Origin of the sequence: Lentzea sp. NPDC004782, from assembly GCF_040609115.1 — a bacterium.
In the GTDB taxonomy this organism is placed as follows: domain Bacteria; phylum Actinomycetota; class Actinomycetes; order Mycobacteriales; family Pseudonocardiaceae; genus Lentzea.
Window position 1 is genome coordinate 1 of sequence record NZ_JBEXJN010000072.1, and the last position, 40,844, is coordinate 40,844.

Sequence of the window (40,844 nt, forward strand, 5' to 3'; positions counted from 1 at the left end):
GAGTTCTTGGCGGAACCCGAAGATGATCAAGCGGTGGCCGTGCCCATGTCAAAGCCCAGGCGCCTCCTGGTTAAAACACCAGATCCACCTGAGGTCGATGAAGGCGCCCTTCATCCACGACGCGAGCGCTCCTGCCAGACACAACAAGATGGAAAGGCTCACCGCCAACTCAAGGTCCCGTCTCGGTCTTCTGGTCGAACATCGACTCGGTCGGTGTTCGACAAAGTTGTCGTTCCATTGACGGTCGTCACGAGTGTGCCTAACGTCGTGCGGGCTGCCGCGCCATCCCCCGACGCAAGGGACGGACGACTGTGAAGGCTGTTCGACGACTGCTCGTCGCGGTGATCACCTCGTTGACCGCGGTGGGACTGGCTCCCGCGGCGGCCCAGGCCGCACCGGCGACTCGGTACGACGGGGTGCTGCCGGACGGCGCGACCTGGATCGCTGACGTGCCGGCGAACTGGAACGGCACGCTGCTGCTCTACAGCCACGGCTACAACCCCACGCTTCCCAACCCGCCGGTCGACAGCCCTGACCCGGCCACCGCGGACGCCCTGCTGGCACGCGGTTACGCACTGGCCGGCTCGTCGTACTCCCGGCCGGGCTGAGCGGCCGGCACCGCGGCCCAGGACGGTCTCGACACGCTCCGGGCCGTCGCCGGTGTGATCGGCAAGCCGCGTCGCGCCATCGCGCTCGGCACGTCGTTCGGCGGCATGATCACCGGCCAGCTGGCCGGACGCGGCGGCCGGTGGCTCGACGGCGCCGTCGCGACCTGCGGCCTGATGGGTGGAGGGATCGACCTGCACAACTACCAGCTGGACGGGGCGCACGCGATCGCCCGGCTGCTGCTGGCGGGCGAGCAGGTCAAACTCGTCCGGTTCACCGATCCCGCCGAGGCCGCGGCCACGTCGAACCGGATGATCGCCGCGGTGGACCAGGCGCGCACCAGTCCGGCCGGTCGCGCCCGGCTCGCGCTGATCACGGCCCTGTACCAGGAGCCGTCGTGGGTTCCCGGGCAGCCGAAGCCGGCACCGGGCGACATCGACGCCCAGGCCGCGGGTCGGTACCAGAACCTGCGCGCGATCCTGCCGTTCATCGTGCTCGGCCGCTACGACATGGAGCAGAACGCGGGCGGCAACCCCACGTGGAACAAGGGCGTGAACTACTGGCGGCAACTGGCCGAGTCGGGACGTCTTGCCGAGGTGGCGCACCTGTACGGGATCGCCGGCGCGGACCTGCATGCCGACCTGGACCTGCTGACGCGCACGGCGAACGTGACGGCCGACCCCGCGGCGCTCGCCTGGATGCTCAGGACGTCCACGCTGACGGGACGACCGGACATGCCGGTCCTCACGTTGCACACCACCGACGACGGCCTCGTCCCGGCGCAGCACGAGGAGGAGTACGCCGAAGACGTCAGCGACGGCGGTGCCGCGCCATTGCTGCGGCAGGCGTACACCGAGCACGCGGGGCACTGCGCGTTCACGACCGCCGAGCTGGTCACGGCAGTGCTCACGATGGAGAAGCGCATCGAGACGCGTCGCTGGGCCGGGCTGGCCGATCCGCGCCGGTTGCAGGCTCGCGCCGAGTCGCTCGGGCTCGGCCCGGCCGCGTTCGTCGAGTTCCGGCCGGGGGAGTTCCTCGGCGACCGCCCGGCGCCGCCGCGTCACTGACGACCGCGCGGTTGTTCTCCGGCGACGAAGACGGGGTGATCAATGACGGCTCGAAGCCCTCCGGCGGTAGCTGACGAGGCCCGCGAACGTGGCCTCGAGGCCCAGTCGGCTGTCCTGCATCTGCCAATGTGCAGGGCTTGTTGACCGCCGCGGACACCACCTCCTGCGTTGACGAAACGTCGCCCAGCACAGTGTATGTCCACTGTGGACTGCGTACCGGCCGCCGCCGCCATGAGAACTCTCGCCCAGGACAAGGAGCTTCAGCATGGCACGAGCGTGGGTGTCGGCCGTGGTCGCGGCCGTCCTCGCTGCGGCCGGGGTGACGACCCCGGTTCCGGCGGCTGGTTCCACCACTCCGGTTCCGGACGTGAACGGCGTCGCCGCGGGCGACGCGGCGATCGCGTCGGTCGACCTGGCCGGCAGGTGGAACTTCACGCCCGCGGGCCGGGCGGCCACGACGATCACCGTGCCCGGTGGCGGTTGGTACAAACAGGGCTTCACCGACGTGTCCGAGGCGACGTACTCGCGGACCGTCACGGTGCCCGACTCGGGGCAGCCGCAGTCGGCGTGGATCGAGTTCGGCGCGGTGAACCACCAGGCGACCCTGTCGGTCGACGGGCGGGTCGTCGCCACCCAGACGACCGCGTACACCCCGTCCAACTTCGACATCACCGCTTTCGCGGCGCCCGGCACCACGCACACGGTCACCGTGAACGTGAAGGGCCGCAACGCGTTGAAGACATCGGCGGGCAAGTACCTGGTTCCCGACGCCGCCAACTGGTCGGAGGCGGTACCGCAGGGGATCTTCCGCTCGGCGTTCCTGCGGGTGTACCCGGCCGTGTACGTGAGCGACGCCTTCGTCCGCACGTCGGTGACCGACCAGAGCCTCACCTACGACGTGTCGGTCACCAACACCTCCGGCAGTGCCCGCGTCGTCACCCTCGGCGGCACGCTCGCCTCGGACAACGGCGAGACGTTCAGCTATCCCGCCCTGCCCAGCCGCACGGTCACCGTCGCGGCCCGTTCCACCGCGACGGTGACGGTCGGCCCGATCGCGTGGTCTCTCGGCGCCGCTTCGTACTGGTGGCCGAACGTGCCGTACCGCCAGGGCTATCGCGCGCAGCTGCACCGGCTGTCGGTGCACGCGTCCACCGACGACGGCCGCACCAGCGACGCCACCTACCGGTTCGGGTTCCGGGAAAGCACCCAGAACGGCGAGTACTACCGCCTCAACGGGGTGCGGCTGAACGTCCGCGGCGACAACCTGCAGGGCGCCGACTACGACCGCATCGACAACGGCGGCAAGGGCGACGCCTACGACACGTTGCCCGGCTTCCTCCCGCCGTCGACCGGCAACGGCGGCTGGCCCCAGGCGGTCGACAACTACCTGCGGCTCAACTTCAACGTCGTCCGGATCCACCAGGAGCCGGCCAGTCCGTACATGCTCGACACGGCGGACGAACTGGGCCTGATGATCATCGACGAGACCGCCATCCGCGGCGCCGGCAACGCGCAGGACTTCAACGCCGGTCGCGCCAACATGGTGGCCCACGCCCGTGCGCTGACCCTGCGCGACCGCAACCACCCGGCGGTCATCCGCTGGAGCCAGGTGAACGAGCCGAACCTCGCCGACACCGACTCCGAGCAGTTCCAGAAGGACCTGTACGCGACCGTGAACGGCACCGACGGCACCAGGCCGATCACCGCCGAGCTGGCCCCCGGCGGGGCGCCCAACCGGTATCCCGCCATGACGCAGGCCAACTTCAACCTCATCCCGCACTACCTCGACGGCACCGGCCGCTACGGCGAGCAGACCTGGTCCGTGGCCGGTCGGCCGGACGGCGAGGGTGAGTACATCTGGCCGGCGTGCAGCAGCAGGCAGGGCTTCGAGTGGTTCGCCACCGCGACCGCGGCCAAGCGCGGCAAGGACACCAGCGATCTGCGGCCCTACACGCTGTTGTCCGCCTGGGCGAGCGTCATCCCCGGTGTGCGCAGCACTGACTTCACGCCCGAGGAGGGTGGCCGTCCCGTCTACGGCGCGGACAACCTGCCGGACCCGTGGAGCAACGCTCAGATCCAGCGCGTCCAGGCCGGGTTCAACCCGGTCGCCGCGATCGACCTGCCCTACTGGTCGGCGTCCGGTGCGTCCGACGCGAGCGGCAGCTTCCCGCTGCCCTCGGCTGTTCCCGGCTTCGCCCGCAACAGCAGGGTCGACCGCACCGTCACCGTCTTCAACGACGGCTTCACCGGCACCGCCGTGGACTTCGCCTGGAGCGCCCGGCTCGACAGCCCGACCGGCGAGGTGATCGCCTCCGGCAGCACGACCCTCACCGTCCCGCTGGGTTCGCGCGTGAGCCAGCCCGTGTCCTTCACGACTCCCGCCAGTGGTGGCTCACGGGTGTATCTCGTCCTGTCCACGGCCAAGTCCGGCACCACCACGTTCACCGACACGGCCGAGTACTTCACCCTGGGCGGCGGCGGTCAGGGCCCAGCGCCGGGCAAGTACCGCGTCGTCAACCGCAACAGCGGCAAGCCGCTGGCCGTCGCCGGCAACTCCACCGCCGACGGTGCCAAAACCGTGCAGCAGAACGGAAACGCGACGTGGACCCTCAGCGCCGGCCAGAACGGCGCCTTCACCCTGCGCTACGACGCGACCGGCAAGGTGCTCGACGTCAACGGTTCCTCCTCCACCGTCGGCCTGCAGCTGCAGCAGTGGACCGCGAACGGCGGCACCAACCAGCAGTGGTTCCTGCGGCCCGCGGCCGACGGGTACTTCACCATCGTCAACGTCGGCAACGGTCTCGCCGCCGACGTGTACGGACAGTCCACCAGCGACGGTGCGCAGGTCGTGCAGTGGACCGCCACCGGTGGTGCCAACCAGCAATGGCAACTCCTGCCGCAGTCCTGAGAAGCGGTGATCTCAGGCCGTGAGGCCGGGCAGCGCCGCCCGCGCGATGGTGCGGGCGGCGCGCTGGAGCCTCGCGATGGCGCTGCCGGATACTGGTCGCGCCGGGCAACTCGAACTACGTCTTCCCGCACTGCCGACCGTCTCGGCCTCCTGCTGGGCCGACGGATCGACGTCAGCGGCTCAGGTGCGCGGTGACGGGGAACCGGCCGCGAGCGCGGGCGTTTCCGGCGCGGCAGGAGGTGGCTCCTCGGCGGGCCGCCTGTGGTGCAGGAAGGACAGCAAGGGCGCGGTCATGGCGGTGGTGACCAGGGCCATGATCACCATCAACGTGTAGAGCTGGTGGTTCAGCAGGCCCATCTGGGCTCCGACGCTCAGCACCACCAGTTCGGTCAGGCCCCTGGTGTTCATCAGCGTGCCCAGGACCGCCGCCTGGTGGGTGGGAGCGCCGCTCAGCCGGGCGGCGGTGAACGCTCCGAGGAACTTGCCGGCGACGGCGGCGGCGAGGATGAGTGCCAGCGCGCCCGGACCGTCCGCGCCGAGCGCGGTGAAGTCGATCGCGAGGCCCGCGACGATGAAGAAGATGGGGAGCAGCAGCACCGAGTTCAGCTCGGCGACGCGGTCGTGCACGAGTTGCCGGATGCCGTTGCGGGGCATGACGGTGCCGAAGAGGAACGCGCCGAAGATCAGGTGCAGACCGATCCACTCGGTCACCGCCGCCGACAGCAGCAGGCCACCCACCACGACGGCCAGGCTGCCGGCGGTCAGGGGCCGGTTCGCCGGCATGATCCTCGCCAGCAGCGGCCGCACCACCCACAGCATCACCGCCAGATAGGGCACCGACAGGGCCAACAGCCACTGGGAGGTGCCACCCCGGCCGCTCAGCGCCACCGCCACGGCGAGCAGGACCCAGGCGAGCACGTCGTTGATCGCCGCGGACACGAGGGCCAGCGCCCCGGTGGGCGTCCGGTGCATGCCCCTGTCCGTGAGGATGCGGGCGAGCACCGGGAACGCCGTGATCGCCATGGCCACCGCGAAGAACACGAGGAAACCAGAACGTGCCCCGGTGGGTGCGTGCCCGTCGGCGAGGACCAGCGCCACGAGCAGTCCCAGGCCGAAGGGGAGCGCGACCGACCCCACGGCCACCGACGTGGCCATCCGGCCGCCGCGCCGCACGACGGTGAGGTCGAGTTCCATCCCGACGACGAACATGAACAGCGCCACGCCGATGTTGGCCAGCACCGAGAGGTCCGCGCGAATGGCGGTGGGGAACAGGGCGGCGCCCGGCGCGGTGGTGACGATCAGTGGCAGCACGAGCACGCCCGCGAGCACTTCGCCGATCACGGAGGGCTGCCCCAGTCTCCGCGCCGCCGCTCCGAGCGTCCGGGCCAGCGCGATGATCAGCGCCAGGTCGACGAGCAGGACCACGATGTGCGACATCCGCGCGTTCCTCCGCTCATTTCCGCCAGGCGATGCCGGAAATTCCAGTACGCCGCAGTTCCGGAGCAGGTCGCGTGGTGCGGAATTCGTCGGCAAAGCACGCTGCCGGATCTGCATCCGCAGTATGGCGGAACTCGTTCGTGGGCCGTCAAGAACGACCGTTCGTGGTGGCCCGGGGTGGCGGAGGGGCGGGTGGACGGCTTGGTGCGAATTCATCCTCGTGAGGATCTCATTAGTGCTCCGCGTTCAAGCGGGGTGTGGGCCGTTCGCCGTACTGCGACTGCTCCGCCGGTTGTCGTGTCCTGTTGACGGGACGGGCCGGTGCTTGAAACTTTCGTGACACTGTCGAATGATTTGGGCGGAAAATGCCTGGGGGTGGATGATGAAGGTTGGTGTCGACCAGAGGCTCTGTCTTTCGTCCGGCCAGTGCGTGCTGGCCGCGGTCGATGTCTTCGACCAGCGTGATTACGACGGGGTGGTGATCCTCCGGGATCCCGACCCGCCGGAGAGCGCCGTCGCGGGCGTGCGTGCTGCGGCGGCCGGTTGCCCGGCGCTCGCGATCAGGATCGAGGAGTAACCGGGCCGTGTCGTGGAGTGCAGTGCTGCCGCCGTGCCGGACCGAGGTCCCGGTGGCGGAAGAAGCGAATGAACGTGCCCGATGCGAGTGGTGGCCGGGTCGCCCCCGTTCCGTGTACAGTCGCGCCTGGACGGGTTTTCTATTTGTTTCCCGCGCGATATCGAGCGTTGCGGGCGGCGTGTCGCCGTTGTGATTTCCTGTCGTGGGATTGGGGGGTCCCTGATGTGATCATGTGCGTTGTTCATTCTTGGCCGCGGAGTGAGGGGCACGCGGTCGGTGCGGATTCGGCACGCGTACTCACAGCGGACGCCTCCGCACAATTGCCGGACATCTGATTCGCACTCACTGACGCAGGGCTTGTGGAACCCGGGCCCGGTCGCGCGAGCGGTGTGCCCACGCCGCCTGGAGCAGCGCGACGGCCCTCCTCCGAAGCCCTGCCGGCTTCGTTTCCATGGGGGTTGGTGTGGTTGACGACGGCGCATTGATCGACGAACGAGTTCTGACGAGCGGCCACCCGCAGAACGACCTGCCGGCCGCGCCGGGCCGAGTTCTGATGACCGGGACCGGGTTGCGGATCCCGAAGGAGCTGGGGTTCGACGAGTGGGAACGCGCGGGCCGCCAGCTGGCCGGCATCGTCGACTCCTCGTCGTGGTGGCTCGGGGACTGGCTGGTGTACGGCAAGAAGCACTACGCGGACCGCTACCGCATCGCGATCCGCAGCGCCGGGCTGCGATACCAGACGCTGCGCAACTACGCCTGGGTCGCCAGACGCTTCGACCTGAGCAGACGCCGCGCGGCACTCACGTTCCAGCACCACGCCGAGGTCGCCTCCCGCCCGCCGCACGAGCAGGACCAGCTGCTCGACCAGGCGGAGCAGGAGAACTGGACCACCAAGCAACTGCGCGAGGCGACCAGGGGTTCCGTCGAACCCGTCGTGACGGCCTCCGTCGCCAGCGCACGCATCGAACTGCCGAACAACCGGGTCGGCGTGTGGCGCCGGGCCGCCGACGAGGCCAGGGTCGACTTCGACAAGTGGGTCATGACGATGCTCGACTGGGCAGCGGCCGAGGTGCTCGGCGACGAGCCACCTCCCAGCACCTCCTGACGTCGAGGACCTCGCCCGCAGGCTGGTGGCGGGTGCCTCACGCACCCGTGCTCAGTCTGCTCACCAGGTCGATGAACTGCCCGGCCGTCGAGTTCAGGTAGAACTCGCGCACCGACACCCTCGGCATCCGCCGCGAGCGCATGGTGATCAGCACGCGCTCGACCAGCAGCGAGTTGCCGCCGAGCTCGAAGAAGTTGTCCTCCCGGGTGACCTCGGTGTTGAGCACGTCCGACCACAGGGCGAGCACTTCGCTGCCCAGGTCGTCCGCGTCATCGGCCCGTTCCCGGCGCGCCCGGCCCGCGAGCACGGGCTCCGGCAGCGCCGTCAGGTCCGCCTTTCCGTTGGCCGTCAACGGGATCGCGGGGATCGGGGTGATCGTCGACGGCACCATGTAGTCAGGCAGCAGGCGGCGGACCGCGCCGAGCACCTCGTCGGCGTCCCGCCCGTCCGGCAGCACGACGAACGCGTCGATGCGAGCGCTGGCCGGGTCGTCCGCGGTGCCCAGACCTGTGGTGACGACGGCCGCCGCCACACCCACGTCGTTGACCAGGACGGACCGGATCTCGTCGAGCTCGATGCGGTAGCCGCGGATCTTCACCTGGTTGTCGACGCGCCCGAGGTGGTCGAGGCACCCGTCTGGCCGCAGCCGCCCGCGGTCCCCGCTGCGGTACCGGCGCTCGCCGTCCACCGGGTCCGTGACGAACCGCTCGGCGGTCAGCTCCGGCCTGCCGAGATACCCGCGTGCGACGCCGGCGCCGCCGACCCAGATCTCACCAGGCGCGCCGACCGGCAGCACGTGCCCGGCCTGGTCCCGCACCGACACCGACCAGCCCGGCAGCGCGCGACCGACCGACCGCGAGCCCGAGACGACCTCCGCCGGCCCGATGGTCTGCGCCGTCACGTGCACGGTCGTCTCGGTGATGCCGAACATGTTCACCACCCGGCAGCGGGAGTGCGGGTAGCGGGCGAACCAGGGCGCGGTGCCGCGCAGGTCCACCGGCTCCCCGCCGAGCACCACCAGCCGGACCGCGAGACCGTCCTGGGCCTCCTGGTCGGCGCGGATCAGCTGGGTGAACGCCGATGGCGTCTGGCTCAGCACCGTGACCCTCCTGCGTGCCAGCAGGGCGCGGAACGCCTCGGTGTCCCGTGCGGTCCAGTGCGACACCACGACCAGCGAACCGCCCGTCAGCAGGCACCCCCAGACCTCCCAGACGGAGAAGTCGAAAGCACTGGAGTGGAACATCGTCCACGTGTCGCTCGCACCCAGCGCGAACTCGTCACGCGTGGCGTTCATCAGCGCCACCACGTTGCGGTGCGGTACCAGGACCCCCTTCGGGCGGCCGGTCGAACCGGACGTGTAGATGACGTACGCGGTGTCCTCGTCGGATCCCGTCGCCTCGGGAAGCCCGTTCTCACCGCGCATCTCGACGTCCCGCAACGCCGTGACGGTGGTGCCGGGCAGCGGGGGCGGCGTGCCCACCACCCACCGAAGGCGGGCGTCCTCGGCGATGAACCGCAACCGGTCGGGCGGGTTGTGCGGTTCCAGCGGTACGTAGGTGCAACCGGCCTTGAGCACGCCGAGCAGCGCGACGACGAGGTCGGTGCCGCGGTCGAGGCACACGCCGACGAGATCACCCCGGCGCGCACCGAGTCCGCCCAGCCCAGCCGCCACGCGCGTCGCCCGTTCGTCGAGCTCCCGGTAGGTCAGCTCGGTCTCCTCGTCGGTGACCGCGATCGCGTCCGGTGTCGACCGGGCGACCTGCGCGACGATGTCGTCGACGCGTCCGGTGAGTCCAGTCCGGCCCGGGGTCCGCCCGAGCGCCAGCACGGCGGTTTCGGTGCCGGCGGGCAGGAAACGGCCGGACTCCCGGTCCGCCTGCGAGAGCCGCTCGGCCACGTGCTCGACGCAGCGGCTGAACGCCTCGGCGACGGCGGGTGCGAGCGTTCCCTCGTCGAACTGGCACCAGCCGGTGAACCGGCTCCCGTCGAACGCGCCGTGCAGGGTCATCGCGGGCGGTGGCGCGAGGAACGGCAGGTAGTCGCCGCCGCCCGAGACGACGATCCCGATTTCGGCGTGCTCACCGCCGGGCGCGATGTCGAACTCCGCGAGGCAGGACGAGTCGGGGACGCCCACGCGGTGCACGACCTCGTTGAGTCCGATGTGGACGGTTTGGCGGGCCGTGTAGGCGGACAGCGCCACGGCCGTGGCGGCCAAGAGCGTCTTCTCGTCGCCCACGACGGAGACGGGCAGCCGGTGCTGCCTGCCCGCGCGGGCCCGATCGCCCAGACCCCACTCCGGCACGTCGCCGGACCGGACGCGCGGTGCGCCGGACTCCGGTTCGGGACCGAGGGGTTCGCCGTCGACCACCGCCGACGCGAGCCGGCGCAGATCCCGTTCGCCCAGTGCCGCGCGGCGGGCGACCAGCACGAGGTGTGCCTGCTTCGCGCTGTGCACGAGCACCGCCCGTACCCCTGCGGCGACCGGACGGCCGGCTTCCCTGCGGATCCGCTCCGCCACCGAGTCGTCCGGCACCTCGCACGACCACAGCCGCAGCCCTTCGAGCAGCCGCCAGTGCCCGGCTGCCCGCGCCGTCCCGACCGCCAGCTCCTCCGGCCGGACCGGTGCGGGGGTCACCAGGCTGTGGCACTCCCGCCTGTCCTCGACGTCCGCGCTCGTCATCGTCGCTCCGCTCTCATCGGCTGCTGAACCCGCCGTCGACCGCCACCACGGACCCGGTCACCTGCCGGGACCCGTCGGCGGCGAGCCAGAGCGCGGCGTCGGCCACGTCGCCCGGCTCCATCAGCGCGTTCATCGGCTGGTCGCGCACGAACACCCGCTCGTGCTCCGCCGCCGGGACGTCCAGTGACCGCGCGATCTCCGCGAGCATCCGGCCCTCGACCAGCGGGTCGTCGCGCACCGAACCGGGGCACAGGGCGTTGGCGCGCACCTTGAACGGCGCGTAGTCCAGCGCGGCGGCCCTGGTGAGGCCGATCAGCCCGTGCTTGGCCGCCACGTACGCGCCGAAGCGGCGGTAGCCGACGAGGCCGGCGGTCGAGGAGATGTTGATGATGCTGCCGGTGCGCCGCGCGACCATCAGCGGCGCCACCGTCCTGATCATCCGCCAGGCACCGGTCAGGTCGATGTCGAGCATCAGCGCCCAGTCGGGTTCGGTGATCTCGTGCAAGTCGGCACCGGACGGCGCGGCGATGCCCGCGTTGTTCACGAGCACGTCGATGGCGTGGAACCGGTCCACCGCCGACCGGACCGCCTCCTCGACCAGCCCGAGGTCGCGCACGTCCACCGCGGCGGCGAGCACCGCGCCGCCCACCGCCCGGCACAGCTCCGCGGTGTGGTCGAGCTGGTCGCGGCCACCCATCGGGTAGCCCACACCGCCGATGTCCGCCGCCACGTCGAGCAGGACGAGGTCCGCGCCCTCCTCGGCGAAGCGCAGGGCGCATGCCCGGCCGATCCCGCGCGCGGCCCCGGTGATGATCGCGGTCTTGTTCTCCAGCCGCATCGCCGTCAGCTCCCGCCGATGGCGTCCAGCAGCGCCTCCGGGCCGTCGACGAGGTACATGTGCCCTCCCGGCAGCTCGACGTGGGCGAAGGTCTTCACCGTCGCCTCCTCCCAGCCGCGGACCTGCTCGGTGGTCACCAGGGTGTCGTCCCTGCCGCGCAGCGCCGTCACCGGGACGCGCAGCGGCTCCGTCGTCGACGGCCGGTAGTTCTCGTGCATCTCCACGTCGTTGCGCAGCGTGGGAAGCAGCAGCTCACGCAGGTCCGGGCTGTCGAGCGCACTGTGCCGGTACCCGGCGAACTCCCGCACCCGTGCCAGGAACGCCTCGTCGTCGAGGCCGGTCGCCCTGCTCTCGCGGACGTGGTTCGGGCCGGGGGAGCCGCTCACGTAGACGTGCTGCAGCGAGGTGTCGCCCGTGCGCGCCAGCTCCTGCGCGATCTCGTAGGCGAGCACCGCGCCGAGGCTGTGCCCGAAGAGCGCGAACCGTTGCCCGTCAACGGCTTTCAGCACGCGTGGGGCGAGCCACCGCGCGGCTTGCACGGCATCGATGAAAGGGCTTTCCAGGTACAGCTCCTCGCGCCCCGGCAGCTGGATCGGGACGATCCGCAGCGCGCCGGAGTCCAGGTGTCGCCAGGCGCGGTAGACCCCGGCACCGCTGCCCGCGAAGGGCAGACAGGCCAGAGGCAGTGCGGTAGATGCCATGCTCGTCTCCAGAGTTGCTCGCGCACCGGCTGCCGCAGCCCGTGCCTCGATGCCTTCGGACGCGGGGAAGACGGCGCCCGGGGACGGATTCCACGCCTGCCCGGATCGGGCGACCGCTCGCAACGTATTGCAGCGCCACACGGCCGGGCAACACCGGCGGGCCGGTCTTCGGCGCGACGGACAACGCCGCTGTCCCAACGGGTTTCGTCAAGCCGGATCGGTGTCCTGTCGACAGGACAACGCCGCCCGGCCCGGTGTGCTTGTGGCGTGCGAACGGTGTCCACGATGCTCGGTCCGTCGCTGCGCCGACGCCTGCCGGGTTTCCCGTCGTGGCGGGGAGAAGGACGCGGGCGGCCTCGTCGAGTCGTTCAGTTCCCGGGAGCAGGTGGTTGATGTGCACGAGCGGTCGCCGCACGGAGATCGGGGCCGGTCGGTTCCGGTGGTGCTCGCCGCGCGCACGGAGGACGCCCCGGACGCGCCCGCCGTGGTGGCCGGCGACGCCGTGCTGACCTACCGGGAGCTCGACGAGAGGTCGTCCCGGATCGCCGCGGCGCTCGTGGACCTCGGTGTCGGGCCGGAGACGCCGGTGGGCGTGGTGCTGCCGAGGTCGGCCGAGCTGGTGGCCGTGCTCCTCGGCGTGCTGAAGGCGGGTGGCACGTACCTGCCCGTCGACCTCGGGCACCCGGCCGCGCGCATCCGGCAGATGTTCGACGACGTCCGTCCCGCCGTCGTGGTGGTGGACGGGCGATCCGATGAGCTCACCGCGCTGCCCGGCTCGTACCGGCGGATCACGTTGGCAGAACTGGAGAACGCGGCGAGCCGGGCCGTGCCTCCCGCTCCGCTGCCCGACCAGCTCGCGTACGTCATCTTCACCTCGGGCTCGACCGGGAGGCCGAAGGGAATCGGCATCACCCACCGCGACGTCGTGGCGCTCGCGGACGACCGGCGGTGGCAAGGTGCCACGCAGGCGCGTGTGCTGCTGCACTCACCGCTGGTGTTCGACGCGTCGGTGTACGAGCTGTGGGTGCCGTTGCTGACGGGCGGCACCGTGGTCGTGTCGCCGGTGAGCGAGTTGGAGCCCGCGGTGCTCGCGGACCTCGTCGCACGGCACGAGCTCACGTCCGTCTTCCTCACCACCGCGCTGTTCGACCTCCTGGCCGAGGAGGACGCGCGGTGCATGTCCGGTGTCGCCGAAGTGTGGACCGGCGGCGACCGCGCGGCGCCCGCGTCGTTCCAGCGCGCCGTTCTCGCCTGCCCCGCAACGGTTTTCTCGAACGCCTACGGTCCCAGCGAGACCACGGTCTTCGCGACCAGCCGACTGGTCGACCCCGCCGTGCCGGTGGGGGAGAGCGTCCCCATCGGCCTGCCGTTCGACGCGCTTCGCGCGTACGTGCTCGACGAAACGCTCACGCCGGTCGCCGCGGGTGTGCCCGGTGAGCTCTACCTCAGCGGCACCCAGCTCGGCCGCGGGTACCCGGGTCGCGCGGCGCTCACCGCCGAGCGCTTCGTCGCCTGTCCGGACCGGCCCGGCGAGCGCATGTACCGCACCGGCGACGTGGTCGAGCCGACCGCGTCGGGGGAGCTGCTGTTCCGCGGCCGCACCGATCACCAGGTGAAGATCCGGGGATTCCGCGTCGAGGCGGGCGAGGTGGAGGCGGCGCTCGTCGCCCTGCCCGGTGTGGAGCGGGCGGTCGTGGCGGTGCGGGAGACACCCGGCGGCAGGCGGCTCGTCGGATACGTCGTACCCGCTTCCGGACAGCCGGCGGAGAACCCGCAGGCGGCGCTCCGTGAGCTTCTCCGGCGGCGGCTGCCGGACTTCATGATCCCCTCGGCGGTCGTGGTGGTGGACGGGTTCCCGATGACGCCGTCCGGCAAGATCGATCGGGAGCGGTTGCCGGAACCCCTGTGGGACAACGGTGGCGGACGTGCACCGCAGTCCGGTGTGGAGTCCGTGCTCGCCGATGTGGTCGGCGAGGTGCTCGGCCTCGGTGCCTTCGGCGCGGACGCGGACTTCTTCGCCGCGGGAGGCGACTCGATCCAGGCGATCCAGGTCGCGTCCCGGGCGCGGGACCAGGGCGTGGTCATCAACGCCCGTGACGTCTTCCGGGCGCGGACCGTCGCCGCGATGGCGGCGCTCGCCACGACGGGTGCGCCGCCGGTGGCCGTGGCTGCCGACGACGAGAGCGCGCGCGTTCCGCTGCCGCCGGTGGCACGGTGGATCAGCGAGCGCGGACCGGGGTTCGCCACCTTCCTCCAGGCCGTCGTCGTCGAGCTGCCGGAGGGCATCGACCACAGTGGACTGAACACCGTGCTCGGCGCGGTGCTGGACCGGCATTCGATGTTGCGCGCCCGGTTGCTGCCCGGCGACGAGGGGTGGGAGGTCACCGATGCGACCGCCCCCGCGCTGCGCCGCGTGGCTTTCGCGGACGGCTTCGACTCCCCGCGGTGGCGCACTGTCCTCTTGTCCGAACTGGACGGACTCGTGGACGTGGTCGACGCGGCGGCCGGTGCCGCGCTCGGGGCGGTGTGGTTCGACCCGCCGTCCGGCCGGGGGAGGCTGCTGCTCGGCGTGCACCACGGCGTCGTCGACGGCGTCTCGTGGCGCATCCTCACCCGCGACCTCGCGACCGCCTGGCGCGAGGTGAGTGCGGGCCGCCCGCCGGTGCTGCCGCCCGTTCCCACCAGGTTCGGCACCTGGGTGCGGGCGTTGACCGCGGCGGTGAGGTCCGTCGACGAGCCCGACCGTCCCGCGGCACGGCGCTGGCTCGACGAGCTGGTCCATTGGCGGTCCTTGGTCAGCGACCCGCAGCCCGTGCTCGGCGCACGCCTGCTCGACACGGCCGTGGACGTCCGTTCGACCGTGCGCCGGGTGCGCGTTGTGGTGCCGCCGGAGCAGGCGCGCGTCGTGCTCACGGATCTGCCCGCCGCGTACCGCTGCGGCGCTGCCGACGTCCTGCTGGCCGCGGTCCTCCTCGCGGTGCTGCACCGGCGGGCCGCGCTCGGGCAGCCCGCGGACGACCCGGTGCGGGTGCGGATGGAGGGCCACGGCCGCGAGGAGGACCTGCTCGGCGAGCCGCTCGACCTCTCCGCCACGGTGGGGTGGTTCACCAGCCTGTACCCCGTCCGGTTCGACGTCGCGGGCATCGATCCCGCGGCCGCCTCCGCAGGATCGGCCGACGTGGGCGCGTTGCTCGGGCTGGTGCGGAAGGCGCTGGCGGAGACCCCGGACCGCGGTGCCGGCTTCGGGGCGTTGCGCCATCTCAGCGACCGGGGCCGCGCGGAACTGGGCGGCCTGCACCTCGGCCAGGTCGGCTTCAACCACCTCGGCCGGGTCACCACCGGTGACCTGCCGGGACTGGAAGGGCTGGGTTTCGGGCTGTCGCGCGACATCGCCGACCTGCCCGAGCTCGCGGAGTTCGACACCGGCCACGACCCGGCGATGCCCGCGCTCAGTGAGCTCGACGTCAACTCGATGGTGGTCGACCTCCCGTCCGGGCCGGTGCTCAGCGCGGTGTTCACCGCGCCGTCCGGGGTGCTGGGACACGAGGAGCTCACCGCGTTCTCAGAGCACTGGCTCACCGCGCTGTCGGGGTTCGCCGCCCACGTGCCGGACCCGGCGGCGGGCGGGCTCCTGCCGTCCGACGTGCCGCTTGTCTCCGTGCGGCAGCACGAGATCGAGGCCTGGGAACGGCGCTACGGCGTCGGTACGACCGGGCGCGGTGTGGTCGACGTCTGGCCGTTGACGGCGCTTCAGGAAGGTCTGCTGTTCCAGTCGGCCGTCGCCGGTGAACCCGGCTCCGATCCGTACGTGGTGCAGTACGCGGTGCGGCTCGAGGGCGAGGCCGACGCCGGACGGCTGCGGGACGCCGTGAACCGGACCGTCGCCGCGCACCCCGCGCTGGGGTCGGCGTTCGTGCCCACCGGAACGGGGGAGATGGCGGCCGTCGTCGTGGCGGGCGCCGCCGTGCCGTGGCAGGAGGTCGAGGCGGGACCGGAGCACGCGGTGAGCGGGACGGTCCGCGACTGGGACGCCGCCGCGTTGCGCGCGGTGGGAGAGATCACCGTGACGGGCACGCCCCACCCCGGGAACGACGGGGCGGACGAGGTGCTGGCCGCGGTGCTGGAGCGCGACCGGGCGGCCGGGTTCGACGTCACCGAACCGCCGTTGCTGCGCGCGATGCTGGTCCGCACGGGCCGACGCGCGTCGCTGGTGCTCACCGCGCACCACGCGTTGTTCGACGGGTGGTCGCTCGCGTTGCTGCTGGCGGACGTGCTGCGGGTGTACGCGGGCGGCGTCCCGCGCCGCTCGCCCGCCTTCCGCGACTTCCTGGCGTGGTACCGCGGGCAGGACCGGGTCGCCGCGCTGCGTCGCTGGCGTGAGGAGCTGGCCGGGTTCGACGAACCCGCGCTCCTCGCGCCCGTGCTGTCCCGCCTGTCCGGGGACCGCGACGGCCAGACGGGCACCGGGGTCGTCGGCGCCGGGCTCGGTGCGGACACGACCAGGCAGCTCACCGGTCGTGCGGCCCAATGGGGCGTCACGGTCAACACGCTCGTGCAGGTCGCGTGGGCGTCCGTGCTGGCCACCACGACCGGGCTGCGCGACGTGGTGTTCGCGGCCGCCGTCTCCGGCCGCCCGGCCGAGCTGCCCGGTGTCGAGGGAATCGTGGGCTGCCTGCTGGGCAGCGTGCCCGTGCGGGTCCGCCGCGGGCCCGGTGCGAGCCTCCGCGACGTGGCACGGGACGTGCAGGACCGGCAGGCCGCGTTGCTGGACGTGCAGCACGTGCCGCTCGCGGACCTCCAGGCGGGGCGTGCGGGCCCGCTGTTCGACACGTACCTCGCGTTCGAGTCGTTCCCCGTGGACCGCGCCGCCATGGCGGCGTCCGGTGCCGCCGCCGGGATGGAGATCGCCGCCTTCCGGCCGCTGGTCTCCACCCACTACCCGGTGACGGTGCTGGCGTTCCTGGAGGAGGGCGGCGGGCTGCGGTTCGTCGTGCGGTACCGGCGGGACGTCGCGGGCCACGCGGTCGCCGCCGATCTCGTCGCCCGGCTGTGCCAGGTGGTCGAGGGGATCGCCGGCGGGACCGAGCCCGACCGCTTGCTGCCGGCCGAACGCGCGTCGCTGGCGGCGTTCACCCGGCCGCCCCGCGCACTCGGCGACAGCACGCTCCCGCGCCTGGTCGCCGCGCAGGTGGCCAGGACGCCGGACGCGACCGCGGTGGTCGTGGGGGAGCGGCCGCTCACCTACCGCGAGGTCGATGACCGCGCGGCCCGGATCGCGGCGGCCTTGCGCGCGCGGGGAGCCGGGCCCGGCACCCTCGTCGCCGTTGCCCTGCCTCGTTCGACGGACCTCGTGCCCGCGTTGCTTGGCGTGCTGAAGGCCGGCGCCGCCTACCTGCCCGTGGACCCGCGCTTTCCCAGCACGCGCCTGGACCTCGTCCTGCGCGACGCGGCCCCGCACGCCCTGCTCACCGCCCCCGAGGTGCTGCCGGCCGTGCCGTCGGCCGGGGTGCCCACCGTGTTCGTCGCGGACGCGCTGGCGGCCGATCCCCTCCCGGCCGACGTGCCCGTCCGGCCCGACGACCTCGCGTACGTGCTCTACACCTCCGGCTCGACCGGAGTGCCCAAGGGCGTGGCGATCACCCACCGCAACGTGTGCTCCTGCGTGCCGGGACTGGTCGCCGGTGCCGGGATCGGTGCGGGGGTGCGGGTCCTCGCGGGAGCGTCGGTCAGCTTCGACGTGTCGGTGTTCGAGCTGCTCGTCACGCTGTGCGCGGGTGGGGTGGCCGAGATCGTCGAGGACGTGTTCGCCCTGGAAAGCCGCGTGGAAGGCGTTCCGGCGGTGCTGAGCGGGGTGCCGTCCGTGCTGGGCTCCGTGCTGGCCGGCCGCCCTCGTGACGAGGGCGTCACCGGCGTCGTGTTCGCCGGTGAAGGCCTGCCCCGGACGCTCGTGGAACGGGTGCGCGAGGTCTTCCCCGCCGCGGACGTCGTGAACGCCTACGGGCAGAGCGAGACGTTCTACGTGTCGATGGGTGCGGTGGAGCCGGGTGGTTCCGGGTTCGCGCCCGTCGGCGTTCCCCTCGACGCCGTGCGCGTGCTGGTGCTCGACCCGTGGCTGGCCGAGGTGCCGCCGGGTGTCGTCGGCGAGGTGCACGTCGGGGGCCTGTCGGTGGCCCGCGGCTACTGGGGACGTCCAGGACTGACCGCGGACCGGTTCGTCGCCGATCCCACCGGAGGCGGCGGGCGGGTGTTCCGCACCGGTGACCTGGGGCGGATCGTCGACGGCGCGCTGGAGTTCGTCGGCAGGGCGGACGACCAGGTGAAGCTGCGCGGCGTCCGGATCGAGCCCGGCGAGGTCGAGTCGGTGCTCGCCGCGCATCCCGGGGTGGGCGCGGCGGCGGTGCGGGTGTCGGACGGGCGGCTCGTGGCCTACGTGACGTCTGGCGTCGCTGCGGCCGACCTGCGCGCGTTCGCCGGAGAACGGTTGCCGGAGTACATGGTGCCGTCCGTGTTCGTCGCGGTGGACGAGCTGCCGCTCACGCCCACCGGCAAGGTCGACCGCAGCGTGCTCCCCGAGCCGGCCTCCGCGCCGTCCACGACCTACCGCGCACCCCGCACCCGCGAGGAACGCGTGCTGTGCGCCCTGTTCGCCGAGGTGCTGGAGGTGGACGAGGTGGGGCTCGACGACGACTTCTTCCTGCTGGGCGGGCATTCGCTGCTCGCGACGAGGCTGGTGGGCCGGATCCGGGCCGAACTGGGCAGCGACGTCGCCGTGAGCGAGGTCTTCGACCACCCCGCGGCCGGTGCGCTGGCCGGGCGGCTGGTTCCGGCGAAGGTGGTGCGCCCGAGACTGCGGCGCCAGGTCCCCTCAGGTGGTGTGGCGTGATCCCGCTGTCGTTCGCCCAGCGCAGGCTGTGGACCCTCGACCTGGTCGAGGGCTCGTCGGCGCGGTACAACCTCCCGTTCCTGGTGGAGGCTCACGGCCGCCTCGACGTCGCCGCGCTGCGGGCCGCTGTGCGCGACGTCGTCGTGCGGCACCAGAGCCTGCGGACGCTGCTCGTCGCGGACGAGCGCGGTGTCCCGTGGCAGCACGTCGTTCCCGCCGACGAGCTCGTGCTCGACCTCCCCGTGATCGACCTGGTGGGCTCGGGGCGCACGGCGGAATCCGTGATCGCGGAGTGGTCGGCCCACCACTTCGACCTGGGTGGGGAGATCCCCGTTCACGCCGGTCTCGTGCGCGAGGGCGAGACGGAGTGGGTGCTCATGTTGATCGTGCACCACAGCGCGGCCGACGGTGAGTCGATGGGACCGCTGGCCGCAGACCTGTCGGCGGCCTACCGGGCCCGTGCGGAGGGCGTGGCCCCGGTGTGGGACGACCTCGCCGTGCAGTACGGCGACTTCGCCGTGTGGCAGGCGGAGCTGCTGGAGGAGGTCGCCGGGCGCCAGTCGGACTTCTGGCGGGAGGTGCTCGCCGGTGCCCCCGGTGTGGTGTCGCCGCCGGGTGACCGCGCGCGCGGCGCGATGGTGTCCGGCAGGGGAGGACGGGTCGAGTTCGAACTGGACGCCGCGCTGACCGGCGCGCTCACCGGCCTGGCCCGTGCGCACGGCATGTCACCGGCCATGGTGGCGCAGGCGGTGCTCGCGGTGCTGCTGTCCAGGGTCGGGGCGGGCAAGGACCTCGTGCTGGGGTCCACCGTCGCCGGTCGCGTGGAGCCGGAACTGGAGGAGCTGGTCGGCTTCTTCGTCAACACGTGGGTGCTGCGCGTGGACCTGCGCGACAACCCCGCGCTCGGTGAGGTGCTGAGCCGAGTGCGCGCCCACGCGCTGGCCGCCTACGACCACCAGGACCTGCCGTTCGAGCAGCTGGTGGAGACGCTGAACCCGGAACGCGCGGTGGCGGCGCACCCGCTGTTCCAGGTGATGCTCACCTGGCAGACGGCGGAGTCCGTACCGCTGGACCTGCCCGGTGTCACCGCGGACCTGCGGGCGGTGCCCAACGACACCGCGAAGTTCGACCTGGAGTTCAACTTCGCCCCACGCGGCGACGCGCTGCGCTGCACCCTCGAGTACTCGGCCGACCTGTACGACCACGCGACGATCGCGGCTCTCGCCGAGCGGTTCGTGCGCGTGGCCGAGCAGTTCACCGCGGGCGAGGACATCCGTGCTGCGGCGGTGAGCGTGCTGCTGCCGTACGAGCAGGCCGAGCTGGACCGCTTCAACGCCCCCGGCCGGTCGCCCGGCTCCGCCGCGACCGTGCCCGAGGTGGTCGCCCGCCAGGTGCGCCTGACTCCGGACGCCGTCGCGGTCGCGGCCGAGGGCGTCACCCTCACCTACGGCGAGCTCGACGACCTGAGCGCCCGTGTCGCGGCCGGTCTGCTCGCGGAGGGCGTGCGGCCGGAGTCGCTCGTCGCCGTCGCGATGTCGCGCTCGGTGGAGCTGGTGGCGGCGTTGCTCGGCGTCCTGCGCTGCGGCGCGGCCTACCTGCCCGTCGACCCGAGGTTCCCCAGCGACCGGCTGCGCCTCGCCGTCGCGGACTCCGGTGCCGTGCTCGCGCTCACCGACCCCGTGGCCCGCGACGAGCTTCCCGACCTCGGTGTGCCGTACGTCCTGTTCGGGGACGTGAGTGCCGCCGAGCCCGGCGCGGAACCGGTGGTGCACCACGGAAACGCCGCGTACGTGCTGCACACCTCCGGTTCGACCGGCGTGCCGAAGGGCGTCGCGATCACGCATCGCAACATCGTGAGCTGCCTGCCCGACCTGGCGGCGGTCGCCGGCATCGAGGCGGGCACGCGGGTGTTCGCCGGTGCGTCGATCGGGTTCGACGTGTCGGTGTTCGAGGTGCTCGCGACGCTCTCGGCCGGTGGCCGCGTCGAGCTCGTGCGCGACGTGCTGGAGCTGGCGGAGCGGGACGACTGGCTCTCCGGCGGCCCGGTCGTGCTGAGCGGTGTGCCATCGGTGCTGAACACGGTGCTGTCCGGCCTCACCGCCGAAGAAGCCCCGGTGACCGGTGTGGTGTTCGCCGGCGAGGGGTTGTCGTGGGCCGTCGCGGACGCGGTGCGTCACGACTTCCCCGGTGGGCGGGTGGTGAACGCCTACGGGCAGAGCGAGACCTACTACGCGTCGGCCGGCGTCGTCGAGGGCACCGGTGGTGTGGGGCTGGCGCCCGTCGGCGTACCGATCGGGGGCGTGCGGATCCACGTGCTGGACGAGACGCTCGCGCCGGTGCCGCCGGGCGTGGCCGGCGAGATCTACGTCGCCGGGGAGTCCGTCGGGCGCGGGTACCGCGGTCGGCCGGGGCTCACGGCTGAGCGGTTCGTCGCCGACGTGACCGGGTCTGGCGGAAGGATGTTCCGCACCGGTGACCTGGGGCGGATCGTCGACGGCGCGCTGGTGGTCGCGGGCAGGGCGGACGACCAGGTCAAGGTGCGCGGCATCCGGATCGAGCCCGCTGAGGTGGAGTCCGTGACCGGCGGGCACCCCGGTGTCGCCGCGGTCGCGGTGCGGGTCTGGGACGGGCGGCTCGTCGCGTACGTCGTGCCGGTCGAGGTCGGTGGCATCGGCACCGTCGCCGACCTGGTGGACGTGGACGTCGACCTCACGGCCGGTGTGTCCGCGGGCGAGCTGAGGGTGTTCGTCGCCGCACGCCTGCCCGAGTACATGGTCCCGTCGATCTTCGTCGTGGTGGACGAGCTGCCGCTGACACCGAGCGGCAAGGTCGACCGCGCCGCGCTGCCCGCGCCGGAGGTGGTGGCCGGTGCCTACCGCGCGCCCGCGGGCCACACCGAGGAGGTGCTCGCGGCCGTCTACGCCGAGGTGCTCGGGGTGGACCGGGTCGGCGTGGACGACGACTTCTTCGTCGTGGGCGGTGACAGCATCCGTTCCATCCAGGTCGTGTCCCGCGCCCGAGCCCGCGGTGTCGGGATCAGCCCGCGCGAGGTGTTCCGCCAGCGCACGGTCGCCGCGCTCGCCGAGCTGGTGGACGGCCGGGCCGGAGAGGCACCGGTGCTGGCCGAGCTGCCCGGCGGCGGCACGGGGTGGGCACCGCTGCTGCCGGTGGCGCGCTACCTGCTGGAACTGGGCGGCGGCCGGAACCGCTTCGCCATGTCGATGGTCGTCGACCTGCCGGAAGGTGTCGACGAGGCGGGACTGGCCGCGGCGCTCGACGCGGTCACCGACCGGCACGAGATGCTGCGGTCTCGCCTGGTCACCTCGGGCGACGAGCCGGGCCTGCTGGTGGCGCCGCGGGGATCCGTCAACGTCCGCGCGCTCGTGCACCGGGTGCCGTGGGACGGGCGGTGGGACGCGGCGTTCGCGGCGGCCGAGCTCGACGCCGCGGCCGGCGCGCTCGACCCCGAGGCGGGGATCGTCGCCCGCTACGTCTGGTTCGACGCGGGCACGGGCGCCGGACGGCTGCTGCTCGTGCTGCACCACTTCGTCGTGGACGGTGTGTCCTGGCGCGTCCTGCTGCCCGACCTGGCCACCGCGTGGGCCCGGATCCGCGTGGGCCTCCAGCCGGGACTCGCGGCGTCCGGGACGTCGGCGCGGCGCTGGGCGCACGCGCTCGCCGAGGAGGCGGCCCGGCCGGGGCGCGTCGCCGAGCTGCCGTTCTGGCAGTCCGTTGTGGACGGACCGGATCCGTTGCTGGGCAGTCGTCCGCTCGACCCGGCGGTCGACGTCGCCGGCACCGTCGAACACCACTGGACGTCCGTTCCTCCCGACGTCACCGAGGCGTTGCTGACCGAGCTGCCCGCGCGGTTCCACGGCGGTGTCAACGACGGCCTGGCCGCGGCACTCGCGCTCGCCGTGGTGCGCTGGCGGCGTGCCGGCGAGCCGTCCGTGCTGCTCAGGATGGAGGGGCACGGCCGGGAGGACGCCGTCGTGCCGGGTGCCGACCTCTCCCAGACGGTCGGCTGGTTCACCTCGATGTTCCCGGTGCGGCTGGACCTCTCCGGGATCGACGTCGACGACGCGCTGGCGGGAGGAGCGCAGGCCGGCGCCGCGGTGAAGGCGGTGAAGGAACAACTGCGCGCGGTGCCCGACCGGGGCATCGGCTTCGGCCTGCTGCGCTACCTGAACCCGGAGACCGCGCGGGTGCTCGACGGCGCGGGACTCGGCCAGATCGCCTTCAACTACCTCGGGCGCTACGCCGCCGCCGACATGCCGGAGAACCTGCGCGGCCTCGGCTGGATGCAGGCGGCCGACACCGTCGAGCTCACCCCCGCGCCCGACCACGACATGCCCGCGATGGCCGTGCTGGAGATCAACGCGATGGCGGTCGAGACCGGTGACGGGCTGTCCCTGCGCGCTCGCGTGAGCCATCCGCGTGGCGTGCTCGACGCGGCGTCGGCCGTCGAACTGGCCGACCTGTGGTGCACGGCGCTGCGCGGGCTCGCCGGCCACCTGGCCGACCCGTCCTCCGGCGGGCGCACGCCCTCGGACCTGCCGCTGGTGTCCTTGCGGCAGCAGGAGATCGACGAGTGGGAGTCGCGCTACTCCGGACTCGCGGACGTCTGGCCGCTGACCGGGCTGCAGTCGGGCCTGCTCTACCACGCCCTGCTCGCCGGGACCGGTACCGACGCCTACCACGTGCAGTTCGTCTTCCACCTGGCCGGGCAGACGGACCCGGAACGCCTGCGCCGCGCGGGCCAGGCGCTGCTGGACCGGCACGCACCGCTGCGGGCCGCCTTCGTCTCGAACGCGGCAGGCGACCCCGTCCAGGTGCTGCCCACCCGCGTGAAGCTGCCGTGGCGGCACCTCGACCTCACCGGCCAGGCCGCGGAGGTGCTGGAGGAGCACCTCGAACGGGACCGGCGCACCCCGTTCGACGTCACCCGGCCACCGCTGCTGCGCCTGACGCTCGTCACGCTCGGCCAAGACCGCGCGGAACTGGTGCTCACCGCGCACCACGTGCTGTTCGACGGCTGGTCGGTGCCGCTGCTGATGAGCGATCTGCTGCGGCTCTACGCCTCCGGAGGCGACGGCACGGCACTGCCCAGGGCGCGCGAGTACCGCGAGTTCCTGTGCTGGCTCGCGGACCAGGACCAGGACGCCGCGATCACCGCGTGGACGCGGGAGCTGGCGGGCGTCAGCGAGCCGACGCTGCTCGCGCGGAGCGTCGCGGGCAGTGCCGAGGTGGGCGACGTCGGCCAGGTCGACGTCGTGCTGCCGGGCGACCTCGCCCGCACGCTGGCCGGCCGCGCCGCCCGGCTCGGCGTCACCCTCAACACGCTCGTCCAGGCCGCGTGGGGCGTGTTGCTGGGCAAGCTCACGGGCCGCGACGACGTCGTGTTCGGCGCGACCGTGTCCGGCAGGCCCGCCGACGTGCCCGGTGTCGACGCGATGGTCGGGTTGTTCATCAACACCGTGCCCGTGCGGGTGACCGGCGAGCCGGGACGGCCGTTCGCCGAGGTCGCCGCCGACCTGCAGCGCAGGCAGGCCGACCTGCTCGACCACCACCACTGCGGTCTCGCCGGGATTCAGCGCGCCGTCGGCCTGCCCGAGTTGTTCGACACCGTGGTCGTGTTCGAGTCGTTCCCGGTCGACCGCGCGGAACTGGCGGAGGCCAACACCGCCGCGGGCGTCACCATCACCGGGTTGAGCCCGGTCAGCGGGTCGCACTACCCGTTCGCCCTCGTCGCCGACGCGGACCCGGTGCTGCGGCTCGCCCTGCAGTTCCGTCACGACGTCGTGGGCGCGGCGGAGGCGGAGGCGACCGCGGCCCGGTTCGGGCGGCTGCTGGACCAGATCGCGGCCGAGCCCGGTGTGGCCGTCGGCGACATCGACCTGCTGACGCCCGGCGAGCGCGCCACCGTCATCTCCACGTGGAACGACACGGACCACCCGGTCGCGGCGACGACGCTGCCCGCGCTGTTCTCCGCGCAGGTGGCGCGCACCCCCGAGGCTCCGGCGCTGACCTGCGAGGACCGCACCCTGACCTACGCGGAGCTGGACGCCGAGGTCGACGCGCTCGCCCGCGCGCTGGCAGGCCTCGGCGCCGGGCCGGAAACCGCGGTCGGTGTGCTGCTGCCGCGGTCGGTCGAGCTGCTCGTGGCGTTGCTGGCGGTGCATCGCGCAGGTGCGGCGTACCTGCCGCTCGACGCGAGCCACCCGGCCGCGCGCATCGGCCACGTCCTGCGCGAGGCACAGCCGATCATCACCCTCACCGGCCGTGACGAACCGCCGGTGGAGGTGCCGGGACGGCTGACCGTCGGCGACCCCTTGCCGCACCACCGGGCCGAACCGGTGCCACCGGCGCCCGGCAACGCCGCGTACGTGCTCTACACGTCCGGTTCCACCGGACGCCCGAAAGGCGTGCTGGTCGAGCACCTGGCGATCGTCAACCGGCTGCTGTGGATGCGCGACGAGTACGGCGTCGGCCCCGGCGACCGGGTGCTGCAGAAGACGCCCATCGGGTTCGACGTGTCGGTGTGGGAGCTGTTCCTGCCGTTGCTGTGCGGTGCGGAGCTGGTGCTGGCACGCCCGGACGGGCACCGCGACCCGGCGTACCTGGCCGAGACGATCCGCCGTGCGGGGGTGACGCTCGTGCACTTCGTCCCGACGATGCTGCGCGCGTTCCTCGCCGAGCCCGCGGCCGCCGGCTGCACCTCGTTGCGTGCGGTGATCTGCAGCGGTGAGCCGTTGCCGGGCGCGCTGCGCGACGAGTACCGGCAGGTGCTCGCCGCACCGCAGCACAACCTCTACGGCCCCACCGAGGCAGCCGTGGACGTCACCGCCGGAGCAGTCGCGGCGCAGGGCACCGTCACCATCGGCACGCCGGTGTGGAACACCAGGGTGTACGTCCTCGACCAGCGGCTGCGGCCGGTGCCGCCGGGCACCGCCGGCGAGCTGTACCTGGCGGGCGTCCAGCTCGCCAGGGGCTACCTGGGCAGGCCGGGGCTCACCGCGGACCGGTTCGTGGCCGACCCCTTCGGCGGGCGGGGGAGCAGGCTCTACCGCACCGGCGACGTCGTGCGCTGGGACGACCAGGGCGCGCTCGTGCACCTGGGCCGGGCGGACGGTCAGATCAAGGTGCGCGGCCAGCGGGTCGAGCTGGGCGAGATCGAGGCCGTGCTCACCGCTCATCCCGGCGTCGCCCAGGCCGTCGTCCTGCCGCACGAGACCGCGGCGGGGGAGCAGGCGCTCGCCGCCTACCTCGTCCCGTCCAGCACGACGGCGGGTCCGGTGGCCGCGCTGGCCGGGCTGCGCGTGGACGGTGATCTGCCCGACGCGGAGCTGCACGAACTGCCGGACGGCCTGAGCGTGTGGGCTCACAACCGGTCCGGTGTGGACTTCCTGCACCGGGAGATCTTCGACCGGGCCGAGTACGCGAACGCGGTCGAGGCACTGCCGGAGGGCGCCTGCGTGCTCGACGTCGGCGCCCACGTCGGCATGTTCTCGTTGCTGGTGGGCACGCAACGGCCCGACTGCCGTGTCGTCGCCGTGGAACCGGTGCCCGAGCTGGCCGCGATGCTGCGGGCCAACCTCGTGCTCAACGGCGTCCCCGCGACCGTGCTGGACTGCGGTCTCGGCAGCACGCCCGGCGAGGCGGTCTTCACCTACTACCCGGACATGTCGATGATGTCGGGCCGCTACGCCGACGAGGACGCCGACCGCGAGGTGCTCGCCAGGGTCGTGCGCAACCAGACCGGGGACGAGGGGACCGGGCTCGACGAGCTGCTGACCGACCGGTTGCGGTCCGTCCGGGTCGAGGTGCCGGTGCGCACGCTGTCGCAGGTGATCCGCGAGCTGGGGCTGACGTCGGTCGGCCTGCTCAAGCTCGACGTCGAGAAGTCCGAGCTGGACGTGCTGCGCGGAGTCGAACCCGGGCACTGGCCGATCATCGGCCAGGTCGTCGCTGAGGTGCACGACCTCGGCGGCAGGCTGGAGACAGTCGTAAACCTGTTGCGCGACAACGGGTTCGACGTCGTCGTCGAGGAGACCGGCGCCTTGGCGGGCACCGGCATGCACTCGGTGCACGCGACGCGACCGGGTTTGGTCCCGTCGCGTGTCGTGACGGCACGGGAGCGGCCGCGCTGGGCCGGGGAACGGGCGCTCGCCGCCGACGTCCGCGCGCACGCCGCGCGGCTGCTGCCCGAGCACATGGTTCCCGCCGGGCTGGTGTTCCTCGCCGAGATCCCGGCCACCGCCAACGGCAAGCTCGACCGCGCCGCCCTGCCGCAGCCCCGGTTCGGCGGTGAGACCGGGTTCCGCGCTGCCCGCACGCCGCGGGAAGCGTTGCTGTGCGGGCTGTTCGCCGAGCTGCTCGGGGTGGAGCAGGTCGGCGTCGACGACGACTTCTTCGCGCTGGGCGGGCATTCGGTGCTCGTCACGAAGCTCGTCAACCGGCTGCGCACCGAGCTGGCTGCCGACGTGCCGATCCGCACCGTGTTCGACGCGCCGACCGTCGCGCTGCTCGCGCCGCGCGTGACGGCGGGAGGCAGGAGCCGGCCGCCGCTGGAGCGGGCCGCGGTGCGTCCCGCGCGAGTTCCGCTGTCGGCGGCGCAGCGCAGGTTGTGGTTCATCGACCGGTTCGACGGGCCTTCGGCCGCGTACAACCTGCCGTTCGCGCTGCGGCTCACCGGACCGCTGGATGCCGCCGCACTGGGCTTGGCGCTCACGGACGTGATGGGCCGGCACGAAAGTCTGCGCACCCTCGTGCACACCGACGCCGACGGGGTACCGCACCAGGTCGTGCAGTCGTCCGCGATCGCCGAACTGTCCGTAGTGGACTCGAACGGGGCGGTGCCGGCGGTGCTGGCCGAGGCGGCCTCACACGTGTTCGACCTGGCGACCGACCTGCCGCTGCGCGCGACGCTCGTGCGTTGCGGCGAACGGGAACACGTGCTCTTGCTCCTGCTGCACCACATCGCGGGCGACGGCGAGTCGATGGCACCGCTGGTGCGCGATCTCGCCACGGCCTACGGGGCGCGGCTGCGCGGCGTGGCACCGTCGTGGCCGGAACCTCCCGTCCAGTACGTCGACCACACGCTGTGGCAGCAGGAACTCCTCGGGTCCGAGGACGACCCGGCCAGCCTCGCCGCCACCCAGATCGCCCACTGGCGAGGTGTGCTGGCCGACCCGCCGCCGCCGTTGTCACTGCCCGGTCGCGCGCGGCCTGCCGTGCCGAGCGGCCGTGGCGACATCGTCGAGTTCTCGCTGGACACCGCGCTGATGGCGGACGTGCGGGCGTTCGCGACGCGGCACGGTGCCACGCCGTCCATGGTCGTGCAGGCCGGGCTCGCCGTGCTGTTGCGCCGGTTCTGCGGCGATGACGTCCTCCTCGGCTCGCCGATCGCGAACCGAACCGACGACGCGCTCGCCGGTTCGGTCGGGTTCTTCCTCAACACCTGGGTGCTGAGGGTGCGGCTGGTGGGCGACCCGGCGTTCGCGGACGTGGTCGCGCAGGTGCGGGCGAGGTCGCTCGACGCCCACGACAACCAGGACGTGCCGTTCGACCGGCTCGTCGAGCTGCTCAACCCGGACCGCGCACCAGGCCGGCACCCGTTCTTCCAGGTGATGGTCGCCTGGCAGGCCGTGTCGGCCGGGGACTTCACGCTGCCGGGCCTGCGGGTGGACCTGGAACCGGTGCACACGCGCACCGCGAAGTTCGACCTGTGCTTCAACCTGACCGATCTGGGCGAGGAAGTGCTCTGCCACCTCGAGTACGCCACCGACGTCGTCGACCGCGCCGTGGTCGAGGACGTCGCGTCCGGGCTGCGGTCGTTGCTCACGGCGCTGGTCGCCGACCCGGAAACCCCGATCAGCGCGTTCGGGTCCGGCCGCGGCACGGTGGTGAACGGCTCGGTGGTCGATCTGGACGTCGTGGAGGCCGCGCTGGCCGCGCTTCCCGGTGTCGCCGACGTGGTGGTGACGGCGGGTGGTGACGGTCTCGTCGGCCACGTCGTGCTCCGGCGGAGCGACGGGCTGGACCTCGTCGACCGGGTGTCGCCGTCCGGGCTGCGCGCGGCCGCGGCCGCGGTGCTGCCCGATAACGCCGTTGCGTCGTTCGTCGTCGTGGAATCCCTTCCGCGGCTGGCGGACGGGAGCGTCGACCCCGTCGCGTTGCCGAAGCCGGTGGCGGGGCGCGCCGCCTACCGCGCGCCGGTCGGCGAGGCGCAGACGGTGCTGGCCGAGGTGGTCGCCGAGGTGCTCGGCCTCGACCGGGTCGGTGTCGACGACGACTACTTCCTCATCGGCGGCGACAGCATCCGTTCCATCCAGGTGGTGTCCAGGGCGCGGGCACGGGGCGTCGAGGTGACGCCGCGTCAGGTCTTCGAACGGCGGACGGTGGCCGGTCTCGCGGCCGCGGCCGCCGAAGTCCGCGGGGAACCCGCGCTCGCCGAACTGCCGGGCGGTGGGACGGGCCTGGTGCCGCTGCCGCCGATGGCCAGGTTCGTCGTCGGGCGCGGTGGCGGGCTGGACCGCTTCGCGATGCTGTCGGTGCTGCGGGTGCCGGCGGGACTGGACGAGTCCGTGCTGGTCACGGCACTGGGTGCGCTGGTGGACCGGCATGACGCGCTGCGGGCGCGATTGACCGGAGAAGGCTTGCTGGTCGGTCCGGTGGGGTCGGTCGACGCCGCCGGGCTGCTGATCCCGTCGCCCGGTGACGACCTGCGGGCGGCCGCCGACGCCGCGGTCGCCGACCTGAATCCCGCCGGGGGCGCCGTTCTGCGGTGCGTGCGCGTGGCCGACCGGCTCGTCATCGCGATCCACCACCTCGTCGTGGACGCGGTGTCGTGGCAGGTGCTGCTCTCCGACCTCGCGACCGCCTGCGCACGGTTGCGGGAGGGCCGTGCTCCCGGGCTGCCCGCCGTCGGCACGTCGTTGAGGCGCTGGATGCACGGCCTGCTCGACTCGACCCGGGACAGGGCCGCGGAACTGGGGTACTGGCGGTCGGTGCTCGCCGGCGGGGACGTGCTGCTCGGCTCGCGCGACCTCGACCCCGCGCGTGACGTGCGTTCGACCGTGCGTGGCCTCACCGTCGAGGTGCCGGCCGAGACGACCGCGGCGCTGCTGTCGGCCGTGCCCGCCGCGTTGCACTGCGGGGTCGAGGACGCGCTCCTCGCGGCGCTGGCCGTCGCAGTGGCGGCCGTGCGCGACTCGTCCGCCGGTTCGGTGCTGGTGCGGGTGGAGGGCCACGGCCGCGAGGAGGACCTCGTGCCCGGTGCCGACCTCAGCCGCACCGTCGGCTGGTTCACCAGCACGTTCCCCCTGCGCGTCGACGTGTCCGGGACGGCGTTGCCCGAGGTGTCCGGAGGTGGCGCGGCCGCGGGCGAGGTGGTCGCGCGGGTCCGCAGGGCGTTCGCCGAACTGCCGGTGCGCGGGGCCGGGTTCGGCGTCCTGCGCTGGCTGGACGAGAGCGGAGCCGACCTCGCGGACGCGCCGCTCGGCCAGGTCGGGTTCAACTACCTCGGCAGGCACGCCGGGGCGGACCTGCCGGACGCGGAGGGGTTCGCCCAGGACGTGGCCGCGGCGGCATCGGTGGAGGTCGGGTTCGACGCCGACATGCCCGCGCTGGCCGTGCTCGACGTCAACGCGTTCGTCGCCGACACCGCGGACGGTCCTCGGCTGACGGCCCGATTCGACTTCGCCTCGCAGGTGCTGCCGGCGGACGTGGCCGGGCGCGTGGTGGACGCCTGGCTGGCGGCGCTGTCCGGCATCGCCCGGCACGCCGCGGACCGGGGCCCGCGCGCCCTCACCACGAGCCTGGTCAGGTTGAGCGAGCGCGAGATCGACGTGATCTCCTCCCGCCACCCCGATGCCACCGACGTGTGGCCGGTGACGCCGCTGCAGTCGGGACTGCTGTTCGAGTCGTCCGTCGCGGAAGGCGCGGACGTCTACCAGATGCAGCTGGTGGCGCACGTGGAGGGAGAGGTCGACGCGGTCCGCCTCCGCGCCGCCGCCGAGGCGCTGCTGGCCCGGCACGAGAACCTGAGGGTCGCGTTCGCCAGGGCCACGTCGGGCGAACAGCTGCAGGTCGTGTGCGAGGACGTCCCTCTGCCGTGGCGTGAGCTCGACCTGCGCCGCGCACCCGACCCGGAGGACCGGCTGGCCGGCTTCCTGGCCGAGGACGCCCGGCACCGCCTCGACCCCGCCACCCCGCCGTTGCTGCGCTTCACCCTGGCGCGGCTGAGCGACGTCAGCGCACGCCTCGTCCTCACCGTGCACCACGTGCTGCTGGACGGCTGGTCGGTGCCGCTCCTCATGCGCGACCTCCTCGCGCTGTACCGGGGCGACGCGCTCGCACCACCGCCCGCGTACCGCGATCACCTCGCGTGGCTGGCCGCCCAGGACCGCACGGCAGGGGTGGCCGCGTGGGCCGAGGCGCTCGACGGGGTGGACGAGCCGACGCTGCTGACGGCGGGCCGGCGCGAGCCCGCGGCCGGTCACGACGAGCCGGCGGACGAAGCCCGGGCTCCCCGCGCGACCTCGTCCCGGCGGGGCGACCCCGCCCTGGCCCGCGAGCTCGAAGTACCCCTGTCCCCGGACGTGCGAGCCGCCCTCACCACACGAGCCGCGGAGCTCGGCGTCACGCTCAACACCGTGGTCCAGGCCGCCTGGGGTCTGGTCCTCTCGGTGCTGACCGGCAAGGACGACGTCGTGTTCGGCGCCACCGTGTCCGGCAGGAACGCCGCGGTGCCCGGCGTGGACGAGATGGTCGGGTTGTTCATCAACACCGTTCCCGTCCGCGTGAGGTACCGGCCGTGGGACACACTCGCCGGACTGCTCACCGCCGTCCAGGCGCAGCAGGCCGCGCTGTTCGACCACCACCACACGGGTCTGCCCGACGTGCAGCGGGCGCTCGGGCTGCCCGCGTTGTTCGACACCACCACGGTCTTCGAGTCGTTCCCGGTCGGCCAGGCGCCGGAGCGGGTGCCGGGCGGGGTCGTGATCACCGCGGTCACCGCGGACACCGGCACGCACTACGGGATGGGCGTGTCGGCAAGCGCGGACCCGTTGCTGCGCCTGGTGTTGCGCTACCAGAGCGACCTGTTCGGCGACGGCTGCGCGGAGGCCGTGCTGGAGCGGCTCGGCACCGTGCTCCGGCTGGTCGCCACTGCGCCCGAGACGGTGATCGGCGCCGTCGGCCTCACGGACCCGGTGGACCACGCCGCCGTGCTGGCGCGGATGGACGGCTCGGTGAGGGCACCCGTCGAGGAGACGGTGCCGGTGCTGTTCGGCAAGCAGGCCGCCGCGACCCCCGAGGCCGGGGCCGTGGTGTTCGGCGACCGGGTGCTCACCTACCGCGAGCTGGACGAACGGTCCGCCGCGCTGGCTCGTGAGCTGGTACGGCGGGGCGTCCGCCCGGAGTCCGTCGTCGCGGCGGGACTCAGCCGCTCGCCCGAGATGGTGGTGGCGTTGCTCGCGGTGATGCGTGCCGGGGCCGCCTACCTGCCGATCGATTACGCGCTGCCGCCCGACCGGATCCGGTACATGACCGAGGACGCCGGTGCACGGCTCGTGCTGGTCGACGGGACGACCGCGGCAGGTCTCGCTTTCCTGCCGGTTGCCGCGCTGCGCGTGGATGTCGCCGGTCGGGACGAAGGTGCCGATGTGGTGGAACCGGCCGTACACCTGGACACGACCGCGTACGTGATCTACACGTCCGGTTCCACCGGCAGGCCCAAAGGGGTCGCGGTGCCGCACCGGGGCATCGCCGCGCTGGCGGCGGGACATGTGGAACGGATGCGCGTCACCGGCGAGAGCCGCATGCTCCAGTTCGCCTCGGCCAGTTTCGACGTCTCGCTGTGCGAGCTGTTCACCGCGCTGCTCAGCGGTGCGGCGATCGTGCTGGCGGACCGCGAGGCGCTCGCCGCCGGAGAACGGCTCGCGCGCACCATCGACGCCCACCGCGTCACGCACGCGATGATCCCGCCCGCCGTGCTCGCCACGCTGCCGGCCGATGCGCTGTCCACTGTGGAGTCGCTGGTGGTCGGCGGTGAGGTGACGCCGCCGGAGCTGGTGGCGAGGTGGGCGCCGGGGCGCCGGGTCACCAACGTCTACGGTCCGACCGAGACCACCGCCTGCGCCACCATGAGCCTGCCGCTCGTCGCCGGCGCGGGGGACCTGCCGATCGGCCTCGCCGTTCCCGGCACCCGTCTGCACGTGCTCGACCGCGCGTTGCGGCCGGTGCCCGCCGGGGTGGCGGGTGAGCTGTACGTGACGGGCAGCGGTGTCGCCCGCGGCTACGTCGGCCGTCCTGGCATGACGTCCGAACGGTTCGTGGCCAGCCCGTACGGCGCACCGGGGGAGCGCATGTACCGCACGGGCGACGTCGTCTCGCTCGCCGAGGACGGCCAGCTGGTGTTCCTCGGTCGCGTCGACCAGCAGGTGAAGCTGCGCGGCTTCCGGGTCGAGCTCGCCGAGATCGAGGCCGTGCTGCTGACGCACGACGACGTGCGGAGGGTGGCCGTGGTCGTCGACACCTCGGCGGGTGACCGGCGCCTGGTCGCCTACGTCGTCCCGTCCGGGACGGCCGCACCGGGGCTCGCCGCCAGGCTGCGCGACCACCTGCGCGGCAGCCTGCCCGACTACATGGTCGTGTCCGCTGTGGTGCTGCTGAAGGCGATCCCGCTGACGTCGAGCTCCAAAGTGGACCGTCGCAGGCTGCCGGCACCGGACTACGCCGCGCAGAGCACAGGGCGCCCGCCGCGCACCGTGCGGGAGGAGATCCTCGTCGGGTTGTTCGCCGAGGTGCTCGGACTGGACGAGGTCGGTGTCGACGACGACTTCTTCGCGCTCGGCGGGCACTCGCTGCTCGCCACCCGGCTCGCCGACCGGGTCTGCGCGGTCCTCGGTGTGGACGTGCCGATCAAGGACGTCTTCGCCGCCTCGACCGCGGCTGACCTCGCGGCGCTGCTCGAACCGGGCGCGGCCGCCGGGACGCCGCACGACCCGTTCGGACCGGTGCTGGTGATCAAGGGCGACGGCGACCGCGAACCGCTGTGGTGGGTGCACCCCGGCGGCGGGATCTGCTGGCCCTACCTGGGGCTCGCCGGGAGGCTGCCCGCCGACCGGCCCGTGTACGGCATCCAGGCCAAGGGGTTCGACGGTGTGACCCCGTTGCCGGTCTCCATCGAGGAGATGGTCGCCGACTACGCCGACGAGGTGCTCGCAGTGCAGCCGCGGGGCCCGTTCCACCTGGCGGGCCTGTCCGTGGGCGGCACGCTCGCCCACGCCGTGGCGTGCGAGCTGCGGCGCCGCGGCCACGAGATCGGCCTGCTCGCCGTGCTGGACAGCGCCCCCGCTCGCTACCTCACCGGAGAGTCCGCGCCCACCCCGCAGCAGGTCCGCGAGTGGTTCGCCGAGCACGTCACCGCGACCGGCGGTCACGAGTCCTTCGTGGACAACGCGGTGGCGGTGATCGGCAACCACGTCCGGCTCATGCCGGACTTCACGTCCCCGGTCCACGACGGCGACGTCGTGTTCTTCAACGCGGTGCCGAACACCCACGGGTCCTACGGTCCACTGTGGAGCCCTTACGTCACAGGGGAGATCCGCGAGCACGACATCACCAGTGCGCACGGCGAGATGTACCGGCCCCGGCCGGCAGCCGAGATCTGCCAGGTCCTGTCCGAGGAACTTGGCCAGTGAGGAGGGAAGTTCCGTGACCAGCGAACCCTACGACGTGGTCGGGATCGGCTTCGGCCCGTCGAACCTGAGCCTCGCGATCGCGCTGGAGGAGACCGGCGTGCTCACCGCGGCCTTCTTCGAGAAGCAGGACTCGCTTCGCTGGCACAGCGGCATGCTCGTGCCCGGGGCGAAGATGCAGGTGTCCTTCCTCAAGGACCTCGCGACGCCGCGCAACCCGGTGTCGTCCTACGGCTTCGTGTCCTACCTGCACGACCGGGGCAGGTTCGCGCGGTTCGTGAACAACAGCGACTTCTTCCCCACCCGGCGGGAGTTCCAGGACTACCTGCACTGGGCCGAGGCGCGGCTGTCCCAGCGCGTGCACTACCGGTCGGAGGTCGTGTCCGTGCGCCGGACGGAAGGCCTGCTGCGGGTGCACGTGCGCGACACCGGGACCGGGGCGGGGCGCACGGTGGACGCGCGCAACGTCGTGATCTCCACCGGGCTGGTGCCGAGGATGCCGGTCGGGCTGGAAGCCGGTGACTCGGTCTGGCACAGCTCGCAGTTCCTGCACCGCTTCCACGCGCTCGGCGATCGCGAGGTGCGCAGGGTCGCGGTGGTCGGTGCCGGGCAGAGCGCGGCCGAGATCGTTCGGTTCCTGCACGAAAGCCTTCCCGCGGCGCAGGTCTACGCGGTGCTGCCCAGCTACGGCTACGCGATCGCGGACAACACCCCGTTCGCCAACGAGGTGTTCGACCCCGCCGCCGTCGACTTCTTCTACGAGGCGTCCGACGAGGCGAAGGCGGCGATCTGGCGCTACCACCGCAACACCAACTACTCGGTGGTCGACGACGAGGTGATCCGCGACCTGTACCAGCGGGCCTACGACGACGAGGTGCGCGGCGAGACGCGGCTGCGGTTCCTGCCGCTCACCAGGGTCGTCGGCGCGAAGCAGGAACGTGACGGGATCACCCTGCAGACCCACTCGACCGCCGACGACCAGCCGCGCGACCTCCCGCTCGACCTCGTGGTCTGCGCGACCGGGTACGACCCGATGGACCCCGGCGAGCTGCTCGCCGGTCTCGGCTGCCCCGTCGCCTATGACGAGCTGGGGCGCCACCTGGTCGGCCGCGACCACCTCCTGGTCACCGAGCAGGACCAGGACTGCGGCATCTACCTGCAGGGCGGCACCGAGCACACGCACGGCCTGACCTCGTCCCTGTTGTCCAACATCGCCGTGCGCGGCGGCGAGATCACGCAGTCGATCCTGCGTCGCCGCACGAAGCAGAGGAATGGAGCATCCGCATGAGCACCAACCCGTTCGACGACGAGAACGGCGAGTTCTACGTGCTGATCAACGACGAGGAGCAGCACTCGCTGTGGCCGACGTTCGCCCCCGTGCCCGACGGCTGGCGCGTGGTCTTCGGCGCGAGCACCCGCCAGGAGTGCGTCGACCACGTCGAGCAGAACTGGACGGACATGCGCCCGAAGAGCCTGCGCGACGCCATGGAACGCGACGAGCGGGCCGCCGGGGTCACGGGCTGAGCGGGAGACGGGAATGACGATCGCGCAGAAGTGGAAGATCCACCCGGAGCACGGCTGGTTGCACGGCGCCCGGCCGGAGGACCCGGTCGTCCAGGACCCGGACTCGGGGATCTGGAACGTGTACGGGTACCGGGAGGCGGTCGCCGTGCTCGGCGATCCGGCCACGTACTCCTCCAGGACGGCGCAGCTGTTCGCCGAGGACGGCGGCGAGGTCATCGCGGACGGCGACCTGCTGCAGACCGATCCGCCGGACCACCGCCGGCAGCGCGACCTCGTCCGGTACGCGTTCACCCCGCGACTGCTCGCCGGCGTGGAACCGAGGATCACCGAACTGGTGGACGAGCTGCTGCGCGCCGTCGCCGACCCCGGCGACTTCGACCTGGTGGACGCGCTGTGCTCGCCGCTGCCCATTCTGGTCGTCGGCGAGATGATCGGACTGCCCCGTTCCGACGTGCCGAAGCTCGAGCGGTGGATGCGGGAGATGGCGGCGAGCTTCGGCGACCTGTCACCCGCCGCGGACCAGGCCGAGCAGGAGCGGGTCTTCGCGGTGACCGCCGGACTGATGGAACAGGTGGTGGAGTACCTGCGCGAGCACGTCCGGACGCGTACCGGCGCAGCGGGTGAAGGGCTGCTCGACCGGCTGGTGACGGCCGAGATCGACGGCGAACGGCTCAGCGAGGACTACGTCGTGGCCTTCGTGAAGAGCATGATCGTGGCGGGGCACTCGACCACCTCGATGATGCTCGCCAACACCGTGCTGTGCCTCGACGGTGACCCCGAGCTGGACCGGAGGGTTCGGGCCGACCGGTCTCTGATCGCGGGACTGGTGGAGGAGTCCATGCGGTTCCTCAGCCCGATCGCCGCCACCTACCGCGTCACGACCCGGGCCACGACGCTCGGCGGCCGGGAGCTGGGCGCGGGCAGCATCGTGATGGTGTGGATGGCCGCGGCCAACCGCGATCCCCGGCAGTTCCCCGATCCCGACGTGTTCGACCTGAGTCGCAGTCCCAACTCGCAGCTCGGGTTCGGGCACGGCATCCACTTCTGCCTCGGGGCGCCGCTCGCGCGGATGGAGGCGCGGATCGCGCTCAACGCCCTGTTCGACCGCTTCCCGAGCCTGCGGGTGCGGGAGGGCGCCACCCCGAAGGCGCACCCCGCGTTCGACACGACAGGTCTGGCCACGCTGCCCGTCGTGGCGCAATGATGGCGCCACGGGTGTGCCGGCGCGTTCGGCGGCGGGGTGAAGGTCTCGGCAGAGGTGGGATGTCGGCACGTTTTCGCAGGTGAGAGTGTTGATTCTGTTGTTGCACCGCGGTTCGGTGGTACGCCCGGTTGATCGTGGGGCGACACGAGAAGTGTCAACCCAGGTTGTCATGGCGCCATGACTGTGCCAGAATGGCGCCATGGACCTGGAACACTACGCCGACGAGCTGCGGCAGCAGTTCCTGCTCGCCGCCGAGGCGCATGGTGACGAGGCGCGCGGTGTCGCCGAGCGCCTCGTCGGCTTGCTCGACTCCGCGGTCCAGGTGGCGATGCTCGGCCTGCTGTCGGAGGCCGCCGACGAGCTGACCCGCGACCTCGCTCCGGACACGGTGGAACTGCGCCTGCGCGGCATGGCGCCGTCGTTCGCGGTGACGAGGGCGGAGAGCGCGGGCGGAAACGGCGGTCAGGTGTTCGGCGTGCCGGACTCCGGGCCGCCCGCGGAGGCCGCGGGCGAGGACAACACCCCGGCGCGCATCAACTTCCGCCCGCCGGAGCACCTCAAGGTCCGCGTCGAGGAGGCCGCACAGCGCGAAGGGCTGTCTGTCAACGCGTGGCTGGTCCGCGTCACGGCAGCCGCCCTGTCAGGACAGTCGGAGCGCGGTGCCGTCATGAGCAACCGCTTCCGGGGATGGGTTCGCTGAACCGCCGTGCAGATCCGCGAACCCGACACCACCCTGGAGTTCCCATGACCGCGTTCTCGACACCGGAACCGATCTTCCTGTCCGTCCAGCTCCCCGCGGGGGAGATCCACCTCGTCGCCGGTGCGGTCGGCGAGACCACCGTCGTCGTCGGTCCGGCCGACGCCGGCAGCGCGGCGGACGTCGCCGCCGCCGAGCGCGTCAAGGTCGAGCACACGCCGGGCAAGGTGGTGGTGCGTGCTCCCGGCTCGATCAAGGGCAGGCGTGGCCCGTCCGACGGCAGTGTCGCCGTGCAGGTGACGCTGCCGGAGGACTCGCACGTCCGGCTGGGTTCCGCGTGGGCCAACCTTCGCGCGGAGGGCCGGCTCGGCGTGTGCCGCATGGACACCGTCACGAGCGCCATTCAGCTCGACCGCACCGGGATGCTCCAGGTGACGGCCGTGCGGGTCGAGCTCACCGTCGGCAGGGTCATCGGCCAGGTCAAGCTCGCGTCCCGCTCGGGATCGCTGTGGTTCGACGAGATCGACGGTTCCGCGGTGATCAAGAACGACCACGGCGAGTGCACGATCGGCAAGGTCACCGGCCCACTGCGGCTGCTCGGCGCCAACGGGGAGTTCACCGTGGACGCCGCGGAGGCCGAGGTGCGCAGCAAGACCGCGTACGGAGCCGTGCGCATCGGCGAGCTGATGGGCGGCACGGCCATGCTCGCGTCAGCCTCCGGCGAGCTGGAGATCGGCATTCCCGAGGGCACCGCCGCCCGCCTGGATGTCAGCACCGTGCGCGGAATCATCTACAACGGGCTCACTGAGGTCGACCGGCCCGGCGGCGACGACCGCACGGTCGACGTGCACGCCCACACCTTCGACGGCGACATCGTCATCCGGCGCACCAGACCGCGATGAACCAGGCGCGCCAACAGACACGACACGAACAACACGACGGGAGGGGGACCGCGATGACGGGGAACGACGGACTGGCGCTGGACGTCGAGGGCCTGCGGATGCGCTACGGCACCACCGATGTCCTGAAGGACGTCACGCTGCGGGTGCGACGCGGTGAGGTGGTGTGCCTGCTCGGTCCGAACGGGGCGGGCAAGACCACGACGATCGAGATCCTCGAGGGTTTCCGGATGCGGTCGGCGGGCAGGGTCGCCGTGCTCGGCGTCGACCCGGCGAACGGCGACGAGGCGTGGCGGGCGCGGGTGGGGGTCGTCCTGCAGTCCTGGCGCGACCACGCGCGCTGGCGGATCAGGGAGCTGCTCCAGCACCAGGGTTCGTACTACGCGCCGTACTCCGACGCGCACGTGCAGCGGCCGTGGGACGCCGACGAACTGATCGCGGCGGTCGGGCTCACCGAGCACGCGCACAAGAAGCTGCGCATGCTCTCCGGCGGCCAGCGCCGCCGGGTGGACGTCGCGATCGGCATGGTCGGAAAGCCCGAGCTGATCTTCCTCGACGAGCCGACGGCGGGCCTCGACCCCGAGGCGCGCCGGGAGTTCCACGCGCTGATCGCCGAGGTCTCCCGCCAGGGCCACACCACGATCGTGCTCACCACGCACGACCTGGCGGAGGCGGAGAAGCTGGCCACCCGCATCATGATCCTCGACGGCGGCCGCATCGTCGCCGACGGCACCGCGGCCGAGCTGCGCGACAGCATCGCGGGCGAGGACCAGGTCAGCTGGACGCTCGACGGCGAGCACCACACGGAGTCCACTCCGGACGCGACGAAGTTCGTCTTCGACCTGTTCAAGGAGCACGGTGACGCGATCACCGACCTGGACATCAAGAAGGCGTCCCTGGAGGACACCTACCTGACCATCGTCAGCCGCGCGGAGCAGCGTGGCCAGATCGAGACCACCGGGGGAGCGGCATGACGAGCACGAAGTCGGCGGCGGTCCGAGCGGGGTTCGCCCGCGGCTGGATCGAGTTCCGCCAATCCTTCACCAACGGCGCGGACCTGTGGTCGCACTTCTTCTGGCCGCTGCTGATGCTGGTCGTGATCTACTTCGTCCGGGACGTGTCCTTCGGCAACAGCGGGTTCTTCCTCGGCACCCTCGCGTTGCCGAGCATCCTGGGCATGAACGCGGCGTTCGGCATGATCTCGATGAGCCAGCAGCTCACCGTCGACCGCGAGGACGGCACCCTGCTGCGCGCCAAGGCGACGCCGAACGGCATGGTCGGCTATCTCATCGGCAAGATCGTGTCGGTGGCCGGCAGCCTCGTCGTCGACCTCGCGATCTTCCTGATCCCCGGCATGATCCTGGTCCCCGGCCTCACGATCAGCGAGGCGTCCGCGTGGCTCACGCTGATCTGGGTGCTGCTGCTCGGGATGATCGCGACGCTGCCGATCGGCGCCGTGCTGGGCTCGGCGTTCGCGAGTGCCCGCGCCCAGCAGTTGCTGATGCTGCCGATCATCACGCTGATCGGCATCTCGGGCATCTTCTACCCGCTGGCCGCGTTCCCGGTGTGGCTGCAGTGGATCGCGCAGATCTTCCCGGTCTACTGGATGGGTCTGGGCATGCGGTCGGCGCTGCTGCCGGCCGGCGCGGAGCAGGTCGAGATCGGTGAGTCGTGGCGCCACCTGGAAACCGTGGCGGTGCTGGGTGTCTGGGCCGTGGTCGGCCTGGTGCTGGCGCCGATCCTGTTGCGCCGCATGGCTCGCCGCGAGTCGGGTTCGAGCATCGCCGAGCGTCGTGAGAAGGCGTTGCAGCGGGTGGGCTGACTTCCCCGGGGAGCGCCGGGTCCCGCGACACCCCCCACGCCGGGCCGGCGTGCACAAAACCAGTGGCGGCGGGTTGCTCCGGGCTCGCGGCCCCGGGCGCCCCCCCCCCGGGTGACCCGGGGGGGCGCCGGCGCCGGGGGTTGGGGGGGGGGGGGGGGGGCGGCAAGTGCCGGGGCGGGTGCGGGCAGAGCT

At 72.5% G+C, this 40,844-nt stretch carries 18 protein-coding genes; 14 read left to right on the forward strand and 4 right to left on the reverse strand.

The window, feature by feature from the left end:
- Positions 1–311: 311 nt before the first annotated feature.
- The 3 genes from ABZV40_RS40355 (at position 312) to ABZV40_RS40365 (ending at position 4,581) form a co-directional block, all read left to right on the forward strand.
- Entirely contained in the window at positions 312–608 is a 297-nt protein-coding gene (locus tag ABZV40_RS40355; protein ID WP_355454458.1) for a hypothetical protein, read from the forward strand.
- A gap of 54 nt (positions 609–662) precedes the next feature.
- Positions 663–1,673, forward strand: a complete 1,011-nt coding sequence (locus ABZV40_RS40360; protein ID WP_355454460.1) for an alpha/beta hydrolase — start codon at positions 663–665, stop codon at positions 1,671–1,673.
- A 265-nt stretch (positions 1,674–1,938) separates the two neighbouring features.
- Positions 1,939–4,581 carry an RICIN domain-containing protein gene (locus ABZV40_RS40365; protein WP_355454462.1) on the forward strand — a complete coding sequence of 881 codons (2,643 nt, stop codon included), beginning with the start codon at positions 1,939–1,941 and terminating at the stop codon, positions 4,579–4,581.
- 180 nt (positions 4,582–4,761) lie between these two features.
- Here ABZV40_RS40365 and ABZV40_RS40370 read toward each other — a convergent pair whose 3' ends face one another.
- Positions 4,762–6,018, reverse strand: coding sequence for a cation:proton antiporter (locus ABZV40_RS40370; RefSeq protein WP_355454464.1), 1,257 nt, complete (start codon positions 6,016–6,018; stop codon positions 4,762–4,764).
- A 382-nt stretch (positions 6,019–6,400) separates the two neighbouring features.
- Here ABZV40_RS40370 and ABZV40_RS40375 point away from each other — a divergent pair, with 382 nt between their 5' ends.
- Both ABZV40_RS40375 and ABZV40_RS40380 read left to right on the forward strand, forming a co-directional pair.
- Positions 6,401–6,595 (forward strand): ferredoxin, encoded by a 195-nt coding sequence (locus ABZV40_RS40375; RefSeq protein WP_355454466.1) that lies wholly within the window; start codon positions 6,401–6,403, stop codon positions 6,593–6,595.
- 451 nt (positions 6,596–7,046) lie between these two features.
- Positions 7,047–7,700 carry an LmbU family transcriptional regulator gene (locus ABZV40_RS40380; RefSeq protein ID WP_355454468.1) on the forward strand — a complete coding sequence of 218 codons (654 nt, stop codon included), beginning with the start codon at positions 7,047–7,049 and terminating at the stop codon, positions 7,698–7,700.
- Positions 7,701–7,737: 37 nt separating this feature from the next.
- Here ABZV40_RS40380 and ABZV40_RS40385 read toward each other — a convergent pair whose 3' ends face one another.
- Genes ABZV40_RS40385 through ABZV40_RS40395 form a run of 3 tightly spaced genes read right to left on the reverse strand, consistent with a single transcriptional unit; the run spans position 7,738 to position 11,919 of the window.
- A complete protein-coding gene (locus ABZV40_RS40385) occupies positions 7,738–10,380 on the reverse strand; it encodes a non-ribosomal peptide synthetase (RefSeq protein WP_355454470.1) in 2,643 nt (880 codons plus the stop codon).
- A gap of 13 nt (positions 10,381–10,393) precedes the next feature.
- Entirely contained in the window at positions 10,394–11,218 is an 825-nt protein-coding gene (locus ABZV40_RS40390; protein ID WP_355454472.1) for an SDR family oxidoreductase, read from the reverse strand.
- 5 nt (positions 11,219–11,223) lie between these two features.
- On the reverse strand, positions 11,224–11,919 hold the full coding sequence (locus tag ABZV40_RS40395) for an alpha/beta fold hydrolase (RefSeq protein ID WP_355454474.1): 696 nt from the start codon (positions 11,917–11,919) through the stop codon (positions 11,224–11,226).
- Between the two features lie 394 nt (positions 11,920–12,313).
- Between ABZV40_RS40395 and ABZV40_RS40400 the strand changes: the two genes are divergently transcribed.
- The 9 genes from ABZV40_RS40400 to ABZV40_RS40440 all read left to right on the forward strand — a co-directional run bounded on the left by ABZV40_RS40400 (position 12,314) and on the right by ABZV40_RS40440 (position 40,652).
- A complete protein-coding gene (locus ABZV40_RS40400; protein ID WP_355454476.1) occupies positions 12,314–18,802 on the forward strand; it encodes an amino acid adenylation domain-containing protein in 6,489 nt (2,162 codons plus the stop codon).
- Positions 18,799–34,509, forward strand: a complete 15,711-nt coding sequence (locus ABZV40_RS40405) for an amino acid adenylation domain-containing protein (protein WP_355454478.1) — start codon at positions 18,799–18,801, stop codon at positions 34,507–34,509. Before ABZV40_RS40400 ends, ABZV40_RS40405 begins: the two co-directional genes overlap by 4 nt.
- A gap of 13 nt (positions 34,510–34,522) precedes the next feature.
- A complete protein-coding gene (locus ABZV40_RS40410; protein WP_355454480.1) occupies positions 34,523–35,794 on the forward strand; it encodes a SidA/IucD/PvdA family monooxygenase in 1,272 nt (423 codons plus the stop codon).
- A complete protein-coding gene (locus ABZV40_RS40415; protein ID WP_355454482.1) occupies positions 35,791–36,030 on the forward strand; it encodes an MbtH family protein in 240 nt (79 codons plus the stop codon). Before ABZV40_RS40410 ends, ABZV40_RS40415 begins: the two co-directional genes overlap by 4 nt.
- Positions 36,031–36,043: 13 nt before the next feature.
- Complete coding sequence (locus ABZV40_RS40420) at positions 36,044–37,234, forward strand: cytochrome P450 (RefSeq protein WP_355454484.1); 1,191 nt, start codon at positions 36,044–36,046, stop codon at positions 37,232–37,234.
- A gap of 199 nt (positions 37,235–37,433) precedes the next feature.
- Positions 37,434–37,934 carry a hypothetical protein gene (locus ABZV40_RS40425; RefSeq protein ID WP_355454486.1) on the forward strand — a complete coding sequence of 167 codons (501 nt, stop codon included), beginning with the start codon at positions 37,434–37,436 and terminating at the stop codon, positions 37,932–37,934.
- A 44-nt stretch (positions 37,935–37,978) separates the two neighbouring features.
- Entirely contained in the window at positions 37,979–38,833 is an 855-nt protein-coding gene (locus tag ABZV40_RS40430; RefSeq protein ID WP_355454488.1) for a hypothetical protein, read from the forward strand.
- Between the two features lie 53 nt (positions 38,834–38,886).
- Positions 38,887–39,804, forward strand: coding sequence for an ABC transporter ATP-binding protein (locus tag ABZV40_RS40435; RefSeq protein ID WP_355454490.1), 918 nt, complete (start codon positions 38,887–38,889; stop codon positions 39,802–39,804).
- Complete coding sequence (locus tag ABZV40_RS40440; RefSeq protein ID WP_355454492.1) at positions 39,801–40,652, forward strand: ABC transporter permease; 852 nt, start codon at positions 39,801–39,803, stop codon at positions 40,650–40,652. Before ABZV40_RS40435 ends, ABZV40_RS40440 begins: the two co-directional genes overlap by 4 nt.
- Positions 40,653–40,844: the final 192 nt, after the last annotated feature.

Coding starts and splice junctions, on each gene's coding strand:
- ABZV40_RS40365 (WP_355454462.1), top strand. CDS start 1,939: ATGGCACGAGCGTGGGTGTCGGCCGTGGTCGCGGCCGTCCTCGCTGCG.
- ABZV40_RS40370 (WP_355454464.1), bottom strand. CDS start 6,018: ATGTCGCACATCGTGGTCCTGCTCGTCGACCTGGCGCTGATCATCGCG.
- ABZV40_RS40375 (WP_355454466.1), top strand. CDS start 6,401: ATGAAGGTTGGTGTCGACCAGAGGCTCTGTCTTTCGTCCGGCCAGTGC.
- ABZV40_RS40380 (WP_355454468.1), top strand. CDS start 7,047: ATGGGGGTTGGTGTGGTTGACGACGGCGCATTGATCGACGAACGAGTT.
- ABZV40_RS40385 (WP_355454470.1), bottom strand. CDS start 10,380: ATGACGAGCGCGGACGTCGAGGACAGGCGGGAGTGCCACAGCCTGGTG.
- ABZV40_RS40390 (WP_355454472.1), bottom strand. CDS start 11,218: ATGCGGCTGGAGAACAAGACCGCGATCATCACCGGGGCCGCGCGCGGG.
- ABZV40_RS40395 (WP_355454474.1), bottom strand. CDS start 11,919: ATGGCATCTACCGCACTGCCTCTGGCCTGTCTGCCCTTCGCGGGCAGC.
- ABZV40_RS40415 (WP_355454482.1), top strand. CDS start 35,791: ATGAGCACCAACCCGTTCGACGACGAGAACGGCGAGTTCTACGTGCTG.
- ABZV40_RS40420 (WP_355454484.1), top strand. CDS start 36,044: ATGACGATCGCGCAGAAGTGGAAGATCCACCCGGAGCACGGCTGGTTG.
- ABZV40_RS40425 (WP_355454486.1), top strand. CDS start 37,434: ATGGACCTGGAACACTACGCCGACGAGCTGCGGCAGCAGTTCCTGCTC.
- ABZV40_RS40430 (WP_355454488.1), top strand. CDS start 37,979: ATGACCGCGTTCTCGACACCGGAACCGATCTTCCTGTCCGTCCAGCTC.
- ABZV40_RS40435 (WP_355454490.1), top strand. CDS start 38,887: ATGACGGGGAACGACGGACTGGCGCTGGACGTCGAGGGCCTGCGGATG.
- ABZV40_RS40440 (WP_355454492.1), top strand. CDS start 39,801: ATGACGAGCACGAAGTCGGCGGCGGTCCGAGCGGGGTTCGCCCGCGGC.